Here is a 47,165-nt window from a genome sequence, read left to right as displayed (position 1 = left end):
GGGGGGGGGCGGCGGGGGGGGGGGCGCCTGTCGGGGCGGGGGGGGGCGCCCCGGCGGGGGGGGGGGGGCCGGGCCGGCCCCCCCCCCCCACTGCCGTGCGAGCGGAGGGGCGGGGTGCCGGAACGGGCGCGCCCCGCCCCTCTGTCGTGCGAGCGGAGGGGCGGGTGCCGGAACGGGCGCGCCCCGCCCCTCTGTCGTACAAGCGGGGGGGGGCGGGGTGCCGGACCCGGCGCGCCCCGCCCCACCGCCGTACGAACGGTCAGACCGTGACGCCGCCCTGGATCACCCGCAGGTCCGCCGCGTTGGCCTCGGTGACCTTCCAGAGCTCCTGCTGCCGGCCGTGCACATCGGCGACGGTCGCCGTGTGGTCGTCGAGCAGTCCGGCGGCCCGCTCGGCGAGCCGGGCCCCGAGGTGCCGGTCGTGGACCGAGATGCCCCACTCCGGGCGGTCGATGTCGGCGAGGAAGTACGCCATCTTCGGGTGCGAGATCAGGCTGATGATCGGCGTACCGCAGCCGAACGGGATCATCCCCGCGTGCCCGCGCATCCCGATGACCAGCTTGGTCCGGGCGTAGGTGTCCCGGATCGCGTCGTTGTCGAAGTCGTACATCGGGATCACCGGCAGCGCGATGCCGTGCTCGCGCCGCAGGTCGAAGGCGATCCGCTCGTCGTCCAGCGAGTGGGCGACGCACTGGACCTCGGCCCGGGTGCCCAGCTCCCGCACCGCGGTCGCCATCTCGGCCAGGAAGTGCCCGTAGTCGTGCCCGAAGCGGAGCCCCGAGCGGTCGTACGCGGCGTTGATCAGCACGGTGTCCTCGCGCCGCACCGGGTCCGCCCAGCCGTCCACCAGCTGTCTGGTGACCGTCGTCGGGCAGGGCTGGAAGCGCACCCTGTCGTGGAGCGAGGCGGGCAGCAGTTCCCGGACCTTCTCGATGGAGCCGTGGTTGCGCAGCCCGAAGAACGAGGCCCGTTCGACGAGCCGCCGCAGGCTGGAGAGGAACCTTTCCCGCCCGTGCCCGTACGCCTGGCCGTCGAAGGCGTTGAAGCCGACCGCGTAGACCATGACGGGTACGTCGATCCGGTCGAGCAGTTCGTCCGGGACGTTCCACTGCCAGCCACTGTTGCCGTTGGGCGCGGTGTCCGGGATGAAGAGGCCGCCGCCGCCGATGACCAGGCCCCGGCGTTCGTTGACCCGTTCCAGCGCGGCCTCGTCGAAGAGCCGGTGGGCGTGGATCGAGTGCCACCGCTGCGGGCCGGTGTCCCGGCCGAAGGCCAGCCGTACGCTCTCCGGCAGCAGCTTGTCCCCGGCGTTGCCCTGGCGCTCCATGTAGAAGGCGACATGGGCGAGCTGGCCGGCGGCGGGCCCCTCCACGGGCGGGGTCGGGCCGGTGGTGCGCTTGTGCATCAGCCGGTTGGCCCGGTGCGTGGGGTCGACCGCGAGGCCCTTGAGGGCGTACTCGGTCGCCGCGTCGTCGTCGCCGTGGATCCAGGCGATCTGGGCGAGGCGGGCGAAGGCGGTCGCGGCCCGGTTGGGCGACGCGGTGGCGAGCAGCAGCCGGGCGCGGGCCTCCTCGTAGCGGGAGACGCTCATCAGGGCGTGGCCGAACACCTCGTGCGGCCAGGACTCGTCGACGGGGATCCGGACCCGGCCCAGCAGATCGGCCGCCTCCTGGTACTCGCCCGCCGCGATGTGGGAGGCGGCGACCTTGCGGGCGTCCTCCGGGGAGCCGGTGCGCTCCACGTGCGGGGTGCCGTAGTGGACCAGCAGGTCGTGGTGCTTGGCACCGGGCAGCGCCAGGTACGCGGCGTGGAAATCGGCGTCGGACAGCTCGAATTCGTGCCAGCGGTCCTCGGCCTCGCGGTATCCGGCCTCGCCGCCCTGCCAGGGCTTGTGCCGCCCGGTGAAGTGCAGGATCGCGGTGGAGTCGGGGACCGGGAGGTCGCCGCTCAGCCGCCGCTTGACGAAGTTGTAGCGGGCGTCGAGCTGGACGAAGTCACCGTCGAGCACGGCGTTGAGGATGCCCTGGTCGTGTTTGTCGAGCTCGTACGTACCGGCCCGTCCGACCTCGTCGAGCCGCGCGCAGAACGCGTCGCTCAGATACTCGCGCTGGATGACCAGCAGTCCGCTGTTGAGCTTGTGCTGCCCGTAGAAGAACTGCGGTACGGCGGCCAGTCCGTCGCGCAGTTCGAGCAGTTCACCGAGATCGCCGAGGACGACCATGTCGGTGTCCAGGGTGATCACGGTGTCGTAGTCGCGGACCCGGAAGATGTCGAGGATGAAGTAGGCCTTGCGCACCAGGTAGTTGTCCTGGTCGCCCTTGGCGTACGAGTCGTAGTGCCCGGCGTCGACGCGGCGGAAGTCGACGCGCGGGTGCAGGGCCCGGATCTGTGCGACGGAGGCGGGGCGCAGTCCGTCGTGCAGGACGAGGAAGTCCTCGCAGACGTTCGGGTTGGACAGGGCCAGGCTGCGCAGCAGGGCGAGGAAGCCGGGCAGGTAGTTCTCGTCGACGAAGCTCGCGAAGGCGACCCGGCGCTTGCCGGTGAGCGGGTTCGCGGGCGCGGGCGACTCGGGGAGGACCGTCGCGGACGGGGTCGTGGCGGGCTTCGTCATCGCAGTCGGATCCTCATGTCGGTGACGCTCTGGGCGCGTTCCATGACCCACGCCTTTTCGCTGGTGTACTCGTGCACGGAGGTGATGGGCATCCGCATCGCGCCGGGCAGGCGGTAGGCGCCGCTCTCGTAGAAGTCGAAGCCGATCAGGTCGAGCCGGCTGCTGACGTCGAGGTGGTCGAGGAGCCAGAGCATGTTGAACCCGGTGGTGGGGATGGCCGGCCAGACGTCGGCGCCGACGCGGCCGATGTCGCGCAGCGGCCAGCGCAGCGACTCGTCGCCCAGGTACTGCTGGGCGCCGGGGACGAGGCGGTTGCGCAGGGAGTGCTTCCAGTCGCCGGAGACCCCGCCGAAGACCAGCCGGGTGTGCACCTTCTGGTCCCAGTTGAAGCCGTGCTTGTGGATGGTGGCGTGGATGTCGGTGCGCCGTCCGGTGGCCGCCGGGTCGATCCGGTACGAGTTGAACCGTACGACCAGGTCGTAGCCGTCGATCTCGGCGCCCATCGAACTGCTTCCGACGCGCTGGGAGTTGGCAATCAGGCAGATCGACCTGCCCGCGATCCGGTTGCGGAACTCGCCGACCGTGGTCCACTCGACGCCGCCGAAGGTGGGGTCCGCGACCGGGCCGCGCATCCGGCTCCGGCGCTGTTCGGCGTAGAGGCCGACGGTCCCGGTGAGCCCGGCCACGGCGGCGGGGTCCGTTCCGGCCGCCTCCATGGCCAGTTGGAGGTACTGGGAGGTGGCTTCCTGGAGTTCGGTGACCGGGGCCCCGGTGCGTTCCTGGGCCAGCAGGGCGCCGACCAGCAGGGGCTCGGCACGGGCCCAGTCGCCGCGAGCCCTGAGGGCCAGGCCCTCGGCCCAGGACTCGGTGACGGGGCGGGCCGCGTGCTCGACGGCGGCCGGGCAGTCGTGCTCCAGCCGCCGCAGCAGCTCGTCCTGGCGCTGTGCGCCGGCGCGCAGCCCTACGACCTTGGCCGCGACGCCGAAGCCGTCGTCGTCGGTGAACGACAGGTAGCGTTCGTACGCCTCGATGGCCGCGGCCTCCGCGCCCATCGCCTCCAGCGTCCTGGCGCGGAGCCGCCAGCCGGCCCGGGAGCCCTTGCGCTGGGTCAGCACGGTGTCCCCGATGAGCACCGCGAGCTTCAGCTCGTCCTCGTACCCGCAGTCCAGCGCCTTGTTGCCGACCGCGAGCAGCGGGTCGAGCAGTTCGTCGGCGAGGGCCGCGGCGGAGTTCGCGCCCGCCTTGCCGGACCGCCGCATCAGCGGGAGCGAGGGCGCGGTGGCCGTGGACGGCGCGGGCTGCGCCGCGGCGTGCACGGCCAGCAGGTGGCGCAGCGCCTCCGCGAGTGCCGCACGCCGCCGGTCGAGTCCCGCCACCAGTTTGGTGCTGTGCGCGGCACAGGCCCGCAGGCACACGTCCACGTCGGTCGGGGTGACGGAGGCGAGCGGCGACGCGGCGCTCTCGGGCGGGGCCGAGTCGCGTTGCCGTGGCCAACGGGTGCGGGCTTCTCTCATGGCGCTCCAAGCGTCTGTGCCCGTGGGGGGAAGGGGGCGTGTCCGGGCGTGCGGTCACCGGGACGCGCCGGGGCCCCGCCCCGTCGAAGAGCGGATGCTCGGCGCGTGTGTTCGGTTCCGCGACACGTTAAGAAACCTGAACGGCCGCCGGATGAACTCGCCCTTTCGGTACAGGAAACTGCGCACCGACCCCGCTGGTACAGGCCTTCTCGGCGCACCCCGTACCGTGCCCCGATGCCCGCGACGATCAGCCGCGGCCCGTCCTCGAAGCGTTCGTCGTGGTCGGCGGAGATCTCGGCACCGGCCTCGGCGGCGAGCAGAAGCGGGGCGGCCCGGCAGCTGGGCCCCGGCTGCCGCGAGGGCCCGCTGTCGGTGGGCCGGGACGGCGCCCTGCACTCCGGCGACCGCGCCCCGGCGGACGGGGGAGGCGTACGGCAAGGGTCTGTTCCTGGTCCGCCCCGGCGGCTACCCCGGCCGGGCGGGCGAGGACGCCTCGGGCCTGGCGCGGTACCTGGCCCCGCTGGGCGTCCCCGAGGTCACACGCTGCTGAGCGAGAGCTTCGCCGCGAACCCCAGGAAGAGCAGACCCGCCGCCGAAGTGGCCCCCGCCGACAGCCGCTTGCGGCGGCGGAACGCGGCGGACAGCCGGGTGCCGCCGAATATCAGCATCGACAGATAGAGGAAGCTGGCGATCTGCAGCAGGGTGCCCAGCACCAGGAAGGACAGCGCCGGGTAGGCGTAGTGGGGGTCGACGAACTGCACGAAGAACGAGATCAGGAACAGGATCGCCTTCGGGTTGAACAGGCTGACCACCAGCGCCCGCCGGTACGGCCGTTCCATCGCCGCAGCCACCGCGGGCCCGGCGTTCTCCTCGGTCAGCTCGGCCATCCGCCGGTGCCGCTCCCGCCACATGGCCACCGCGGCCCGCAGCATGCCGATCGCCAGCCAGGTCAGATAGCCGGCACCGGCGAACTTGACGACGGCGAAGAGCACCGGCGTCGTCTGCAGCAGCGACGAGGCCCCGAGCGCGGACAGCGTCATCAGCACGGTGTCCCCGGTCCACACCCCGGCCGCCGCCACATACCCGGTCCGCACCCCGCGCCGGGCCGCGACGGAGAGCACGTACAGCGAATTCGGCCCCGGCAGCAGAACGATCAGCACCAGGCCGGCGAGATAGGTCGGAAGGTCGGTGACACCCAGCATGAAACGGAGTGTCGCACGCGGGTACGACACTCCGCTCCGGGGGGCCACGAACGGGCGGGAGGACCCCGGTCCGCGCTCGCCGGCCGCCCCCTCAGAACGCGTCCGAGGGCACGTACCGCCCCCACACCTCGCGCAGCGCGTCGCAGACCTCGCCCACCGTCGCCCGGGCCCTGAGCGCGTCCTTCATCGGGTACAGGACGTTCTCCGTGCCATCGGCCGCCTTCCGCAGCCGGGTCAGGGCGGCGTCCACCGCGTCCTGGTCGCGGTCGGCGCGGAGCTTCGCCAGGCGGGCCGCCTGTTCGGCCTCGATCGCGGGGTCGACGCGGAGCGGCTCGTACGGCTCCTCCTCGTCGAGCTGGAAGCGGTTGACGCCGACCACGACGCGCTCCGCGCTGTCGGTCTCCAGGGCGATGCGGTACGCGGAGCGCTCGATCTCGTTCTTCTGGAAGCCGCGCTCGATCGCGCTGACTGCGCCGCCCATGTCCTCGACCTTGGTCATCAGTTCCAGGGCGGCGGCCTCGACGGCATCGGTCATCGACTCGACGACGTACGAGCCGGCGAACGGGTCCACGGTGGCCGTGACGTCCGTCTCGTACGCCAGGACCTGCTGGGTGCGCAGGGCCAGGCGGGCGGACTTGTCGGTGGGGAGGGCGATCGCCTCGTCGAAGGAGTTGGTGTGCAGCGACTGCGTACCGCCGAGGACCGCGGCCAGGCCCTGGACGGCGACGCGTACCAGGTTGACCTCGGGCTGCTGGGCGGTGAGCTGGACGCCCGCGGTCTGGGTGTGGAAGCGCAGCATCAGCGACTTGGGGTTCTCGGCGCCGAACTCCTCCTTCATCACCCGCGCCCAGATCCGGCGGGCGGCGCGGAACTTGGCGACCTCTTCGAGGATCGTGGTGCGGGCGACGAAGAAGAAGGAGAGCCGGGGCGCGAAGTCGTCGACGTCCATGCCGGCCGCGACGGCGGTACGTACGTACTCGATGCCGTCGGCGAGGGTGAAGGCGATCTCCTGCGCGGGCGAGGCCCCGGCCTCGGCCATGTGGTAGCCGGAGATCGAGATGGTGTTCCACTTCGGGATCTCGGCCCGGCAGTACTTGAAGATGTCGGCGATCAGCCGCAGCGAGGGGCCGGGCGGGAAGATGTACGTGCCGCGCGCGATGTACTCCTTGAGCACATCGTTCTGGATGGTGCCGGTGAGCCGGTCCGCCGGGACGCCCTGCTCCTCGCCGACCAGTTGGTACAGCAGCAGGAGCAGCGCGGCCGGGGCGTTGATCGTCATGGACGTGGAGACCTTGTCCAGCGGGATCCCGTCGAACAGCACCCGCATGTCGTCGATCGAGTCGATCGCGACCCCGACCTTGCCGACCTCGCCGGACGCGATCGGCGCGTCCGAGTCGTGGCCCATCTGGGTGGGCAGGTCGAAGGCGACGGACAGGCCCATCGTCCCGTTGGCGATCAGCTGCTTGTAGCGGGCGTTGGATTCCGTGGCCGTACCGAAACCCGCGTACTGGCGCATCGTCCACGGGCGGCCGGTATACATCGAGGGGTAGACACCGCGCGTGAAGGGGTAGGCACCCGGCTCTCCCAGCTTTTCGCCGGGGTTCCAGCCGTCGAGTGCGTCCGGCCCGTAGACCGGTTCGATGGGCAGTCCCGACTCCGACTCGCGCGTCATCTGCTGTGCCTCCCGCTGAAGCTGCTCAGTAAAGCTACTTGCTGGTAACCACGGTTCCCGCGACGGACTGTAGCGGTGGGCGCGAGACCGTTGGAGAGGGACGGGCTGGGACCTTGCTCACAGCCCCGCCCGGGGTCGCGTCGCCGCTCTCCCCCATCATGCGCGGGCTTTGGCAACCGGGCAGAGCGGGAATCCGTCCAATGGGACACCGGACACACCGGACACACAGGGGGCCGAGATGATAAGCAGCACCACCGGAAGCACCTCACGGAACGCGAAACGGGCTCGGGCGGGGGCCGCGGTGCTCGCCGTTCTCACCGTCGCCGCCGCGACGGCCGGCTGCAAGGCGCAGGCCACCGGCAGCGCACCGGCGGCCCCTTCGGCGCCGCCGCGGGCCACCGCCGCCGACGACGGCAAGCCCAGCACGCCGCCGTCCTCGCCCACCGCCACGCCGTCACCGACGCCGCCGACGGCCACGGCATCACCCACGCCGAAGCCCGACCCGCAGGGCACGACGCTGATGGCGAGCGGTTCCCAGGGCAAGCAGGTGCGCGAACTCCAGGCCCGGCTGCGGCAGATCGGCCACTTCGACCGCAGCCCCACCGGCTACTACGGCACCGTCACGGTCGCCGCGGTCCAGTCCTTCCAGGGCAAGCGGGGCCTGACCCGTACGGGCAGGGCCGACACCCTCACCTGGCAGAAGCTGCTCGGCATGACGCACGAGCCGACCGCCGCCGAGCTGAACCCGCCGACCGCCCGGCCGGTCGCCAAGCCGGACAAGCGGTGCATGACCGGCCGGGTGCTCTGCATCAGCAAGAACAGCCGGACGCTGTCCTGGATGATCGACGGCCGGGTCGTGTCGTCGATGGACGTCCGCTTCGGCTCCCAGTACACACCGACGCGCGAGGGCACCTTCTCGGTCTACTGGAAGTCCCGCCACCACGTGTCGTCGATCTATCACACGGCCATGCCGTACGCGATGTTCTTCAGCGGTGGCCAGGCGGTGCACTACTCGTCGGACTTCGCGGCCCGCGGCTACAACGGCGCCTCGCACGGCTGCGTCAACGTCCGGGACGAGGGAAAGATCGCCTCGCTCTTCGCCCAGGTGAAGAACGGCGACAAGGTCGTCGTCCACGGATAGGGCGGAGCGTTCGAGGAAGGAAAAGAGGCGCGGACGGGACCGGGGGAACGTGTCCCGCCCGCGCCATGTGCGCTGAGCCGTAGGTACGGGGGGAACCCCGGCTCTGTGCGCTGCCGATGACCAGTCGGCTCACTCTGTACTGCGCCGCGGCCTCGAAAAACGTCACACCTGGTGGTGACAGGCCGAAAAAAGCCTGTCGCGAGCGGCTTTTCTCAGCCCGGTGAACCGGTGCCGGCGCCGGAGGTACGGGCCGAGGGCGTCAGGGAGGCCGGGACCGGGGGAATGCGCACCCCGTCGGTGAACCGGATCGAGGAGGGCCTGCCGGCGGTGGAGCCGTTGTTGTTCCCGGACGGGCCGTCCGCCCCCTGCTCGTCGTCGCCCTGGTCGTTGCGGCCCTGCTCGGATCTCTCGATCACGCGGTCGCAGAACCGGTCCAGGTTCCGGGCACCGTTGGCCAGGGCTTCGAGCTTGCGTCTGCGCTTCTCGCTCAGATTGCCGTCGCGGTAGTCGCGGCAGGCCTTGAGCGCCTTCGCGTACCAGTCGCCGGAGGAGTTGTTCCCGGGGTTCTCGGTCTGCTTGCCGGCGCCGGTGCTGCCCGGGGAGCCGGTCGCGGCTCCGTCGGGCTTGCGCTTGTCGCCGCCGGGTTCCGTCGTCCTGCCGGATCTGTCGCGGTCCCGGTCCTCGGCCGGGGCGGAGGGGCCGGCCGGGGGCGTGGTGGTACGCCCCTTCGGGGAGGCGGACGGCGGCGGCTGCGCGGTCTCGTCCGTGGTGAGCCCCGAGCCGAGCTCCTCGGGTGTGGCCTCGGCCGAGACGGAGGCCGCCGGCAGCGGAGTGTTCCCGCCGAACGGTCCGGGCAGCATTCCGGTTCCCGCCGCCACGGCCACCCCGCCGAGCGCGCAGCCCGCGAGCGAGGCGACCAGGCCGAAGCGGACGGGCCGGCTCCAGCGCGCGGGGCGGGTACGTCCGGAGACCGCGGACACGATGGCGCGCGGGCCGGAGCCGCCCGCGGCAGCCCCGATACGGACGGGGTCGAGCACCTCGCCACCGGCGGACCGGCCCTCCGCGTTCGCCCGCGCGGATCGGGTGGCCGTACGGAAGGCGGTGAGCGCCGCTGCCTCGCCGGGCAGTTCGGCGGTGGCCGGGCGGCCGGCGCGGGCGGCGGCGTCCAGCGCGGCCACGAGCCTCTCGGCGTCCGTACACGACCGGCCGCCGACGGGATCGACCGGCTCGCCGCGGAGCAATCTCTCCGCGGCGTCCTTGTCAAGCCATTCGTACCGCTCGTCGGCCATCACATGTCCTTCTGCGTCCACGGACGCGAATGCGTCACACCGGCCGGCGCCGCCAGGCCGTTGCGGGCAGGGCGCTGGGCGGGCACCGCGTCGAGTTCCGCGGCCCGGGCAGCCGTGCTCCGGCGCGGGGCGGAAGGGTCCGCCGGATCTCTTTCGGGGGCGCCGTCCGCGCCGCCGTGTTCATCGTCGTCGCCGTCGTCGCCGTCCGTGCGCAACAGCTCGGCCAGCCGCTTCAGACCCCGGTGCGCCGCGGTGCGTACCGCCCCCGGACGCTTGCCCAGCGTCTGCGCGGCACCCTTCGCGTCCAGGCCCACGACCACCCGCAGCACCACGGCCTCGGCCTGGTCCTGCGGCAGCTGGGCGATGAGCGACATCGTGCGGCCGGTGGCCAGGGCCTCCATCGCCTCACCGGCGGTGTCGGACTCGGCCGGCCGCTCGGACAGCTCCGACTCGTCGCCGCCGATCGCGGGGCGCCTGCCGCGCATCCGCAGATGGTCCAGCGCCCGGTTGCGGGCTATGCGCGCCGCCCAGCCGCGGAAGCGGTCGGCGTCGCCGCTGAACCGGTCGAGGTCGCGCGCTATCTGCAACCAGGACTCGGACGCCACGTCCTCGGCGTCCGGCTCCCCCACCAGCGTCCTTATGTAGCCCAGCAGCCGCGGCTGCACAGCGCGGTACACAGTACGGAAGGCGTCCTCGTCCCCGTCCTGTGCCGCGAGTACCGCGGCAGTGAGCTCCGCGTCGTCCCCCAGCACTCCCTCAACCTGCCCTGCTGTCCCGAATCGCAGCTGGTCATCACTGCCGCGCCACCCTGCGCGACTCAGCACGCTACGTCCTCGGCGGGGCCCGCGTCCATGACTTGTACAACCCGCAACATTCCTCGGACACCTGGCGGTGTGACAGAAAACGCAGCGACGGCGCTGAGAGGAGTACGGGGTCGTCCTACGGCCCCGCGGAAGACGACCGGGGCCTCTCCTGTGGGGGGTGGCGGCCCCGGTCGTCCTCGTCATCCCGGTACGCCGCCCCGGCCGGCGCCGGACTGCTCCAGGGCCTCTCGTCCGCGTCCTTTCCGAGGCGCCTCGTCCGGTCTAAGGCGCCTCGTCCGGATCACGCCGTGCCCGCCGCGAGACCGCAGCGCGCAGTACCCGCTGCCCCTCCGCCGAGACCTCCAGCACCTGGCGCAGTCCGGCGCCTGCCGAAGCGGCGTCCGCGGTCCCGGCCAGCATCTCCAGGACGCTGATCTGCCGCCGCAGCTCCCCGGCGGGCAGCGGGCCCGCCCCGTCCGGATCGCCCTCGCGGCAGCGCCGCGCCGACTCCGTGCCGGCGCCCGGTGCCGTGTCCGGGTCGAGGTGGACCTCCAGGGCCAGCAGCGAGCACGCGTCGGCCCACTCCCGCAGCTCCGGGGCCGCCCGGTCCGCCGGCGCCTCGCCCAGCAGCTTCCGGATCCGCGGGGCGGCGCCCTCCTCGTCGGCCGCGGCGTCCAGCGCCGCACGGACATCCGCGAGGCGGCCCGGCCAGGCCGCCGCGTCGGCGCACCCCGCCCAGAGCGGACGGAGCGGATCGGGATCCGCTCCGCCCACGGGCTGCGGCAGACAGCGGTCGAGGCAGGCGACCGCGCTCGCGGCGAGCCCGCGCTCGTCGGCGGCGGCGATCAGTTCCAGCAGGCTCATCGGCGTCTCCTGTCGGCACGTCCCCGTGTGCACGCAGACGGGGACGAGGCGCTTCCTGTTATCGCCTTCAGCGCCGAATGGCTCAAAACCGTCACTACGGAGGGCCGAATAGCATCGCTCAGTGGGCGCGGCCCCAGTCGGCGCGCCCCGACAGTCCCGGGGCGCCCAGCGGATACATGCCGAGGGCCGCCCGCTCTCCCTGCATCCGGGGCAGTCTGCGGACGAAGAGGACGGCGAACACCGCGGCCACGATGTCGAGGGCGTCGCTCGCCACCACCAGGGCCGTCGTGTCGAGGATCTCCTGCGGCTGCTCGGCCTTCCAGGACCGCCTGGTCGCGTACTGGGAGCTGATCAGCGAGACGACCCAGAACCCCCACCACAGGTTCATCACGGTGGCCGGGACCGTGTGCCGGCTGCCGTCGGTGTTCGTCTGGGCGCTCGCGGTCCAGATTCCGCCCGCGATCCGGCGCGGCAGCACCAGGTCGGCGATCGGGACGAACCGGGCTCCGATGGACCAGCCGGGCCTCATCGGCTGCATGCTCGGGTCGAACACCTCGGCGTTGAGCCGTACCCGCCGGAACCAGATGATGAAGACGACCGCGGTGGCCAGGCTCGCGAGGGTCTGCAGCACCCCCGCCGTCCCGGACAGATTGTCCGCGAGGGCCGCCTCCGCCTCGTCGTAGGCGGCGAAGTCGTTCTCCAGCCCGGCCGCGATGACGCGGCGGGTGTTCAGGCCCGCCGCCACGGCGAGCAGATCCGCCGCCGCGACGACCGCCAGCAGTACGACGACGGCCTTCGCGAGCCCCTCGGGCGAACGCAGGTACTGCTGCGGAGCGATGAAGGCCGGGGCCGGTGGCATCGGGGCCGCCGCCCCGGCAGGACCGGCGCAGAGCAGGCAGCGCCCGTCGTCGGTGACCGGCGGTCTGAGACGGCAGGTGGAGCAGAGCATGAAGCGGAACCCCTTGAGGTTCTGAGCGCGAACGCGAGAACGCGCGGCCCTCCCCGGACCGCGCGGCATCCGGAACCTGACCCCCCGCCACCTGGCTGTCCACGAGGAATCCGGCCCGGCGCCACCCAGCGATCCCGGCCCGACACCACCCCCCGCACCACCCGACCGTCCCGGCCCGGCACCACCCCCGCACCACCCGACCGTCCCGGCCCGGCGTCCCCGTGCTCCGCCTCTCCGCCCCGCTCAGCCCCCGGCGTCGATGCGAGCGGCCAGTGCCCGGAACTCGTCCCAGCTCAGCGCCGGCTTGCCCGGGATCCACAGCTTCTGGGCGGTCGCGCGCAGCGGCATCCGGATGCCCTGCGCCACCTGCGCCGGGGTCTGCGCCTGCGGGAGGTCGCCCCAGACCGCGAACCGGCCGCCGAGGATCTGGCCGGAGTAGCTCGCCGGGACCGGCCGGGTACCGCGCAGGACGAGCGGGGTCCACTGCTCGTAGATCCGCTTGCCCGTGGGGTAGACGAACTGGTTGGGCTGGCCGAGCACGTAATAGAGGAACTCGTCGTTGAGATTCACCACGCGCCGCCCCTCGCGCAGGTACTCCTCCGGCTCCCGGGCGCCGTACTCCTTGCCCGTCCAGAACTCCACCTCGATGTCCTTGTCGGCGTGCACGGTCCCGTCGCGGAAGAAGCCGTCGTTCCACGCCTTGGGCCGCTTGCCGTGCGGGCGCACCACCGCCGCGCGGTCGTTCAGCCAGCCGGTCGTCAGGTCCTTGATGCTCGCCTGCGCCCCGTACTTCTGCTGGGCGGCCCGTTGCAGCTGCGGGTACGAGGCGGCCGGGTTCCGCGCCATGAGCGCGAGATACTCGTCGGCGCCCAGGTGCCAGTACGCGCCGCTGAACAGCTCGGTGAACTCGCCGAGGAGTTCGTCGATGAGCTTGGCCGAGCCCGGGTCGGAGATGTCGAGCGACCCTGTCGAGCGCGTGCCCGACACATTGCGCAGCTGGAGGTCGGGGTGGGCCCGCAGCACCGCGCCGAGGTGGCCCGGGGAGTCGATCTCCGGGACGACCTCGATGTGCAGCCGGGACGCGAGACCGACGATCCGCCGCACCTCCGCCTGGGTGAGGTGCTGCGGCGACACCACTTCGGGGTGGGTGCGGGACTCGATACGGAAGGCCTGGTCGTCGGAGAAGTGCAGGCCGAGCTGGTTGAGCTTGAGGTCGGCCATCTCGCGCAGCCGGTCCTCGATCCAGGCGGCGGTGTAGTGCTTGCGCGCGATGTCGAGGTTGAGGCCGCGCTGCGGCCGGTCGGGGCGGTCGCGCACCTCGCCCTCCGGCATCACGCCGTCGGCGCGCACCGACTGCTTCAGGGTGCGGGTTCCGTGGAAGACCCCGGCCTGGTCGGGCCCGCTGATGGTGACCCGTCCGTCGTGGACGCCGAGGGTGTACGACTCGGGGGTGCCCTTGCCCGGGGCGAGGGCCAGCTCCACGTCGCCCGTGCGGGCGGGGACGTCGCCCCGGTAGTGGATCTTCAGTTCCTGGGCCAGCAGCTGCCCCTCGTCGGCGAGCGTCCCGCTGCCGCGGGCGACGACGACCCCGCTGTCCGGGCCGGGACGCCAGCCGGGTCCGCGGGCCGCGATGTGCTCGCGTACCGCGGGGATGGTGCGCGGGGCGGTGGAGAGCGGGTAGCTCCGGGTCGGCGAGGGGGCGGCCGAGGAGGGCGTGGGGGTGCGGGCGTTCGACGACTGTCCGGCGAGCCCGCTGTCGGAGCCTTCCGGCCAGACGACGACGGCGATCGTCGCGGCGGCCGCCGCGGTGAGCACCGCACCGGCCACGAGAGCGCCACGTGAGGGCGACATCGTTCAGAAACCTCCGTCGTTTACGGAAAACAAGGCAGAATCAGGGAGACAGCCGGGCATTCTCCTTGGAATACGGTCCGTCAGGCGATCCGAAACTCTCCCGTCCGGGTGAAGTTCGCGCATCTGTCGGACGTCCGTTGCCCCGCCTCGGTAGCTTTGAGGCACATTCGTCTCTCCCTTCACCCTGCATCTGCCTGGCCTCTTCCGCCGCTTGCCTCGCCAGGGTCACAGATGCCGTTGATCCGAGGAGCCCACGCTGACCAGGTCCAGCGAGTCCCGCGCCGGCCTCCCGGAGCAACTGTGCCAACCGGCCACCCGGACAGCCGTACCCGTCCAGAACTCCGCCGCCGAACAGGCCCAGGCCCGTGTCCCGGGCCTCGACCGCTTCAACGCCGCGCCGTCGGCCGAGGCCGAGGCCGCACTGCTGGAGTGCTGCGGCAGCCGCCGCTGGGCGCAGCGGCTGGCCGCCCACCGCCCCTTTCCCGACCTGGACTCGCTGCTGGCCGCGGCCGACGAGGCGGGCTACGACCTGGCCCCGGCGGACCTCTCCGAGGCGCTCACCGCCGAGGTCTCCCCCGGCCTGCACCACGCCGCGCCGCACTCCGCCCATCTGGCGCTGCAGGCCGCGCACGCCGCGTACGAGTCGCGCTTCGGCCATGTCTTCGTGATCTGCCTGGACGGCTTCGAGCCGGCCGAGCAGCCGGACCATGTGCTCGCCGGGATCCGGGCCAGACTGGCCCACGAACCCGACCAGGAGCGGGTGGTGACCGCGGAGGAGATGCGCCGACTCGCCCGGGGCCGCATCATCGAGCTGGTATCGGGTTCATAACGGAACGGGCTCGATAAAGAGGGGCAACAGCTCTTTCTAGCCCGTCCGTGCCTGTTTGATTGCCACTTTGATCACACCGCGGGCCCCCGCGCGAACGAACCGACAAACCGTCGCTACGATGGCCGGGGCCGGTGGACCGTACCCGGCCGGGTCAGACCGACAGTCAAGCCGGCCGGCCCCAATCCCCGCTCCCGGAGGGTTCTTCCGTGCCGGCTGGAACGCTGTACCGCGGCCGGGAAGGCATGTGGTCCTGGGTGGCTCATCGAGTCACCGGTGTCCTCATTTTCTTCTTCCTGTTCGTACACGTCCTGGACACCGCTCTCGTCCGCGTCTCCCCCGAGGCCTACGACGAAGTCGTGGCCACGTACAAGACGCCGATCGTCGCGCTCCTCGAATACGGCCTGGTGGCCGCGATTCTCTTCCACGCGCTGAACGGTCTCCGTATCGTCGCCGTGGACTTCTGGGCCAAGGGCCCGCGCTACCAGAAGCAGATGCTCTGGTCGGTCGTGGGCATCTGGGTCGTGCTGATGGTCGGGGCGCTGTACCCGGTCCTCGGCCACGCCGTACGCGAAGTATTCGGGAGCTGAGGCCAATGTCCACCGAGTCCTCCGCCGCGATCGGCTCCGTCGAGGGCGTCAGCCTGTACGACGTAGACAACCCCGCCCCGGTCATCGAGCCGCCGCGCAAGCGGACCGGCAAGACCCCCAAGGGTTCGCGCACCAACTTCGAGATGTACGCCTGGCTCTTCATGCGCCTGTCGGGCATCGTCCTGGTCGTCCTGGTCCTGGGCCACCTGCTGATCCAGCTGGTGCTGGACGGCGGCGTCTCCAAGATCGGCTTCGCCTTCGTGGCCGGCCGCTGGGCCTCGCCGTTCTGGCAGCTCTGGGACCTCGGGATGCTGTGGCTGGCCATGCTGCACGGCGCCAATGGTCTCCGTACGGTCATCAACGACTACGCCGAGCGGGAGAACACCCGCTTCTGGCTGAAGATGCTGCTGTACACCGCCACGGTGTTCACCGTCCTGCTGGGCACGCTGGTGATCTTCACCTTCGACCCGAACATCCGCTAGGCGCCGGGCCAGAGGGACCAGAGGAAATCATGCAGATCCACAAGTACGACACCGTCATCGTCGGCGCCGGCGGCGCCGGCATGCGCGCGGCCATCGAGTCCACGAAGCGCAGCCGTACCGCCGTGCTCACCAAGCTCTACCCCACCCGCTCCCACACGGGCGCCGCGCAGGGCGGCATGGCCGCCGCGCTCGCCAACGTGGAGGAGGACAACTGGGAGTGGCACACCTTCGACACGATCAAGGGCGGCGACTACCTGGTCGACCAGGACGCCGCCGAGATCCTGTCGAAGGAGGCCATCGACGCCGTCCTCGACCTGGAGAAGATGGGCCTGCCGTTCAACCGGACGCCCGAGGGCAAGATCGACCAGCGCCGGTTCGGCGGTCACACCCGTAGCCACGGCGAGGCCCCGGTCCGCCGGTCCTGCTACGCCTCGGACCGCACCGGCCACATGATCCTCCAGACGCTGTACCAGAACTGCGTCAAGGAGGGTGTGGAGTTCTTCAACGAGTTCTACGTCCTGGACCTGCTGCTCCAGGACGTGGACGGGGTCAAGAAGTCGGCCGGCGTCGTCGCGTACGAGCTGGCGACCGGCGAGATCCACGTCTTCCAGGCGAAGGCGATCATCTTCGCCTCCGGCGGCACCGGCAAGTTCTTCAAGGTGACGTCCAACGCGCACACCCTGACCGGTGACGGCCAGGCCGCCGCCTGGCGCCGGGGCCTGCCGCTGGAGGACATGGAGTTCTTCCAGTTCCACCCGACGGGCATCTGGCGCATGGGCATCCTGCTGACGGAGGGCGCCCGCGGTGAGGGCGGCATCCTCCGCAACAAGGACGGCGAGCGCTTCATGGAGAAGTACGCGCCGGTCATGAAGGACCTCGCGTCCCGTGACGTCGTGTCCCGCTCCATCTACACGGAGATCCGCGAGGGCCGCGGCTGCGGTCCCGAGGGCGACCACGTCTACCTCGACCTCACGCACCTCCCGCCGGAGCAGCTGGACGCCAAGCTCCCGGACATCACCGAGTTCGCGCGCACGTACCTCGGCATCGAGCCCTACACGGACCCGATCCCGATCCAGCCGACCGCGCACTACGCCATGGGCGGCATCCCGACCAACGTCGAGGGTGAGGTGCTGGCCGACAACACCACCGTCGTCCCGGGCCTGTACGCCGCCGGCGAGGTCGCGTGCGTCTCCGTCCACGGCGCCAACCGGCTGGGCACCAACTCGCTGCTCGACATCAACGTCTTCGGGCGCCGTTCGGGCATCGCCGCCGCCGAGTACTCCGCGAAGCACGACTTCGTCGAGCTTCCCGAGAACCCGGCGCAGATGGTCGAGGACCAGGTCGAGCGGCTGCTCACCTCGACGGGCACCGAGCGGGTCGCGGCGCTCCGTCTGGAGCTGCAGGAGTGCATGGACGCCAATGTGATGGTGTTCCGCACCGAGCAGACCATCAAGACGGCCGTCGACAAGATCGCCGAGCTGCGCGAGCGCTACCTCAACGTGTCTGTCCAGGACAAGGGCAAGCGGTTCAACACGGACCTCCTGGAGGCCATCGAGCTGGGCAACCTGCTCGACCTGGCCGAGGTCATGGCGACCTCCGCGCTGGCCCGCAAGGAGTCCCGCGGCGGTCACTACCGCGAGGACTTCCCGAACCGCGACGACGTCAACTTCATGCGCCACACCATGGCGTACCGCGAGGTCTCGGCCGACGGCACCGAGTCGATCCGACTCGACTACAAGCCGGTCGTCCAGACCCGCTACCAGCCGATGGAGCGTAAGTACTGATGGCTACCCCGATTCTGGACAAGGTCGAGGCGGAGTCCGCCGCCTCCCCGTACATCACGGTCACCCTCCGGATCCGCCGCTTCAACCCCGAGGTCTCCGACGAGGCCCAGTGGCAGGACTTCCGGATCGAGATCGACCCGAAGGAGCGTGTGCTCGACGCCCTTCACAAGATCAAGTGGGACATCGACGGCACGCTGACGTTCCGCCGCTCCTGCGCGCACGGCATCTGCGGCTCCGACGCGATGCGGATCAACGGCAAGAACAGGCTCGCCTGCAAGACGCTGATCAAGGACGTCAACCCGGAGAAGCCGATCACGGTCGAGGCCATAAAGGGCCTCACGGTCCTCAAGGACCTCGTGGTCGACATGGACCCGTTCTTCCAGGCGTACCGCGATGTCATGCCCTTCCTCATCACCAAGGGGAACGAGCCGACCCGCGAGCGTCTGCAGTCCGCCGAGGACCGCGAGCGCTTCGACGACACCACCAAGTGCATCCTGTGCGCCGCGTGCACGTCCTCGTGCCCGGTGTTCTGGAACGACGGCCAGTACTTCGGCCCGGCGGCGATCGTCAACGCGCACCGCTTCATCTTCGACTCGCGCGACGAGGGCGGCGAGCAGCGCCTGGAGATCCTCAACGACCGTGACGGTGTGTGGCGTTGCCGCACCACCTTCAACTGCACGGACGCCTGCCCGCGTGGCATCGAGGTCACCAAGGCGATCCAGGAGGTCAAGCGGGCGCTGATCACGCGCCGCTTCTGACCGCCCCGGCAGTCGCATCCGGCCCCGTTCTCCGCAGCAATCCTGCGGGAGCGGGGCCTCTTGCTGCGCCGTGCGGGTCTTGACGGTACGGTCGTGCGGAACCGGGCTCCGGTTCGCCGCCGTCGGCCCAGCAGGGTCCGGGGGCGCACAGGTCTGATCGAGAGCGGGGAACGTTGAGCGATCCGAATCCGTACGCGGACGACTCATACAAGTGGGGGCCGGCTCCCCAGCAGCCGGGCGTCCCGCCCACCGTCGCGGACGGCGCGGGACACCTCGGTCCGGGCACCCCGGCGTACGGCTACCCGCAGCCGCTGCCCGAGTCCGCGGCCCAGCCCGGCCCCGGCTACGGCTACCCGCAGGGCGTCGCGGCCCAGCCGACCATGCCCGGTCAGGGCTTCCCGCAGCCGCCGGGCGCCCAGCCCGGCACCGGCATGCCGGTCCTGACGCTCGGTGATATCGCCGTCATGCAGGACCAGATCATGACCCCGTCCGGTCCGATGCCGCTCAAGGGCGCGGTGTGGACGGCGACGGATCTGACCCGTACCGAGGAGAAGATCCCGACGGTGGCGATCGTGCTGGCGATCGTCTTCGCGCTGTTCTGCCTGGTCGGTCTGCTGTTCCTCCTGATGAAGGAGAAGCAGACGACCGGCTTCGTCCAGGTCTCGGTGACCAGTGGCGGCCGGCACCACTCGACGATGATCCCGGCGGTCGGCCTGGACACCTTCCCCATGGTGATGGCCCAGCTCAACACGGCCCGCGCGATGAGCATCTGACGGTCCCCCGCCCCGGTCCGCGAGCCGCTTTGCGCGTGCGCCTCGCGCCGAGCGGCCGTCAGTCCCAGTCGGCGCCGCCCCGGTCCTCGGCGACCACCATGATGCGCCGCAGCATGTCGTTGAGCAGCGTGCGCTCGTCGGCGCCGAGTACGCCGAGCAGCCGGTACTCCTCGTGGCCGAGGACGTCCATCGCGCCCAGCCAGGTGGAGCGGCCCTCGTCGGTGAGCTCCACGTCGACCCGCCGGCGGTCGGTGGTGGAAGGGGTGCGGCGGACGAAGCCGCGCCGTTCGAGCGCGTCGAGCCGGCCGGTGACGGAGGCGGGCGCGAGGTCGAGGTCGGCGGCGAGTTCGGAGGGGGCCGCCTTCCCGCCGCGTCCGGCCAGCTTGTGGAGGGTGTCGAACTCCTGGCGGTCCAGATCGAAGTCGACCAGGGACTGTTCGCGTACCCGGCGCAGATGGACGGAGAGCTTCTTCATACGGGTCACCGCGCCCTCGACGTCGGGGTCGAGGCCGGGCAGGACGGGCTTCCAGCGCTCCACGTGTCCGTCGGTCCAGTCGCGTCGTTCCATGGGGAAATCGTACGCCGGTCCGCCAACTTTCCTTCGGAGTCTAATATTTCGTTGACGAATAGTTCGATCCCGAAATAAATTCTCGCGCATGCCGCACCCCTTGCGCACGCGCGCCTTCCGCCTGCTCTTCATCGGCCGCACCCTCTCGCTCATCGGCGACGCCGTCATCCCCACCGCTCTCTCCCTGGCCGTCTATCTGGCCACGGGCTCGACCGGGGCGCTCGCCCTGGTCCTGGGCTGCGCGATGGTCCCCAAGCTGCTCCTGCTGCCACTGGGCGGCGTCGTGGGCGACCGCTTCAACGCCCGTACGGTCGCGCTCACCACGGACCTCGTACGGTGCGCGACCCAGCTCTTCGTCGGCGCGGAGCTGCTCGGCGGCTCCCCCGCGCTCTGGCAGATCGCGCTCGCCGAGGCGATCGGCGGCGCCGCCGGAGCGTTCGCGATGCCCACCGCCTCACCGCTGATCCGCGGCACCGTGGCGGAGTCCGGGCTGCTGCGCGCCAACTCCCTGATGGCGGTGGTCAACAGCACCACCCGGCTCGGCGGCCCCGCCCTCGCCGGGCTGCTGATCCTCACCGCCGGACCGGGCTGGGCCTTCGTGCTGGACGGCGCCAGTTTCGCGGTGAGCGCCGCACTGCTGTCCGCCGTCGAGGTCCGGCACGTACCCATCCCCCGGCGTTCGCTCCTCACCGATCTCAAGGAGGGCTGGGGCGAGGTCCGCGGCCGCGACTGGTACTGGACGAGCCTGATCGGGCACGCCACCTGGAACGGCGCGGCGGCCGTCCTGATGACCGTCGGCCCGGCGCTCTTCGTCCGGGAGCTGGGCGGCAAGGGCGTCTGGGTCGCCCTCCTCCAGACCGGCGCGGTCGGCCTGCTCCTGGGCTCGCTGCTGGCCGGCCGGGCCCGCCCCCGCCGCCCGGTACTGGTGGCCAACCTGGGCCTCGCCACGTACGCCCTGCCGCTCGGCCTGCTGGCCGCCCACGCACCCGTCGCGCTCACCATCGCCGCGTACGGCGTCGCCCAGGCCGGCCTGGGCTTCCTCGGCCCCGTCTGGGACAGCTCGGTCCAGTCCGCCGTACCGGCCCACGCGCTGGCCCGGGTCACCTCGTACGACTGGCTGCTCTCCCTCGGCGCGATGCCGCTCGGCTACGCCCTGGCCCCGCTCGCGGCCTCGGCCTGGGGTGCCGAAGTGCCCCTGACCATCGCCGCGGTGGCCGTCGGCGCGGCCTGTCTGGGGACGGCGGCGGTGCCGGGCGTACGGCGCTTCGGGGCGCCCGGCAAGCAGCCGGAGCCAGCCACCGAACTCCCCGCTTGAACATGTTCAATTACAGGTCTACAGTCCATGACAACAGCTTTTGAACGCGTTCAAGGGAGGGTGGGGCATGGACCTCACTGTTGTCGCGTACGTCATCTACCTGCTGATCAGCGTGGCGCTGACCGTCTGGGTCGCGCGCACGCTCAGCCGCAACGGCAAGGTGTTCCTCGCCGATGTACTGCACGGGAACGAGAAGCTCGCCGATGCCGTGAACCACCTGCTGGTGGTCGGCTTCTACCTGGTCAACCTGGGCTTCGTCACCCTCTATCTGAGGAACTCCGACGCCGTCACCGACGCCCGCGGGCTCTTCGAGGCGCTGTCGGTGAAGCTCGGCGTCGTACTGCTCGTCCTCGGAGTGATGCACCTCGGCAATGTCTATGTGCTCAACAAGATCCGCCGCCGCGGCCTGATGGAGCGTGAGCAGACCCCGCCGGTGGCCCCGCAGGGCTGGGCGGGACCGGCCACCGGCCCGTGGGCGGCGCCCGCCCCGAGGGCCTGAGCGCCATGACGCGCGGACCCGGCGGGCAGCGGCTCCCCGTGGAGCGCCTGACGGTGCTGTACGACGCCCGGTGCCCGCTCTGCCTGCACCTGCGGCAGTGGCTGATGAAGCAGCGTCAGCTGGTCCCGCTCGACCTCGTCCCGGCGGCCTCCGAGGAGGCGCACCGCCGCTTCCCCGGACTCGACCACGCCGGGACGCTGGACGAGATCACGGTGGTCGGCGACCGGGGGCAGATCTACCGCGGGACCTCCGCGTGGATCGTCTGCCTCTGGGCGCTGGCCGAGCACCGGCCCCGGGCCCACTGGCTGACCACCCCGGCGGGCCGCCCGTTCGCCCGGGCCACCGTGCTCGCCGCCGCGAAGTACCGGTCCCTGACCGCTCCGCCGTGCGGCCGGGACGGGGACGGTGCCTGTACGGTCCCCGGATCCGCGGGCTGACCACGCCGGATACCCTCGGGTCTGTGGTGAAGGAAGCGAAGGACGTGAAGGAAGTCAAGGCTCCCAAGAGCGAACAGACCCGCACACTCATCCTCGAAACGGCGCTCCGGCTCTTCCAGGAACGCGGTTACGACAGGACGACGATGCGGGCCATCGCCCAGGAGGCCGGCGTCTCCGTGGGGAACGCCTACTACTACTTCACGAACAAGGAACACCTCGTCCAGGGCTTCTACGACCGGCTCGCGGCCGAGCACGCGGCGGCCGTACAACCGGTCCTGGACGGCGACAAGGACCTCGCGGTGCGCATGCGCGGGGTCCTGCTCACCTGGCTGGACGTGGCGGAGCCGTACCACCGCTTCGCCGCCCAGTTCTTCAAGAACGCCGCCGATCCGGAGAGCCCGCTCAGCCCTTTCTCGGCGGAGTCGGTCGCGGCCCGCGAGGCGGCGATCTCCATCCACCGGCGGTGCCTGGCCGGGTCCGACGCCAAGACCGATCCCGAACTGGCGGAGCTGCTGCCGCAGTTGATGTGGCTGATACAGATGGGCCTGGTGCTGTACTGGGTGTACGACCGCACCGAGCACACCGCACGCAGCCGCCGCCTGGTCGAGCGCTCCGCCCCGATCGGCGCCCGCGCCATCGCGCTCTCCCGGTTCCGGGTGCTGCGGCCGCTGGTGCGGCAGATCCACGAGGTGCTGGAGGAGTTCCTGCCCGGCGCCGCGAAGCCCGGGAGCGGGGGCCGGTCCGGGGAGTCGGACGAGAGACCCTAGGCCCTGCCGGCCTGGAGCCGGTGGCGGGAAGACGGCGGGGGCGGCCGTCCGGCAGATGCCGGTACGACCGCCCCCGCTGTTGTGTGCGGCGGAGCGTCAGATCCGCTTCAGCTCCCAGAGCCGCCAGATGCCGGTGCCGTCCGAGAGGTACTGCGAGCCGGAGACGTCCGTCGTGCTGACGACGTAGTCCTTCTTCTGCCACAGCGGGACCAGCGGCACGTCCTCGCCGACCTGCGCCTGGAGCTCCTTGAAGTCGGCCGCGGTGCGTCCGCGGTCGCTGTACTGGAGCGTGGAGCCGATCAGGCTGTCCACCTTCTTGCTGGAGTAGCCGTTGTGGAGGCTGTTGTCACGGCCGACGAGCGGCTGGCTGAAGGTGTCGGGGTCCGGGTAGTCGGGAAGCCAGCCGATCGTGTACGCGTCGTACTTGCCGGCCGCGTACTCCTTCTGGAACTTCGTCCACTCGACGGCGTGGACCTCGACCTTGAACAGCCCGTCCTCCTCCAGCTGGCGGCGGATCTCGGCGGTCTCCTTGGCCTGCGTCTCGTCGCCGCCGCGGTAGCCGAAGTTGATCTTGACCGGCGTCTGCACGCCGGCGTCCTCCAGCAACTGCTTGGCGCGCTCCGGGTCGGGCGTCGGGTAGGCGTCGAAGAACGGCGTGCTGTGCCCGATGTACCCCTGCGGGATCAGCGAGTAGAGCGGTTCGACCGTGCTCTTGTAGATGTTGCTCACCAGCGGCCCGCGGTCGATGATCGAGGCGATGGCCTGCCGGACCTTCTTGTCGGCCAGCGGTCTGCCGGGCCGGACGTTGAAGACGAGGTTGCGGATCTCGGCGCTGTCCGCCTCGGTGACGCGCAGATCGGGGTCGCCGGGGTTCAGCTCGGCGAGCGTGGCCGGCGGCAATTCCCGGTGGGTGACGTCGAGCTGCTTGGCGTTCCAGGCGGCCTGGAGATCACCGGACTTCTTGTAGTAGTGCACGGTGACCGGGACGCCCTCCTTCTTCACCGCGCCCTTGTACCGGGTGTTGGGGATCAGCTCCGCGATCTCGCCCGACCGGTACGACTTCAGGACGTACGGCCCCGAGCCGTCGACCGTGTTCCCCTTGCGGAGCTTGTCCGCCGGGTAGGACTCGCGGTCCACGATCGAGCCGGCTCCGGTGGCGAGCTTCTGCGGGAAGGTCGCGTCGCGCGAGGAAAGGTTGAAGGTGATCGTGCGGCCGTCGGCCACCACGTTCTTCAGGCTCGGGAACAGCACCCAGGGACCGACGTCCGTCTTGATCCTGATCATGCGCTCGATGGAGTACTTGACGTCCTCGGCGGTGATCTTCCGGCCGTTGGAGAAGGTCAGGTCGTCACGCAGCTTGCACTGGTACGTCTGGAGCTTCTGGCCCATGAACCCGCAGCTCTCGGCCGCGTCGGGCTCGGGGACGACCGCCCCGGCCTTGAACGTCATCAGGGACTGGTAGATGTTGCTGTACATCGCCCAGGAGCCCGCGTCGTACGCGCCTGCCGGGTCGAGCGACGTGACCACGTCCGTCGTGCCGACGGCTACGGGGTCGTTCTTCACCTCGTCCGAGGGAAGCAACTGCCAGGCGACGACGCCTGCGATGACCAAAACCGCGAGAATCGCGAGAATCCGTAGCCGGATCGACCGCATTGCCGTGCTCTCCCTTACCAGCCCCACCTCGGCGTTGCGCTCAGATACGCAGATCACCGCATGCTCACGATCAGCCAATCACACGAATTTCACATCTGGAAGAGCAAAACTGTGACTCATAGCCTTTTGTTCGGCAGTTGAAACCTTGGGTGCACCTGTACGTCCGAAACCGGTCGTCGACGGAGAGTCACGCCTGCCGTGAGGCCAGTTCCACGACGGTGATGTCGGACGGTGCGCCGACCCGTACCGGCGGGCCCCAGGCGCCCGCGCCCCGTGAGACGTACAGCTGGGTGTCGCCGTAGCGGTCGAGTCCGGCGCCGGTGGGATTGGCCAGATCCGCGATGAAGTTGCCCGGCCAGAGCTGGCCGCCATGGGTGTGGCCGGAGAGCTGGAGGTCCACTCCGTGGGCGACCGCGTCATGGATGACGACGGGCTGGTGGGCCAGCAGGACGGCGGCGCGGGTACGGTCCCGGTCGCCGAGCGCACGGGCGAAATCGGGGCCCTGCCCTTCGCTCTCCCCGGCGATGTCATTGACGCCCGCAAGATCGAATCCAGCGATCTCCACCCGGTCGTTCTCCAGCGGATGAAGGCCCAATTCCCTTACCTGGTCGACCCATTGGGCGGCGCCCGAGTAGTACTCGTGATTTCCGGTGACGAAGAAATTGCCGTGCCTGGCCTTCAGCCGGGCGAGCGGCTCCGCGGCCGGCCCGAGGTCGGCGACGGTTCCGTCGACGAGGTCGCCCACCACGGCGACCAGATCCGGCTGGGTCCGGTTGATCGTGTCGACGATCCGCCGGGTGTGGGCGCGGCCGAGGATCGGGCCGAGGTGGATGTCGCTGACGACGGCGATCCGGAAGCCGTGTGCGGAGCGGGGCAGCTTGGCCAGCGGGACGGTGATCCGCTTGACCCGCGGCCCGCGCAGCACCCCGTAGGTGCCGTGGCCGACCGTGCCGAGCCCGGCGACGGCGGCGGCCCCGCCGACGGCCCGCGCGACGAACAGCCGCCGGCTGGGGGCGTCGGGGCGGGGCGGGGCGGGGGCGTCGGCGAGGAGGGTGGCCGGGGCGGCGGAAAGCACCGCACCCGACGTATCAGCGGAGAGGCCCGTACGTTTTGCACCATTTTCCGGATGCGCGTCGAGCGCACCGTCCGCTGACGCCCTGTCCGCGTCGAGCGCACCGTCCACTGACGCCTTGTCCGCGTCGAGCGCACCGTCCACTGACGCCTTGTCCGCGTCGAGCGCACCATCCGCTGACGCCCTGTCCGCGTCGTCCGGCTGCCCCGCCCGGTCCGCCCGGCGCGCCAGTACCCGGCGCAGGACCGGCCGTACCGCCTCGCCCGCCAGCAGAGCCAGCGTCAGGTACAGCACGGCGGCGAGCCACAGATAGCCCGGCCAGGCCAGCACCCGCTGGAGCCAGAAGGGCGCGCCCGCGCGGCCGGAGACCAGCGCGCCGACGCTCAGCAGCGGCAGTACGTACGCGGCCACCGTGCCGGCCCTGCGCATCGCGCTGCCCTCGGCCGTCGTGTCACCGACGAAGCGGCGCCACAGATAGCGGTGCACGCCGGCCAGCAGCGCGAGCACGACGATCACCATCACCACGAGACCGGCCACTGCCACCAGCTCTCCTCAGCCCGCCGTACGGCGTGTTATCCGCGTTCGCGGCGCAGGGCCCTGACGCCACGGAACCCGATCACTCCAACTGCCGTCCCCAGGAGAAAGGACGTGATGGCGAGCAGCAGATGCACCCAGAAGTACGCAGTCGGGTCACCCGCGTCGTCGAAGGCGAGTCCGCTGCCGTCCTTCCACAGGTTCTTGACGAAAGTGATCCAGATGAACCAGCTCCACACCCCGAAGGCGAGCAGGAACCAGGAGACGGGGCGGCTGAGCTTCATGGACTCAGTATCTCCGCCGCGCTCCGGCAGAGCCGCCCGGGGTGGGCTGTCCCAGCGGTACGCCCGGCGGGTCAAGCCATCCGCACCCATTTTCATATCTTCTCCCTGTACGTTTCCGACCGTGCCTGCTCTCAAAAAGACCGCTCTTACGGTCATCTCTGCCGCCTTGTTGTCCACTTTTGCTGTCAGTCCGGCATCGGCGGTCGGCAAGGACGCTTCCGACGAACAGCCGAAGCCGCCCGCGGGCATGTCCAAGGTCGGCGGCGAACTGCTGGGCCGGGCCGGTACGCAGGTCAAGCTGGGACCGGACGCCCCGGTGCTGCCGAAGGACCTCACGGGCAGGTCCTGGATCGTCGCGGACGCGGAGAGCGGGCAGGTCCTCGCCTCGCACAACCCGCACTGGCGGCTTCCCCCCGCCTCCACCCTGAAGATGCTCTTCGCGGACACCGTGATGCCCTCGCTCCAGCCGAAGACCCAGAAGTACACGGTCAAGGACGAGGACCTCGCCAACCTGGGCGAGGGCAGCAGCCTGGTCGGCGTCAAGGAGAAGCTCACCTACACGGTCCACGACCTGTGGCTCGGAGTGTTCCTGCGGTCGGGCAACGACGCGGTGCACGTGCTGTCCTCGATGTACGGCGGCGTCGCCAAGACCGTGGACGCGATGCAGGCGCACGCCGAGGAGTTGCAGGCGCTCGACACGAAGGTGGTGTCGCCCGACGGGTACGACGCACCCGACCAGGTCTCCAGCGCGTACGACCTGACGCTGTTCGCCCGCAGCGGGCTGCAGAAGGCGGACTTCCGGGAGTACTGCTCGACGGCCGAGGCGCAGTTCCCCGGTGCGGAGAAGAACGGCAAGCGCGAGAGCTTCGGCATCCAGAACACCAACAAGCTGCTCACCGGCGCGGCCGGCGTCGAGCCGTACAAGGGCATCGCGGGCGTCAAGAACGGCTACACCACGCACGCCGGCAACACCTTCACCGGCGTCGCCGAACGCGACGGCAAGGTGCTGCTCGTCACCGTCATGAACCCGTCGTCCGACAAGGCCCACGCCGTCTACAACGAGGCCGCCAGCCTCCTCGACTGGGGCTTCGACGCGAGCGGCAAGGTGACCCCGGTCGGCGAGCTGGTGCCCCCGAAGTCGGCCACCACCGGCACCGGGTCCGGCAAGGGATCAACGGCCGCGCCCGGGACGGACGAGGGACAGAACGGCCCGGCGCAGAGCGCGAAGGCCGCCGCGTCCGAGAACGACGGAGGAGGAGGCGTCGGGATCGCGCTGGGCATCGCCGGGGGCGTCCTGGTGCTGCTGGCCGGAGCGGCGTTCCTGGTCAACCGGCGCTGGCCGCTGCCGGACCTGGTGCGTCGCCTCCCTCGCCGCTGACCGGCCCGGACGCCTCCCCGGCGGCTTCGGCGTCCTCGGCCTCCTCGCTGTTCTGCGTCGCCGTCCAGGCGGCGCAGAACAGCAGCAGCTTCGCCGAGAGGTTGATCCACAGCAGCAGCGCGACCGGCACCCCGAAGGCGCCGTACATGCTCTTCGACGCCACGCCCTTCATGTAGCTGCCGAGCAGCAGCTTGAGCAGTTCGAAGCCGATCGCGCCGAGCGCTCCGGCGACCAGCAGCCTGTGCCGCGGCGGCTCGACGCCGGGCAGCAGGGTCAGCAGATAGAGCAGCAGCAGGAATCCGGCGAGCGCCGCCACCAGCAGGGTGGCCACCTGGAGCACCACACCTCCGGCGCCGCGGTCCGAGATGCCGAGCAGATTCGCCGTCCAGCCGACGGCAACGGAGCCGGCCGACGACACGGCCAGCGTCGCGAGCACCGCCCCGCCGAGCCCCAACAGCAGCCCGGCGTCCTTGAGTTTGCGCACGACCGGATTGCCCAGGCTCACATCGTCCAGGTCCCAGACGGCGCGCAGGCAGTCCCGCATCGAGCCGATCCAGCCGATGCCGGTCAAGAGCAGCACCGCACCGGCCACCACTCCCACCGTGCCCGCGTGGGCCACCAGATTCCCGATGCCGAGCTGGTCGGAGATGCCCGGCACCTGCTCGGCGAGCTTGTCCTCGATCTTGTGCAACTGCTCGGTGGAGAGCAGCGCGGCGCCGATCGCCGCACCGACCGCGATCAGCGGGAAGAGCGCCAGGAAGCTGATGAAGGTGATCGCGGCGGAGAGCCTGGCCCAATGGACCCGCTCCAGCGTCTCGTAGGAGCGCCAGGCGTGCGTCGCCATCAGCCGGGAGACGATCGGCCCGATGACGGGGAGTTTTTTCAGCCAGTCCATGACGTACGACTACCCTCCCCCGCCGGGAAAACCGAAACCGGCTCTGTTTCCGTACGGGCCGACACTTCTTCAATCACCCATATCGGTGAGTGTTGTAACAAATACCTCGAAAGGGTTTTCCCGGGCGATACGGTCACCGTCATGTCTGTCGACACCGTGTCCCTGACCGGCTGGGGCCGCACCGCCCCGACGACCGCCGTGCGGTTCCGCCCCCGTTCGTACGAGGAGGCGGCGGCGACGGTACGCGGCTGCGGGCCCCGTGGCTCCATCGCCCGGGGCCTCGGCCGGGCGCACGGCGACGCGGCCCAGAACGCGGGCGGCTCCGTCCTCGACATGACCGCGCTCAACCGGATCCGCACCGTCGACGCCGCCGCCGGGCTCGTGGTCTGCGACGCCGGGGTCAGCCTGCACCGGCTGATGGAAGTCCTGCTGCCGCTCGGCTGGTTCGTCCCGGTCACCCCCACGACCCGGTACGTCACCGTGGGCGGCGCGGTCGGCGCCGACATCCACGGTCACAACCAGCACGTCTCGGGCTCCTTCTCCCGGCACGTCCGGGAGCTGGAACTGCTGACCGCCGAGGGCGAGATCCGTACCGTCCGCCCCGGCACCGCGCTCTTCGACGCGACCGCGGGCGGCCTCGGCCTGACGGGGGTGATCCTCTCGGCCACCCTCCAGTGCCACCGCGTCACCAGCTCATGGATGTCGGTCGACACCGAACGCGCCGTCGACCTGGACGACCTGCTGGAACGGCTCGGCGCCGGGGACCACCGCTACCGCTACTCGGCCGCCTGGATCGACCTCCGCGCCCGCGGCCGGGCGACGGGACGTTCCGTACTCACCCGGGGGGAGCACGTACCCCGCTACGCGCTACCGGCGCACGCCCGGCGCACACCGCTCTCGTTCCGCCCGGGGCCGTTGCCGGCCGCCCCCGCCCTCGTGCCGGAGGCGCTGCTCGGCGGCGCCCCGGCCGCCCTGCTCAACGAGGTGCGGTACCGCGGCGCGCCCAAGTACCGGATCGGTGAACTCCGGCGGCTGGCCACGTTCTTCCACCCCCTGGACGGCCTGCCGCACCGGAACCGGATCCATGGGCGGGCCGGATCCGTGCGGTACCAGTTCGCCGTCGGCCACGGCCGGGAGGAGACGCTGCGCCGGATCGTGCACCGGATCTCCCGGCGGCGCTGGCCGTCGATGAACGCCGTGCTCAAACGGTTCGGCGCCGGGGATCCGGGCTGGCTGTCGTTCCCGATGCCCGGCTGGACGCTCGCCCTCGACCTGCCCGCCGCCCTGCCCGGACTGGCCGGATTCCTGGACTCGCTGGACGAGGAGGTGGCGGCGGCCGGCGGCCGGGTCTGTCTGGCGAAGGACTCCCGGCTCCGGCCGGAGCTGCTGGCCACGATGTACCCGAGGCTGGCCGACTTCCGGTCGCTCCGTGCCGGACTGGACCCGGCCGGGGCCTTCCGCTCGGACCTGTCGCGCCGTCTGTCGCTCTGACCACCACGCCCGCCTCGCCCTGTCTCCCCACGTCGCAAGGAGTGTTCCCGTGAAGGACGCCTTCGGAGCCCCGCAGTCCCTGCTCGTCCTCGGCGGCACGTCGGAGATCGCGCTGGCCACCGCCCGGCGGCTGATCGCCCTGCGGACCCGCACCGTCCGGCTGGCCGGGCGCCCCGGCCCCGCCCTCGACGCGGCCGCCGCCGAACTGCGCGCCCGCGGCGCCGACGTCCGTACGGTCGACTTCGACGCCCTGGACGCCGAGTCGCACGAGACCGCCCTCGGCAAGGTCTTCGCCGAGGGCGACATCGACATGGTGCTGCTCGCCTTCGGTATCGCCGGCGACCAGGGGCGCGACGAGGAGGAACCGCTCGCCGCGGTCCGGGTCGCCCAGACCAACTACACCGGGGCCGTCTCCGCCGGGCTGGTATGCGCCGGCGCACTCCAGGCGCAGGGGCACGGCTCGCTGGTGGTGCTCTCCTCGGTGGCGGGCGAACGCGCCCGCCGCGCCGACTTCATCTACGGGTCCAGCAAGGCGGGCCTGGACGCGTTCACGCAGGGGCTGGGCGACGCGCTGCACGGGACCGGGGTGCATGTGATGGTCGTGCGCCCCGGCGTCGTACGCCCGGAGCCGGCCCGGGAAACGGTGCCGGCCGCGCCGGTCATGTCACCGGCGCCCGCCCGGGGCGGGGCGGCGCTGCTCGCGTCGGCCCGGATCACCGCGGCGCGGTCGGCCTCGGCCCGGTTCGTCTCGGCGCCGCTGGAGGCGCCGTCCCTGACCACGACGCCGGACGCGGTCGCGGAGGCCATCGTGACGGGTCTGCGTCGGCGTTCGGAGACGGTGTGGGTGCCCGGGTCGCTGCGTGCGGTGATGTCGGCGCTGCGGCACGTGCCGCGCCCGCTGTTCCGGCGCCTGCCGATCTGAACCGGCGGCGCCGGGGCGGTACGGGGGTCGCTCAGGAGTGCAGGGAGGGCTCGTCCACGCAGGAGCCGCCCTGCGCGGGCACGGCGGGCGCGCCGCCCCCGGCGCCGAACGGGAACTCGTTGATCTTGCGCCAGACGCTGTCCGAGCCCTGCTCGTACAGCGCGAAGGAACCGCAGGTCCAGGCCGCCTCGTAGTCGGCGAGCTCGGCGTACGCCCGGTCCATCGCCTCCTCGGCGATGTCGTGCGCCACGGTCACATGCGGGTGGTACGGGAACTGGAGCTCGCGGACCAGCGGCCCGGAGGTGTCACGGACCCGCTTCTGCAGCCAGGTGCAGGCCGAGGCGCCCTCGACGACCTGGACGAAGACGACCGGCGAGAGGGGACGGAAGGTCCCCGTGCCGGACAGCCGCATCGGGAAGGGGCGGCCGCCCGTCGCGATCTGGGCGAGGTGCGCCTCGATCGCGGGCAGGTCGGCCGCCTCGGCCTCGGTCGGCGGGAGAAGGGTGACGTGGGTGGGAATGCCGTACGCGGCAGGATCCCCGAAGCTCGCGCGCCGCTCCTGGAGCAGGCTGCCGTAGGGCTCCGGGACCGCGATCGAAACGCCGAGCGTTACGGTCCCCACGTCGTCCTCCTCAATGCTCGATGGCCGATGGCCTGCTTTCGGCCATCCACCGGGTTCAGCTTCCCGTCGCCAGTGTGACGCCTGGGGCAGCGAAACCGCCAGGGTCCTTGGACTCAGTGCTTCGCGGGCAGAAGGCCCATCCGGTCGTACGTCCGGGCCAGGGTCTCGGCCGCGACGGCTCGGGCCTTCTCCGCGCCCTTGGCCAGGATCGAGTCCAGCGTCTCCGGGTCGTCCAGGTATTCCTGGGTACGGGTCCGGAACGGTGTGACGAACTCGACCATGACCTCGGCGAGGTCGGTCTTGAGCGCACCGTAGCCCTTGCCCTCGTACTTCTGCTCCAGATCCGCGATACCGGTGCCCGTGAGTGTCGAGTAGATGCTCAGCAGATTGCTGACGCCGGGCTTCTCGGCCCGGTCGAAACGGATCACCGTGTCGGTGTCGGTGACCGCGCTCTTCACCTTCTTGGCGGTGGTCTTCGGCTCGTCCAGAAGGTTGATCAGGCCCTTCGGAGTGGCCGCCGACTTGCTCATCTTCGCCGACGGGTCCTGGAGGTCGTAGATCTTCGCCGTCTCCTTGAGGATGTACGGGTCCGGCACGGTGAACGTGTCGCCGTAGCTGCCGTTGAACCGCTCGGCCAGATTGCGGGTCAGCTCCAGGTGCTGGCGCTGGTCCTCACCGACCGGGACCTGGTCGGCCTGGTACAGCAGGATGTCGGCCACCATCAGCATCGGGTAGGTGAAGAGACCGACCGTGGTGCGGTCGGCGCCCTGCTTGGCGGACTTGTCCTTGAACTGCGTCATGCGCGAGGCCTCGCCGAAGCCGGTGAGGCAGTTCATGACCCAGCCGAGCTGGGCGTGCTCGGGGACATGGCTCTGGACGAAGAGCGTGCAGCGCTCCGGGTCGAGACCTGCGGCGAGGAGCTGGGCGGCGGCGAGCCTGGTGTTGGCGCGCAGCTCCGCGGGGTCCTGCGGGATGGTGATCGCATGCAGGTCCACGACCATGTAGAAGGCGTCGTGGGAGTCCTGCAGCGCCACCCACTGGCGGACCGCGCCGAGGTAGTTGCCGAGGTGGAACGAGCCTGCGGTGGGCTGGATTCCGGAGAGCACACGGGGGCGTTCAGAGGCCATGGAACTCATTGTCTCAGGTACGGGCAGCCGGCCCCGACCGGCCTGGCGCGCCGGGAAATACAGGTTTCCTCGCCACTGATCCGACCAACGATACAAAGTGGGCACCACCCCCGCCCGCCCCACGACGAACGGAGATCCCGTGTCGACCACGGAAACCGCCATCGCCTCCGCCGAGGCGCACAGCGCGCACAACTACCATCCGCTGCCCGTCGTCGTCGCCACGGCGGACGGGGCCTGGATGACCGATGTCGAGGGCCGCCGCTACCTCGACATGCTCGCCGGCTACTCGGCGCTCAACTTCGGACACGGCAACCGGCGCCTGATCGACGCGGCCAAGGCGCAGCTGGAGCGGGTGACGCTCACCTCACGTGCTTTTCACCACGACCGGTTCGCCGACTTCTGTACGCAGCTCGCCGAGCTGTGCGGCATGGAGTCGGTGCTGCCGATGAACACCGGGGCGGAGGCCGTGGAGACCGCGGTGAAGACGGCCCGCAAGTGGGGGTACCGGGTGAAGGGCGTCCCGGACGGAATGGCGAAGATCATCGTCGCCGCGAACAACTTCCACGGCCGCACGACCACGATCATCAGCTTCTCCACGGACCCGGAGGCGCGGGAGGACTTCGGCCCGTACACGCCGGGGTTCGAGATCGTGCCGTACGGGGATCTCACGGCGCTCCGGGAGGCGATGACCGAGAACACCGTGGCGGTGCTGATGGAGCCGATCCAGGGCGAGGCCGGGGTGCTGGTGCCGCCGCCCGGCTATCTCCCCGGGGTGCGGGCGCTCACCCGCGAGCGGAACGTGCTGTTCGTCGCGGACGAGATCCAGTCGGGTCTGGGCCGCACCGGCCGGACCTTCGCCTGCGAGCACGAGGGCGTGGTGCCGGACATGTACGTGCTCGGCAAGGCGCTGGGCGGTGGTGTGGTGCCGGTGTCGGCGGTGGTCTCGTCGCAGGACGTGCTCGGGGTGTTCCGGCCCGGTGAGCACGGTTCGACGTTCGGCGGCAATCCGCTCGCCTGCGCGGTCGCGCTGGAGGTCATCGCGATGCTGCGCACCGGTGAGTTCCAGCAGCGGGCGGCCGAGCTGGGCGAGCATCTGCATCAGGAGCTCGGGCTGCTGGTGGGCGGCGGCGCGGTGCAGGAGGTGCGCGGCCGCGGGCTGTGGGCGGGGGTCGACATCGCCCCGGGCCACGGCACCGGCCGGGAGATCTCCGAGAAGCTGATGGACCGCGGGGTGCTGGTCAAGGACACCCATGGCTCGACGATCCGGATCGCCCCGCCGCTGGTGATCAGCAAGGAGGACCTGGACTGGGGCCTCGAACAGCTCCGCGCCGTGCTGCGCGGCTGAGCCCCGGGTGGGCCCGCCCTGGCAGACTCCGCACCGTGAGACCCGACCTGACACAGCTGCGTGACCTGATCGAGGAGTCACCGGGGTTCGGCCGCGGGCCCGCGGGCGCCGTGCCGGAGGCCCTGATCCGCGAGGCCGAGGCACGCGTCGGCCCGCTGCCGCCGTCGTACCGGTGGTGGCTGGCCGAGTTCGGCCACGGACGGGCCGGGGGCGCGGACATCGCGACGGTGGCGCCGGCCGGGTTTGCCGACGACCCGGCCGGCGAGATGTACGAGGCCGTCACAGCGGGCTGGCGGCGGGACGGTGAGCGGCTCTGCTTCGCCGTCGAGCCGGACTGCGGCGACGAGTACCGCTTCGCCCTGGACCGGGCGGGCGAGGACGGGGAGTACCCGGTGGTCGGGCGGGACGGCACGGACGGGAGCGAGTACCCGGTCGCGGAGTCCTTCGCCGGGTTCCTGGCCGTCCGGGCGGCGCTGTCGCGCGGCCTGCGCGACGGCCCCAATCCTGCGGTCGCCCGGCTGTGGCGGTCGACGCCCGGCGTGCTGCTCGGCAACGGCGTGCACGTCTACGGCCCGCACGTGATCCAGGAACGCAACGAGACCTTCGAGGTGCCCCGGTACGCGCCCGGCTGGGTGCTGGTCGGGGACGACAGCGGCGGCGACGGGCTCTTCATGCGCCACCACGGCCGTGACCGCACCACCCTGTACCTGCTCGGCCTGGGCGCGGTCCACGAGGACGTCGGGGCGGCGGGCGAGCGGGTCACGGACGATCTGCTCGGCTGGCTGCGCGCGGGCGGGCCGCTGCCCGGCTGAGGGCAGCCCTCAGAGGATGACGTGCGGCAGGAAGCGGGCGTACTCGTCCGTGACCGGGCCGGCCGATTCACGGATGCCGAGCCCGGCCGCCTCGTCCTCGACGACCCACGCGCCCAGCACCACGCGGTTGCCGTCGAAGTCCGGCAGAGGTGCCAGCTCCTGGTAGCAGCACGGCTCGTCCCGCGGCACCGCGGGGCTTCCCGGCTCGTGGAGGGTGATGCCGTCCCCCTCGCGGCCGAGCAGGGGCTTGGCGACGTAGCCGCCCGACGCCGCGAGTTCGCGGGGACCGTCGAGGTAGGAGGGCAGCAGGTTCGGGTGGCCCGGGTAGAGCTCCCAGAGGATCGCCAGCAGCGCCTTGTTGGACAGCAGCATCTTCCAGGCGGGCTCGATCCAGCAGGTGGTGCCCGTACCGCCGCCGTTGTCGAGGGTGTCGAGCACATGCGGGCCGAACCGGTCGGTCGCCAGCCACTCCCACGGATACAGCTTGAAGCAGCTCCGGATGAAGCGGAGCCGGTCGTCGACGAACCGCCCGCTCAGCCGGTCCCAGCCGATCTGCTCGACGGAGAGCGCCTCCGTGCCGATGCCGGCCTGTTCCGCGGTCTCGCGCAGATACGCGACCGTCATCAGGTCCTCGCCCAGCTCGTCCCCGTCGGAGTGGGCGAAGTGCAGCGGCCCCGGCGGCAGCAGGGGCGCCTGGCGCTTCCAGGCCGCGACGAGCCGTTCGTGCAGCGAGTTCCACTGATCGGCGCCCGGGAACCGGTCCTCCATCCAGAACCACTGGGCGCTCGCGGCCTCCACCAGGGAGGTGGGGGTGTCCGCGTTGTACTCCAGCATCTTCGCCGGGCCGGTTCCGTCGTAGCGCAGGTCGAACCTGCCGTACAGGGAAGGCAGTTCGTCCCGCCGCCGCCAGGACTGGGCGATCAGATCGGCCAACCGCCGGTCGATGACGCCGAGTTCGGCGAAGCGGTCCTGCTCCACGATGTGCGCGGCGGCCGCCAGGCACATGGTGTGCAGTTCCTCGACGACGTCCTCCAGTGCCTCGACCTCGGGCAGCGAGAAGACGTAGTAGGCGCTCTCGTCCCAGTACGGGCGCAGCGATCCGTCCGGGTAGCGGGTGAGCGGAAAGACGATGCCCTGTTCCTCCACCGTCCGCTGCCAGTCGGGGCGGGGTTGTGCGGTGCGGCGTTCCATACCGGTTCAGCCGCCGCCGGTGCCCGAGCAGCCGAAACCGCCGCGGTCGACGGCGGACTTGTCGAAACTGCCGCCCTCCACCTTGCCGTTCTTGCTGCTGCCGCCGTAGTAGTACGAGCCCTTGCCGCTCTTGCACTCGTAGCTCGGCAGCTTGTCCCGGGTCAGCGGGTCGACACACCGCTTGTCCGGCTCCGAACCGCAGGACGTGATCATCGCCGCGAGCACCCCCATGCCGCCGAGCACGACCGTGCTCGACCTCAGCCTGCGCGCCATGTTTCCGTCTCCCCCGTCGTACGAATCAAGCCAATGAGGCCACTCGTCAGATTAAAGGCCCGCTGATTGCAGCGGGAAGCGGGTGCACCGGATGTCCACAAGTACAGTCGCCATGTGATCTTCGGGATGATCTGCGCGCTCGGTGCCGCCGTCTGCTTCGGCACCGCCTCGGTCCTCCAGGCGGTCGCCGCGCGGGCCGCCGCCGAGCCGGGTTCGGACTCGGGGGTCGATCCGGCCCTGCTGCTGCGCGCCCTGCGCCAGTGGCGGTACGTCGCCGGGCTCGCTCTGGACGGGTTCGGTTTCGCCCTCCAGATCATCGCCCTGCGGTCCCTGCCGATCTACGCGGTCGGCGCCGCCCTGGCCGCGAGCCTCGCGGTGACGGCGGTGGTCGCCGCGCGGCTTCTCGGGGTGCGGCTGAGCGGCGTCGAGTGGAGCGCGGTCGGTGTCGTCTGCGCCGGCCTCGGCATGCTGGGGCTCGCATCCGGCGGCGAGGGACACGGGAGCGGTTCCGCCGCCCTGGCCTGGTCGATGCTGGGGATCGCGCTGGGCATCCTGCTGATCGGCGCTGCGGCCGGCCGCCTCCCGGAGCGGTCGCGGGCGCTCGTGCTGGGGCTCGGCGCGGGCTGCGGCTTCGGGGTGGTGGAGGTCACGGTCCGGCTGATCGACGACGTGTCGCCGGCGGCGCTGCTCGCCGACCCGGCCGCGTACGCGCTGCTGCTGGGCGGCGGTTCGGCGTTCCTGCTGCTCACCTCGGCCCTGCAACGCGGTTCGGTGACGACGGCGACGGCCGGCATGGTGCTCGGCGAGACGATCGGCCCGGCGCTGGTCGGCGTGGTCTGGCTCGGCGACCGCACGCGCGACGGCCTGGAGTGGCTGGCGGTCACCGGATTCGTGGTCGCGGTGGCGGGCGCCCTGGCCCTGGCCCGCTTCGGCGAGGCCCCGACGGACGCCCCGGGGCCGGCAACGGGCACGGCCGAACGGGACCGCTGCGAGAACTGACCCGTGTGGAGTGCCCGCACCGGGCGCCCGGAGGGTCCGCCCGCGCCGCTGCCCGGGTCGCGTACGCTGGCATTCCATGGCAATTGGCACCGCGCTGTGGTCATTCGCCCTCGTCGTAGGGCTCCTCACTCTCACCCCCGGACTCGATACCGCTCTGGTCCTGCGCACCTCGGCCCTCGGCCGGCGCAGAAGAGCCTGGGGCGTCGTCCTCGGAATCCAGTCCGGCACCCTGCTGTGGGGCGTGCTCACCTCCCTCGGGGTCACCGCACTCTTCACGGCCTCCCATCTCGCCTATGTGACCCTGCGCTGGGTCGGCGCGGCCTATCTGGTCTGGATGGGTGTCCGGATGCTCCGCGACACCTTCCGCGGGCTGCCCACCGAGGGGGCGGACGACCCCGCTCCACCGGCCGGCACTGACTCGTTCGCCGGCGGCTGGCGGCAGGGAGTGCTCACCAACCTCCTCAACCCGAAGATGGGCGCCTTCTACGTCGCCGTCCTGCCCCAGTTCATCCCGGCCGGCACCGGTCACTTCACGATGGGGCTCCTGCTCGCCTGCGTGCACATCCTGATAGGTCTGGCGTGGTCGGCCGTGCTCGTGGGCTTCGCCCGGGTGCTGCACGGCTGGCTCCGCAAGCCGCAGGCCCGCCGGCTGCTCGACCGGATCACCGGGACCGTCATCGCCGCCTTCGGCGTCCGGCTGGCGCTCGGCGACTGAGCCTCAGGGCAGCACCCGGCAGAGCGCGTCCAGCGCGCCCGACCAGGCGCTGTCGGTGGGTGTCCCGTAACCGATGACCAGCGCGTCGCGGCCGGGACCGGCGTCGGGGTGGCGGAAGCGGGATATCCCCTCCAGGGCCAGGCCCTGCCACGCCGCCGCCCGGAGCACCGACGGCTCGGTGCCCTCCGGCAGTTCGAGCACGGCGTGCAGCCCGGCCGCGATGCCGCTGACCCGGACGCCGGGGGCCCGTTCCGCCAGGGCCGCGACGAGCTGGTCACGGCGGTGCCGGTAGCGCAGCCGCATCGAGCGCACATGCCGGTCGTACGCGCCCGACTCGATGAACTCCGCGAGCGTCAGCTGGTCCAGCGCGCTCGACGACCAGTCGCTCATCCCCTTGGCCTCGGACACCTCGCCCACCAGCGACTCCGGCAGCACCATCCACCCCAGGCGCAGCCCGGGAGCCAGCGATTTGCTCGTCGTGCCCAGGTGCACCACGCGTTCCGGGTCGAGGCCCTGGAGCGCGCCGACCGGCTGCCGGTCGTAGCGGAACTCACCGTCGTAGTCGTCCTCCAGGATCAGCCCGCCCGTGCCACGCGCCCAGTCCACGGCCGCGGCCCGCCGGTCGGGGTGGAGCGGCACACCCGTCGGGAACTGGTGCGCGGGCGTCATCAGGACGGCGCCCACGCCGCGCAGGGCGGCCAGTTCGCCGGTCCTCGCACCGAGCTCGTCGACCGGCAGACAGGGCAGCCGCAGCCCGGCGTCCGCGAGGAGCTTGCGGTGCACGTCCAGTCCGTACGACTCGACCGCCACCTCCCGCACCCGCTTCTTGCGCAGCACCGGCCCCATCAGCTTCAGCGCATGCACGAAACCGGCGCAGATCATGATCCGCTCCGGGTCCGCGTACACGCCGCGGGCCCGTGCAAGATAGCCGGCGAGCACGGTGCGCAGCTCGATGCGCCCGCGCGGATCGCCGTACCCGAAGGCGTCGTTGGGCGCGGCGGACAGTGCGCGCCGGGACGCCTTGAGCCAGTCGGCGCGCGGGAACGTCGAGAGGTCGGGCGACCCGCCCAGCAGGTTGTGCGCGGGCCGGGACCGCACCCCGCGGGCCCGTACGGTCCGGCCGGCCGACGGGCGCGGCTCGGCCCGCTGCGCCACCCTGGTGCCCGAGCCCTGCCGGGCGGTGAGCCAGCCCTCGGCGACCAGCTCCGCGTAGGCGTCGGCGACGGTGTTCCGTGCGATGCCCAGGTCGGCGGCGAGGCTGCGGGAGGACGGCAGCCGGGTGCCGGGCGCCAGGCGTCCCGTCCGTACGGCCTCGCGCAGCGCGTCCATGAGCCCGGCCCGCAGCCGTGGCGCCCCGGTCGTCTCAAGATGCAGGTCGGCACCGAAAGTGGCCCATGAATCCGTCATGGAAATGGACCATACCGGTGCGCCATCTGCCGCGTAGTGTCGTACCCATGACGACGAACGAGCACAGCCACCCGACCTCCGAGCTCAACCCCGAGCACTCCCCCCGCCTGCAGAACTGGGCCGGGCTCGCACCCGATGTCTACAAGGCGATGGTCCGGCTGGACGCGGCGTCCCGTAAGGGCCTCGACCCGGTCGTGGGAGAGCTGGTGAAGATCCGCGCCTCGCAGCTGAACCACTGCGCGTTCTGCCTCGACATGCACACCAAGGACGCGATCGCGGCCGGCGAGTCCGTCCAGCGGATCGTCCAGCTCAGCGCCTGGGAGGAGTCGCGGCACTTCTACACGCCCAAGGAGATCGCGGCCATCGAGCTGACCGAGGCCGTGACGGTGCTGACCGACGGCTTCGTGCCGGACGAGGTGTGGGAGAACGCCGCGAAGCACTTCGACGAGACGGAGCTCGCCCACCTCATCGCCGCGATCACGACGATCAACGCCTGGAACCGCTTCGCGGTGACCACCCGCATGGTCCCCGGTCACTACCAGCCGGGCCAGATCCAGCACTGACCCCCGCAGGCCCGCACCACGCACCGCCACTCCCCGACACCCACAGGAGCCCCGCGTGACCGCATCCGTCCTCCGCGCCCTGCATCACGACCGCGCCCCCGGCGACCCGCTGGTCGTCCCCGGCCCGTGGGACGCGGGGAGCGCGCGGGTCTTCGCCGAGGCGGGCTTCTTGACGCTCGCCACACCGAGCGCCGGGGTCGCGGCCTCGCTCGGCTACGAGGACGGGGCGACCCCCGCCGACGAGATGTTCGCGGCCGTGGCCAGGATCGTGCGGGCCGTCCCGGCCTCCGTGCCCGTCTCGGCGGACATCGAGGCGGGTTACGGACTGGCCCCGGCGGAGCTGGTGGAGCGGCTCCTCGAAACCGGGGCCGTCGGCTGCAATCTGGAGGACTCGGCCGACGGCACCCTCGTCGACGCCCAGCGGCAGGCGGACCGGCTCGCGCAGGTGAGGGCGGCGGCGGGCGACGCGCTCTTCGTGAACGCCCGCGTCGACACCTACGTCCGGGGGGTTCCCGAGGGCACGGACGTGGAGACGGAGACCGTCCGGCGCGCCCTGCTGTACGTGGCGGCGGGCGCGGACTGCGTCTACCCGATCATGGCCCCGCCCGAGGCGCTGCCCGCGCTCGCCGCCGCCGTCCCGGCCCCGCTCAACACCTTCGCCCGCCCGGACGGTCCGCCGCCGCGCCGGCTGGGCGAGCTGGGCGCCACCCGGATCACCTTCGGCCCCGGGCTCCAGCGCCGGGCGATGGCGGCGGTACGGGAGATCGCGGACGGGCTGCGGAAGGGCTGAGCGCTCAGGCGCTCCGGCCGCCGAAGGCCGCCAGGGTCCGTTCCAGCATCGGCATCGCCCGCACCACCCGGCGGGAACGGATCAGGGCGTCCCAGGCCGGCTCGAACTTCTTCCAGCCGCCCGAGTACGCCAGGTGCCTGAGCCGTTCGTGGGTGCCCGGCTGGGCGGCCGCGCCGCGCCAGATGTTGGACCACCGGTAGAAGTCGCGGTACGCGCGCCAGTACCCGTCCTCCAGCTGGCTGGGCGTCATGCCCTTCGGGCGGTAGACGACGTGGCGGGTGTCGTAGAGGTCCCAGTCCCGGTGCACGATCCGGTCCTCGGCCTCCAGCTGCTTCCACAGTCCGGTGGACGGATACGGCGTCATGATGTGGAAGGTGGCCGTCTCGATACCCTGCTCGACGGCCCACTCCACCGTACGGTCGAAGACGTCCGGGCCGTCGTGGTCGAGCCCGAAGACGAAGCTGGCGTTGACCATGACCCCGGCGTCATGGAGCCGGCGGACGGCCGCCGCGTAGTCCTTGCCGATGTTCTGGTCCTTGCGGCGCTCGGCGAGGTTCGCGCTGTTGACGGTCTCGAAGCCGACGAACAGGCTGCGCAGCCCCGCCGCCACGGCCCGCTCCAGCAGATCCGGCTGGAGCACGGACTTCACGGTGCCGGCGGCCTGCCAGAGCCGCCCCATGCCGGCCATCCCGTCGAAGAGCGCCTCGGCGAAGCGCCGGTTGCCGAGCAGATGGTCGTCCAGGAAGTACAGATGCCTGCCGGGCAGCCGCTCGATCTCGGCGAGCGCGTCGTCCACGGCCTGGGTGTAGAAGGACTTCCCGCCCTCGAAGAAGGCGTCCTTGTAGCAGAAGTCGCAGTGGTGCGGGCAGCCCCGCGAGACGACGATCGAGTTCGGTACGAGATACAGCTGCCGCTTGATCAGGTCGCGCCGTACCGGCGGCAGCCCGGCCAGGGTGCGCAGCTTCGAGTCGTACCGACGGCCCGGCATCCCGTCGCGGAATTCCTTGAGGAACAGCGGCCAGGTGTCCTCGCCCGGCCCGGTGAAGATCGTGTCGGCGTGGGCCGCGGCCTCGTCCGGGAGCGAGGTCACATGGAGGCCGCCCATGGCGACGTGGACGCCCCGGGCCCGGAAGTGGTCGGCGATCTCGTAGCCGCGCCGGGCGGAGGTGATGTAGGGCTGGACAACCAGGAGATCGGGGCTGTCCAGCGCTTCGATGTCCACCCGCTCCACGTGTTCGTCCAGGAGCGTCACCTCGTCGTCCGGGTCGAGGTACCCGGCGAGGGTCGCCAGGCCGAGCGGTGGGAAGAGCGAGTATTTGATGGGGCGGAACAGCGGGCTGGTCGCCTCGGTCAGTGCCGGAAGGATCATCGTCACGCGCATGACAGCGCAGACTCGGGAACGGGTGCGGTCAGTTCCCGGCCACCACGCCCGGACATGCCGCCGCCCCCGGCAGCGGTGCGGCCGGGGGCGGCGGGGTACGCCTCGAAGGGCGTACGGATCAGATCAGGCCGAGCTCGCGAACCGCGTCGCGCTCCTCGGTGAGCTCCTTCACCGACGCGTCGATGCGCGCACGGGAGAACTCGTTGATGTCCAGGCCCTGGACGATCTCGTACTTGCCGTCCTTCGTGGTGACCGGGAAGGACGAGATGATGCCCTCGGGCACGCCGTAGGAGCCGTCCGACGGGATACCCATGGAGGTCCAGTCGCCCGCGGCGGTGCCGTTGACCCAGGTGTGCACGTGGTCGATGGCGGCGTTGGCGGCCGAGGCGGCGGAGGACGCGCCACGGGCCTCGATGATCGCGGCGCCGCGCTTGGCGACGGTCGGGATGAAGGTGTCGGCCAGCCAGGCCTCGTCGTTGACGAGCTCGGCGGCGTTCTTGCCGGCGACCTCGGCGTGGAAGATGTCGGGGTACTGGGTCGCCGAGTGGTTGCCCCAGATCGTCAGCTTCTTGATGTCGGAGACGGCGGCACCGGTCTTGGCGGCCAGCTGCGAGATCGCGCGGTTGTGGTCGAGGCGGGTCATCGCGGTGAAGCGCTCGGCCGGTACGTCCGGGGCGGCGGCCTGCGCGATGAGCGCGTTGGTGTTGGCCGGGTTGCCGACGACGAGGACCTTGATGTCGTCCGCGGCGTTGTCGTTGATCGCCTTGCCCTGCGGCTTGAAGATGCCGCCGTTGGCGGAGAGCAGGTCGCCACGCTCCATGCCCTTCGTACGCGGGCGGGCGCCGACCAGCAGCGCGACGTTGGCACCGTCGAACGCCTTGTTGGCGTCGTCGGTGATCTCGATGCCGCGCAGCAGCGGGAAGGCGCAGTCGTCGAGCTCCATCGCGGTGCCCTCGGCGGCCTTCAGACCCTGCGGGATCTCCAGGAGACGCAGGTTGACCGGCACGTCCGGGCCGAGCAGGTGGCCGGAGGCGATGCGGAAGAGCAGCGCGTAGCCGATCTGGCCGGCTGCGCCGGTCACGGTGACATTCACGGGAGTGCGGGTCATGGCGATCTCCGTTAGACAGCTGGCGGTGGGGGCTCCTGGCCCCTGGTGCTGGACATCCCTGAATCTTGATGTGAAGAGATATCCAGCGATCAGGCTATCCGACCCGGAACCCCCCGGCGGCCCTGCCCCCTGTGGCACCGCACACAACCCGTCACACAGCGCTCACCCGGCCGAATCCCGGTCACCCGGGAGGCGGCGGCCCGGTGGCGACCCGATGGCGGCCCCCGTACGGACCGCCGTCAGCGCCCCGGCCCGGTCAGCAGCACCACCGCGGCCAGCACCAGCAGCGCGCCGACCACGCCCGCCAGGAGCACGGCCGGCCGTATCCGGCGGCCGGTGAAGCGGACGGCGACCGGGTCACCGGGCGATATCCCCGCGCCGCCCGTACCGCCTGGGTCACCTGTGCCGCCCGCGTCGCGCCCGTCGCCCGCGCCGGGGATCCTGACGCTCAGGACCGTCATGTCCTGACGCGGTTCAAAACGGCTCCAGGCCCGCTCCGCCAGCTCCCACATGGTCGTCAGGTGCGCCTGGCTGGTGTCCGTCGCCTCGGCGAGCGCGACGACCGCCCCCTTCGGCGCGAGCAGCCGCCCGTTCAGATACCGCTCCCACGAGGTCCTGCTGTAGCCCGTGCGGTCGGCCACCGCGGCGATGCTCAGCCCCCTGCGGTCGACGAGCCTGCGCAACTGGCCGGCGAACTCCCTGATCTGCGGATCGAGTTCGTCCGACAGCGCCTTCCAACGAGGCATCGCTCCCCCTTGACCGGGTCCGGTGATTCTTCCGTTCCGGACTACCCAGGAGCGGGCGCGAACGCGGGGCGGCGGGTCATCGGCACGGGGCGCACAGGGGTGTTCGGAACCCTTCGCTCCGCTGCCGCGCGCCCCCGGTTCTGCTCGCGGTCCCACTCCCGGCCCCTCCCCGGCTCCCGCCCCGGTGCCGGGACTCCGTTGCCGGACGATCACACGGTGGCGGAATGGTCACTTCCGTGCCACAGGCGACAGGCATCCCTTGAACCGGCCTCACCCCGTCGACCAGGCTGAAGTCCGGACGGGGCAAGGCCGCTCAAGTCACCGCATTCCGGGGCGTTCACGCTCCGGCGGGCCCCGTCACCGGTGTCCGTCCCTCCTCGGGGGAGGGGACGGACACCCTTTTTCGTGAGGCGCCCTTTTCGTGAGCCGCCCCTTTCGCGGGGCGCCGTCGGCCCTGCGGGCGGGCTCAGCGGATGGTGAAGTGGACCGCCTGTTCCAGGAACGGAATGTCCAGCCACGGCTTGGGCTGCGCCACCAGCGCGAGCATCACGATGAGGAAGCCGAGCAGCCCGTACGTCACCAGGTCGGTGAAGCGGGAACGTACCGCCAGCATGCCCACCGACGGCACCACCAGCCGCAGCACGGCACCCCCGATGAGGGCCGCGCCGATCAGCATCGTGCCGACCCGGAACGCCTCGGCGAACGGGTCGACGGCCACGATCAGCAGCCCGATCCCGGCCGTGCAGAGCACGGCGAGCAGCGGCCACTGACGGGCCGGGGCGGGCGCGTCCCCGGACGCGGCCCTGCCCCCGCCCTCGGGGCGCGCGGTGTCCCGGGTGAGCGACGGGAAACGCCGCGACGGGCGCGGGGCCGGTGCGGTACCGCCGCCGCCCGCCCTTTCACGAGCGCCGTCGTCACGAGCACCGCCATCACGCGCGGCGTCGTCACGCGCGGCGTCGTCACGAGCGCCGTCGTCACGAGCACCGCCATCACGCGCGGCGTCGTCACGCGCGGCGTCGTCACGGGTCGCGTCGTCACGGGTCGCGTCGTCACGCACGTCGCCGTCACGGGTCGCGTCGCCGTCACGATCCGCGGCCCGATCCGGTGCGGACGCGTCCGCCGCGTCCGCCGCCTTCTCACCCGTGCCCGGCTCGTCCGCCCGGGACGACGCCGCGGACGTGCCGTCCGCCTCGGCCGACGGGTCGGCCGGACTCGTACCAGCACCCATGGGGTTCCCTCCGGATCGGGTCGGCCGGCTCAGACGGCCGCGGCCGCGTTGCGCTCGGCCGCCTCGACCACGTTGACGAGGAGCTGGGCGCGGGTCATCGGACCGACACCGCCCGGGTTCGGGGAGAGCCAGGCGGCGACCTCGGCCACGCCCGGGTGGACGTCCCCGACGATCTTGCCGTTCTCGTCCCGGCTGACGCCGACGTCGAGCACGGCGGCGCCCGGCTTCACGTCCTCGGGCTTGATGATGTGCGGCACCCCGGCGGCGGCGACGATGATGTCGGCCTGCTTGAGCTGGGCGGAAAGGTCACGCGTACCGGTGTGGCACTGGGTGACGGTGGCGTTCTCGGACTTACGGGTCAGCAGCAGCGGGATCGAGCGGCCGATGGTGACACCGCGGCCGACGACCACGACGTGCGCCCCGTTGATCTCCACACCGTGGTGGCGGAGCAACTGGACGACACCCTGCGGAGTGCAGGGCAGCGGGCCGGTCTCGTTCAGCACGAGACGGCCGAGGTTCATCGGGTGGAGGCCGTCGGCGTCCTTGGCCGGGTCCATCAGCTCCAGGACGCGGTTGGTGTCGATCCCCTTGGGCAGGGGCAGCTGCACGATGTAACCCGTGCACTCGGGGTTGGCGTTGAGCTCCCGTACGACGTCCTCGATCTCCTCCTGGGTGGCGGTGTCGGGGAGTTCGCGCTGGATGGAGGCGATGCCGACCTGCGCGCAGTCGCGGTGCTTGCCGTTCACGTACCACCGGCTGCCCGGGTCGTCCCCGACGAGCAGGGTTCCCAGGCCAGGGGTGATGCCCTGTGCCTTGAGGGCCGCCACGCGGACGGTGAGATCGGACTTGATCGCGGCTGCGGTGGCCTTGCCATCGAGAGTCTGGGCAGTCATGTCCCCATACTCGCGGATGACCCCGCCCGCGTACCAATTCGGGTACCGGGGGCGTACGCGATGTTGCACTTGCGCAACATCGACCGCCGCGACTGGACAAACTTACATTCCGCTTATAACGATTATGGCCGCAGTGCCGCAGAAGTACCCGGGGGGCGGACCACTGACTCTTCTTTCCTCCGTGCGGCCGCATCGTCCCCGCACGCACGTTGGAGGAACGCCCAGATGAGTTTCGGCGACCCGAACCCGAATCCGAACAACCCGTACGGCCAGCAGCCGAACCAGCCGCCGCAGGGTCAGCCGGGTTACGGCTACCCGCAGGCGCCGCAGGGCGTACCGCCGCAGCAGGGCCAGCCGGGCTACGGCTACCCGCAGCAGCCGGGCCAGCCGCAGGGCCAGCCCGGTTACGGCTACCCGCAGCAGGCCCCGGGCACCCTCCAGGCCAACAACGGCTACATCAACGTCCCGGTCCTGGGCACCGTCCAGGTCGCCTCGATGGGCCGCCGCCTCGGCGCGCGCTGCATCGACGCGGCGGTCATCGGTGTTCTCTACGGCATCCTCAGCGCGATCGGTCTGGCCGGTGCGATGGGCATAGCCAAGAGCGTCGACGACTGCGGCTCCTCCCTGGACCCGGGCTACCAGTCCTGCGTGAACGAGGCGAGCAGCGGCATCATCGCCACCATGCTCGGCATGATCCTGATCTTCGGTCTGATCACGCTGCTCTACGAGTGGCTGATGATCTCGCTGCTCGGCGCGACCCTCGGCAAGATGGCCCTCGGCCTGAAGGTCGTCAAGGAGAACACCGGCCTGAACCCGGGCCTCGGCGGCGGCTTCATCCGCTGGATCATCCCGATCGTCGGCGTCTTCCTCTGCTACATCGGCGCACTGCTCGTCTACCTCTCCCCGTTCTTCGACAACTCCGGGAAGCTCCAGGGCTGGCACGACCGTGCCGCCGGCACCCTGGTGATCAAGAAGTAACGCAGCACCGCGCACAGCACGAAGGGGCCGCACACCAAAACGCGCTGCCGCCCCACGCAGAAA

General features: G+C 71.3%; 45 protein-coding genes. 21 read left to right on the top strand and 24 right to left on the bottom strand.

Going from position 1 to position 47,165, the window contains the following annotated elements:
• Positions 1-259: 259 nt before the first annotated feature.
• From ACFVH0_RS02035 to ACFVH0_RS02020, 4 genes are all read right to left on the bottom strand, one after another.
• Positions 260-2,611, bottom strand: a complete 2,352-nt coding sequence (locus tag ACFVH0_RS02035; protein WP_385817484.1) for a glycosyltransferase — start codon at positions 2,609-2,611, stop codon at positions 260-262.
• A complete protein-coding gene (locus tag ACFVH0_RS02030) occupies positions 2,608-4,125 on the bottom strand; it encodes a hypothetical protein (protein WP_385817483.1) in 1,518 nt (505 codons plus the stop codon). Before ACFVH0_RS02030 ends, ACFVH0_RS02035 begins: the two co-directional genes overlap by 4 nt.
• Positions 4,126-4,661: 536 nt before the next feature.
• A complete protein-coding gene (gene leuE, locus ACFVH0_RS02025) occupies positions 4,662-5,327 on the bottom strand; it encodes a leucine efflux protein LeuE (RefSeq protein ID WP_385817482.1) in 666 nt (221 codons plus the stop codon).
• Positions 5,328-5,418: 91 nt separating this feature from the next.
• Entirely contained in the window at positions 5,419-6,999 is a 1,581-nt protein-coding gene (locus tag ACFVH0_RS02020) for a methylmalonyl-CoA mutase (protein WP_385817481.1), read from the bottom strand.
• A 238-nt stretch (positions 7,000-7,237) separates the two neighbouring features.
• Here ACFVH0_RS02020 and ACFVH0_RS02015 point away from each other — a divergent pair, with 238 nt between their 5' ends.
• Positions 7,238-8,140, top strand: a complete 903-nt coding sequence (locus ACFVH0_RS02015) for a L,D-transpeptidase family protein (protein WP_385817479.1) — start codon at positions 7,238-7,240, stop codon at positions 8,138-8,140.
• Positions 8,141-8,352: 212 nt separating this feature from the next.
• Here ACFVH0_RS02015 and ACFVH0_RS02010 read toward each other — a convergent pair whose 3' ends face one another.
• The 5 genes from ACFVH0_RS02010 to ACFVH0_RS01990 all read right to left on the bottom strand — a co-directional run bounded on the left by ACFVH0_RS02010 (position 8,353) and on the right by ACFVH0_RS01990 (position 13,896).
• Positions 8,353-9,450, bottom strand: coding sequence for a hypothetical protein (locus tag ACFVH0_RS02010; RefSeq protein ID WP_385817478.1), 1,098 nt, complete (start codon positions 9,448-9,450; stop codon positions 8,353-8,355).
• Positions 9,429-10,181, bottom strand: coding sequence for an RNA polymerase sigma factor (locus ACFVH0_RS02005; RefSeq protein ID WP_385817477.1), 753 nt, complete (start codon positions 10,179-10,181; stop codon positions 9,429-9,431). The genes ACFVH0_RS02010 and ACFVH0_RS02005 overlap by 22 nt, the downstream gene beginning before the upstream one ends.
• A gap of 333 nt (positions 10,182-10,514) precedes the next feature.
• Positions 10,515-11,096 carry a hypothetical protein gene (locus ACFVH0_RS02000; protein ID WP_385817476.1) on the bottom strand — a complete coding sequence of 194 codons (582 nt, stop codon included), beginning with the start codon at positions 11,094-11,096 and terminating at the stop codon, positions 10,515-10,517.
• Positions 11,097-11,214: 118 nt separating this feature from the next.
• Entirely contained in the window at positions 11,215-12,045 is an 831-nt protein-coding gene (locus ACFVH0_RS01995; protein ID WP_385817475.1) for a DUF4328 domain-containing protein, read from the bottom strand.
• Positions 12,046-12,288: 243 nt separating this feature from the next.
• Positions 12,289-13,896: a glycoside hydrolase family 20 protein gene (locus ACFVH0_RS01990; RefSeq protein WP_385817474.1), complete on the bottom strand. Its 1,608-nt coding sequence runs from the start codon at positions 13,894-13,896 to the stop codon at positions 12,289-12,291.
• Positions 13,897-14,194: 298 nt separating this feature from the next.
• Here ACFVH0_RS01990 and ACFVH0_RS01985 point away from each other — a divergent pair, with 298 nt between their 5' ends.
• The 6 genes from ACFVH0_RS01985 to ACFVH0_RS01960 all read left to right on the top strand — a co-directional run bounded on the left by ACFVH0_RS01985 (position 14,195) and on the right by ACFVH0_RS01960 (position 19,109).
• Positions 14,195-14,725, top strand: a complete 531-nt coding sequence (locus ACFVH0_RS01985; protein ID WP_385817515.1) for a 2-oxo-4-hydroxy-4-carboxy-5-ureidoimidazoline decarboxylase — start codon at positions 14,195-14,197, stop codon at positions 14,723-14,725.
• A 206-nt stretch (positions 14,726-14,931) separates the two neighbouring features.
• On the top strand, positions 14,932-15,312 hold the full coding sequence (sdhC, locus tag ACFVH0_RS01980) for a succinate dehydrogenase, cytochrome b556 subunit (RefSeq protein WP_266689036.1): 381 nt from the start codon (positions 14,932-14,934) through the stop codon (positions 15,310-15,312).
• Positions 15,313-15,317: 5 nt separating this feature from the next.
• Positions 15,318-15,794, top strand: a complete 477-nt coding sequence (locus tag ACFVH0_RS01975) for a succinate dehydrogenase hydrophobic membrane anchor subunit (RefSeq protein WP_124716825.1) — start codon at positions 15,318-15,320, stop codon at positions 15,792-15,794.
• 29 nt (positions 15,795-15,823) lie between these two features.
• Entirely contained in the window at positions 15,824-17,578 is a 1,755-nt protein-coding gene (sdhA, locus tag ACFVH0_RS01970; protein ID WP_385817473.1) for a succinate dehydrogenase flavoprotein subunit, read from the top strand.
• Positions 17,578-18,336: a succinate dehydrogenase iron-sulfur subunit gene (locus ACFVH0_RS01965; RefSeq protein ID WP_385817472.1), complete on the top strand. Its 759-nt coding sequence runs from the start codon at positions 17,578-17,580 to the stop codon at positions 18,334-18,336. Before sdhA ends, ACFVH0_RS01965 begins: the two co-directional genes overlap by 1 nt.
• 173 nt (positions 18,337-18,509) lie before the next feature.
• Positions 18,510-19,109, top strand: coding sequence for a hypothetical protein (locus ACFVH0_RS01960; RefSeq protein ID WP_385817471.1), 600 nt, complete (start codon positions 18,510-18,512; stop codon positions 19,107-19,109).
• A 58-nt stretch (positions 19,110-19,167) separates the two neighbouring features.
• On the opposite strand, the gene ACFVH0_RS01955 is transcribed toward ACFVH0_RS01960, so the two are convergent.
• A complete protein-coding gene (locus ACFVH0_RS01955; protein ID WP_385817470.1) occupies positions 19,168-19,677 on the bottom strand; it encodes a MarR family winged helix-turn-helix transcriptional regulator in 510 nt (169 codons plus the stop codon).
• Between the two features lie 88 nt (positions 19,678-19,765).
• Here ACFVH0_RS01955 and ACFVH0_RS01950 point away from each other — a divergent pair, with 88 nt between their 5' ends.
• The 4 genes from ACFVH0_RS01950 to ACFVH0_RS01935 all read left to right on the top strand — a co-directional run bounded on the left by ACFVH0_RS01950 (position 19,766) and on the right by ACFVH0_RS01935 (position 22,695).
• On the top strand, positions 19,766-20,992 hold the full coding sequence (locus tag ACFVH0_RS01950) for an MFS transporter (RefSeq protein WP_385817469.1): 1,227 nt from the start codon (positions 19,766-19,768) through the stop codon (positions 20,990-20,992).
• A gap of 67 nt (positions 20,993-21,059) precedes the next feature.
• Positions 21,060-21,491 (top strand): hypothetical protein, encoded by a 432-nt coding sequence (locus ACFVH0_RS01945; protein ID WP_385817468.1) that lies wholly within the window; start codon positions 21,060-21,062, stop codon positions 21,489-21,491.
• 5 nt (positions 21,492-21,496) lie between these two features.
• A complete protein-coding gene (locus tag ACFVH0_RS01940) occupies positions 21,497-21,928 on the top strand; it encodes a thiol-disulfide oxidoreductase DCC family protein (RefSeq protein ID WP_385817467.1) in 432 nt (143 codons plus the stop codon).
• 23 nt (positions 21,929-21,951) lie between these two features.
• Positions 21,952-22,695 (top strand): TetR family transcriptional regulator, encoded by a 744-nt coding sequence (locus tag ACFVH0_RS01935; protein WP_385817466.1) that lies wholly within the window; start codon positions 21,952-21,954, stop codon positions 22,693-22,695.
• Between the two features lie 96 nt (positions 22,696-22,791).
• Here the strand turns inward: ACFVH0_RS01935 and ACFVH0_RS01930 are convergent, their stop codons facing one another.
• The 3 genes from ACFVH0_RS01930 to ACFVH0_RS01920 all read right to left on the bottom strand — a co-directional run bounded on the left by ACFVH0_RS01930 (position 22,792) and on the right by ACFVH0_RS01920 (position 26,238).
• Complete coding sequence (locus ACFVH0_RS01930) at positions 22,792-24,348, bottom strand: ABC transporter substrate-binding protein (RefSeq protein WP_385817465.1); 1,557 nt, start codon at positions 24,346-24,348, stop codon at positions 22,792-22,794.
• A gap of 187 nt (positions 24,349-24,535) precedes the next feature.
• Positions 24,536-25,939 carry a metallophosphoesterase gene (locus ACFVH0_RS01925; RefSeq protein ID WP_385817514.1) on the bottom strand — a complete coding sequence of 468 codons (1,404 nt, stop codon included), beginning with the start codon at positions 25,937-25,939 and terminating at the stop codon, positions 24,536-24,538.
• Positions 25,940-25,992: 53 nt separating this feature from the next.
• Entirely contained in the window at positions 25,993-26,238 is a 246-nt protein-coding gene (locus ACFVH0_RS01920; RefSeq protein WP_384967299.1) for an SCO4848 family membrane protein, read from the bottom strand.
• On the opposite strand from ACFVH0_RS01920, the gene ACFVH0_RS01915 reads away from it, so the two are divergent.
• Positions 26,177-27,616: a D-alanyl-D-alanine carboxypeptidase gene (locus ACFVH0_RS01915; protein WP_385817463.1), complete on the top strand. Its 1,440-nt coding sequence runs from the start codon at positions 26,177-26,179 to the stop codon at positions 27,614-27,616. The two genes, ACFVH0_RS01920 and ACFVH0_RS01915, sit on opposite strands and share 62 nt — an antisense overlap.
• Here the strand turns inward: ACFVH0_RS01915 and ACFVH0_RS01910 are convergent.
• Positions 27,564-28,511: a YihY/virulence factor BrkB family protein gene (locus ACFVH0_RS01910; RefSeq protein WP_385817462.1), complete on the bottom strand. Its 948-nt coding sequence runs from the start codon at positions 28,509-28,511 to the stop codon at positions 27,564-27,566. The genes ACFVH0_RS01915 and ACFVH0_RS01910 overlap by 53 nt on opposite strands.
• A 141-nt stretch (positions 28,512-28,652) precedes the next feature.
• Here ACFVH0_RS01910 and ACFVH0_RS01905 point away from each other — a divergent pair, with 141 nt between their 5' ends.
• Together ACFVH0_RS01905 and ACFVH0_RS01900 are read left to right on the top strand one after the other, a co-directional pair.
• A complete protein-coding gene (locus ACFVH0_RS01905) occupies positions 28,653-30,002 on the top strand; it encodes an FAD-binding protein (RefSeq protein WP_385817461.1) in 1,350 nt (449 codons plus the stop codon).
• A gap of 49 nt (positions 30,003-30,051) precedes the next feature.
• The gene (locus tag ACFVH0_RS01900; RefSeq protein WP_385817460.1) at positions 30,052-30,924 is read left to right on the top strand and encodes an SDR family NAD(P)-dependent oxidoreductase; all 873 of its coding nucleotides are present in this window, start codon (positions 30,052-30,054) and stop codon (positions 30,922-30,924) included.
• Positions 30,925-30,955: 31 nt separating this feature from the next.
• On the opposite strand, the gene ACFVH0_RS01895 is transcribed toward ACFVH0_RS01900, so the two are convergent.
• Together ACFVH0_RS01895 and trpS are read right to left on the bottom strand one after the other, a co-directional pair.
• Positions 30,956-31,546, bottom strand: a complete 591-nt coding sequence (locus tag ACFVH0_RS01895) for a 2'-5' RNA ligase family protein (RefSeq protein ID WP_385817459.1) — start codon at positions 31,544-31,546, stop codon at positions 30,956-30,958.
• 113 nt (positions 31,547-31,659) lie between these two features.
• The gene (trpS, locus tag ACFVH0_RS01890; protein ID WP_385817458.1) at positions 31,660-32,673 is read right to left on the bottom strand and encodes a tryptophan--tRNA ligase; all 1,014 of its coding nucleotides are present in this window, start codon (positions 32,671-32,673) and stop codon (positions 31,660-31,662) included.
• A gap of 139 nt (positions 32,674-32,812) precedes the next feature.
• Here trpS and rocD point away from each other — a divergent pair, with 139 nt between their 5' ends.
• On the top strand, positions 32,813-34,018 hold the full coding sequence (rocD, locus tag ACFVH0_RS01885; RefSeq protein ID WP_385817457.1) for an ornithine--oxo-acid transaminase: 1,206 nt from the start codon (positions 32,813-32,815) through the stop codon (positions 34,016-34,018).
• 35 nt (positions 34,019-34,053) lie between these two features.
• On the top strand, positions 34,054-34,830 hold the full coding sequence (locus tag ACFVH0_RS01880) for an SMI1/KNR4 family protein (protein WP_385817456.1): 777 nt from the start codon (positions 34,054-34,056) through the stop codon (positions 34,828-34,830).
• Positions 34,831-34,839: 9 nt separating this feature from the next.
• On the opposite strand, the gene ACFVH0_RS01875 is transcribed toward ACFVH0_RS01880, so the two are convergent.
• Entirely contained in the window at positions 34,840-36,021 is a 1,182-nt protein-coding gene (locus tag ACFVH0_RS01875) for a glutathionylspermidine synthase family protein (RefSeq protein WP_385817455.1), read from the bottom strand.
• A 6-nt stretch (positions 36,022-36,027) separates the two neighbouring features.
• Entirely contained in the window at positions 36,028-36,294 is a 267-nt protein-coding gene (locus tag ACFVH0_RS01870) for a hypothetical protein (RefSeq protein ID WP_124716842.1), read from the bottom strand.
• A gap of 126 nt (positions 36,295-36,420) precedes the next feature.
• Between ACFVH0_RS01870 and ACFVH0_RS01865 the strand changes: the two genes are divergently transcribed.
• Positions 36,421-37,293: a hypothetical protein gene (locus tag ACFVH0_RS01865; RefSeq protein WP_385817513.1), complete on the top strand. Its 873-nt coding sequence runs from the start codon at positions 36,421-36,423 to the stop codon at positions 37,291-37,293.
• A gap of 76 nt (positions 37,294-37,369) precedes the next feature.
• Positions 37,370-38,008 carry a LysE family translocator gene (locus tag ACFVH0_RS01860; RefSeq protein ID WP_385817454.1) on the top strand — a complete coding sequence of 213 codons (639 nt, stop codon included), beginning with the start codon at positions 37,370-37,372 and terminating at the stop codon, positions 38,006-38,008.
• Between the two features lie 3 nt (positions 38,009-38,011).
• Here the strand turns inward: ACFVH0_RS01860 and ACFVH0_RS01855 are convergent, their stop codons facing one another.
• Positions 38,012-39,415, bottom strand: a complete 1,404-nt coding sequence (locus ACFVH0_RS01855; RefSeq protein ID WP_385817453.1) for a PLP-dependent aminotransferase family protein — start codon at positions 39,413-39,415, stop codon at positions 38,012-38,014.
• Between the two features lie 47 nt (positions 39,416-39,462).
• On the opposite strand from ACFVH0_RS01855, the gene ACFVH0_RS01850 reads away from it, so the two are divergent.
• Together ACFVH0_RS01850 and ACFVH0_RS01845 are read left to right on the top strand one after the other, a co-directional pair.
• Positions 39,463-39,978 carry a carboxymuconolactone decarboxylase family protein gene (locus tag ACFVH0_RS01850; RefSeq protein WP_385817452.1) on the top strand — a complete coding sequence of 172 codons (516 nt, stop codon included), beginning with the start codon at positions 39,463-39,465 and terminating at the stop codon, positions 39,976-39,978.
• Positions 39,979-40,033: 55 nt separating this feature from the next.
• The gene (locus ACFVH0_RS01845; RefSeq protein WP_385817451.1) at positions 40,034-40,768 is read left to right on the top strand and encodes an isocitrate lyase/phosphoenolpyruvate mutase family protein; all 735 of its coding nucleotides are present in this window, start codon (positions 40,034-40,036) and stop codon (positions 40,766-40,768) included.
• A 4-nt stretch (positions 40,769-40,772) separates the two neighbouring features.
• On the opposite strand, the gene ACFVH0_RS01840 is transcribed toward ACFVH0_RS01845, so the two are convergent.
• From ACFVH0_RS01840 to ACFVH0_RS01820, 5 genes are all read right to left on the bottom strand, one after another.
• Positions 40,773-42,149: a B12-binding domain-containing radical SAM protein gene (locus tag ACFVH0_RS01840; RefSeq protein ID WP_385817450.1), complete on the bottom strand. Its 1,377-nt coding sequence runs from the start codon at positions 42,147-42,149 to the stop codon at positions 40,773-40,775.
• A gap of 118 nt (positions 42,150-42,267) precedes the next feature.
• Entirely contained in the window at positions 42,268-43,257 is a 990-nt protein-coding gene (locus ACFVH0_RS01835) for a malate dehydrogenase (RefSeq protein WP_124716848.1), read from the bottom strand.
• A 239-nt stretch (positions 43,258-43,496) separates the two neighbouring features.
• On the bottom strand, positions 43,497-44,003 hold the full coding sequence (locus tag ACFVH0_RS01830) for a helix-turn-helix domain-containing protein (RefSeq protein ID WP_385817449.1): 507 nt from the start codon (positions 44,001-44,003) through the stop codon (positions 43,497-43,499).
• Between the two features lie 466 nt (positions 44,004-44,469).
• Positions 44,470-45,231, bottom strand: a complete 762-nt coding sequence (locus ACFVH0_RS01825) for a DUF3017 domain-containing protein (protein WP_385817448.1) — start codon at positions 45,229-45,231, stop codon at positions 44,470-44,472.
• A gap of 29 nt (positions 45,232-45,260) precedes the next feature.
• Positions 45,261-46,124 carry a bifunctional methylenetetrahydrofolate dehydrogenase/methenyltetrahydrofolate cyclohydrolase gene (locus ACFVH0_RS01820; protein ID WP_385817447.1) on the bottom strand — a complete coding sequence of 288 codons (864 nt, stop codon included), beginning with the start codon at positions 46,122-46,124 and terminating at the stop codon, positions 45,261-45,263.
• 225 nt (positions 46,125-46,349) lie between these two features.
• Between ACFVH0_RS01820 and ACFVH0_RS01815 the strand changes: the two genes are divergently transcribed.
• Complete coding sequence (locus ACFVH0_RS01815) at positions 46,350-47,102, top strand: RDD family protein (RefSeq protein ID WP_385817445.1); 753 nt, start codon at positions 46,350-46,352, stop codon at positions 47,100-47,102.
• Positions 47,103-47,165 lie beyond the last annotated feature (63 nt).

The organism is Streptomyces sp. NPDC127117 (genome assembly GCF_042677325.1).
Lineage (GTDB): Bacteria > Actinomycetota > Actinomycetes > Streptomycetales > Streptomycetaceae > Streptomyces.
This window is presented reverse-complemented; position numbering and strand designations above follow the sequence as displayed.

Coding starts and splice junctions, on each gene's coding strand:
- ACFVH0_RS02035 (WP_385817484.1), bottom strand. CDS start 2,611: ATGACGAAGCCCGCCACGACCCCGTCCGCGACGGTCCTCCCCGAGTCG.
- ACFVH0_RS02030 (WP_385817483.1), bottom strand. CDS start 4,125: ATGAGAGAAGCCCGCACCCGTTGGCCACGGCAACGCGACTCGGCCCCG.
- leuE (WP_385817482.1), bottom strand. CDS start 5,327: ATGCTGGGTGTCACCGACCTTCCGACCTATCTCGCCGGCCTGGTGCTG.
- ACFVH0_RS02020 (WP_385817481.1), bottom strand. CDS start 6,999: ATGACGCGCGAGTCGGAGTCGGGACTGCCCATCGAACCGGTCTACGGG.
- ACFVH0_RS02015 (WP_385817479.1), top strand. CDS start 7,238: ATGATAAGCAGCACCACCGGAAGCACCTCACGGAACGCGAAACGGGCT.
- ACFVH0_RS02000 (WP_385817476.1), bottom strand. CDS start 11,096: ATGAGCCTGCTGGAACTGATCGCCGCCGCCGACGAGCGCGGGCTCGCC.
- ACFVH0_RS01995 (WP_385817475.1), bottom strand. CDS start 12,045: ATGCTCTGCTCCACCTGCCGTCTCAGACCGCCGGTCACCGACGACGGG.
- ACFVH0_RS01990 (WP_385817474.1), bottom strand. CDS start 13,896: ATGTCGCCCTCACGTGGCGCTCTCGTGGCCGGTGCGGTGCTCACCGCG.
- ACFVH0_RS01975 (WP_124716825.1), top strand. CDS start 15,318: ATGTCCACCGAGTCCTCCGCCGCGATCGGCTCCGTCGAGGGCGTCAGC.
- sdhA (WP_385817473.1), top strand. CDS start 15,824: ATGCAGATCCACAAGTACGACACCGTCATCGTCGGCGCCGGCGGCGCC.
- ACFVH0_RS01965 (WP_385817472.1), top strand. CDS start 17,578: ATGGCTACCCCGATTCTGGACAAGGTCGAGGCGGAGTCCGCCGCCTCC.
- ACFVH0_RS01955 (WP_385817470.1), bottom strand. CDS start 19,677: ATGGAACGACGCGACTGGACCGACGGACACGTGGAGCGCTGGAAGCCC.
- ACFVH0_RS01950 (WP_385817469.1), top strand. CDS start 19,766: ATGCCGCACCCCTTGCGCACGCGCGCCTTCCGCCTGCTCTTCATCGGC.
- ACFVH0_RS01945 (WP_385817468.1), top strand. CDS start 21,060: ATGGACCTCACTGTTGTCGCGTACGTCATCTACCTGCTGATCAGCGTG.
- ACFVH0_RS01940 (WP_385817467.1), top strand. CDS start 21,497: ATGACGCGCGGACCCGGCGGGCAGCGGCTCCCCGTGGAGCGCCTGACG.
- ACFVH0_RS01930 (WP_385817465.1), bottom strand. CDS start 24,348: ATGCGGTCGATCCGGCTACGGATTCTCGCGATTCTCGCGGTTTTGGTC.
- ACFVH0_RS01925 (WP_385817514.1), bottom strand. CDS start 25,939: ATGGTGATCGTCGTGCTCGCGCTGCTGGCCGGCGTGCACCGCTATCTG.
- ACFVH0_RS01915 (WP_385817463.1), top strand. CDS start 26,177: ATGAACCAGCTCCACACCCCGAAGGCGAGCAGGAACCAGGAGACGGGG.
- ACFVH0_RS01920 (WP_384967299.1), bottom strand. CDS start 26,238: ATGAAGCTCAGCCGCCCCGTCTCCTGGTTCCTGCTCGCCTTCGGGGTG.
- ACFVH0_RS01910 (WP_385817462.1), bottom strand. CDS start 28,511: ATGGACTGGCTGAAAAAACTCCCCGTCATCGGGCCGATCGTCTCCCGG.
- ACFVH0_RS01905 (WP_385817461.1), top strand. CDS start 28,653: ATGTCTGTCGACACCGTGTCCCTGACCGGCTGGGGCCGCACCGCCCCG.
- trpS (WP_385817458.1), bottom strand. CDS start 32,673: ATGGCCTCTGAACGCCCCCGTGTGCTCTCCGGAATCCAGCCCACCGCA.
- ACFVH0_RS01875 (WP_385817455.1), bottom strand. CDS start 36,021: ATGGAACGCCGCACCGCACAACCCCGCCCCGACTGGCAGCGGACGGTG.
- ACFVH0_RS01870 (WP_124716842.1), bottom strand. CDS start 36,294: ATGGCGCGCAGGCTGAGGTCGAGCACGGTCGTGCTCGGCGGCATGGGG.
- ACFVH0_RS01865 (WP_385817513.1), top strand. CDS start 36,421: ATGATCTGCGCGCTCGGTGCCGCCGTCTGCTTCGGCACCGCCTCGGTC.
- ACFVH0_RS01860 (WP_385817454.1), top strand. CDS start 37,370: ATGGCAATTGGCACCGCGCTGTGGTCATTCGCCCTCGTCGTAGGGCTC.
- ACFVH0_RS01855 (WP_385817453.1), bottom strand. CDS start 39,415: ATGACGGATTCATGGGCCACTTTCGGTGCCGACCTGCATCTTGAGACG.
- ACFVH0_RS01850 (WP_385817452.1), top strand. CDS start 39,463: ATGACGACGAACGAGCACAGCCACCCGACCTCCGAGCTCAACCCCGAG.
- ACFVH0_RS01840 (WP_385817450.1), bottom strand. CDS start 42,149: ATGCGCGTGACGATGATCCTTCCGGCACTGACCGAGGCGACCAGCCCG.
- ACFVH0_RS01835 (WP_124716848.1), bottom strand. CDS start 43,257: ATGACCCGCACTCCCGTGAATGTCACCGTGACCGGCGCAGCCGGCCAG.
- ACFVH0_RS01830 (WP_385817449.1), bottom strand. CDS start 44,003: ATGCCTCGTTGGAAGGCGCTGTCGGACGAACTCGATCCGCAGATCAGG.
- ACFVH0_RS01825 (WP_385817448.1), bottom strand. CDS start 45,231: ATGGGTGCTGGTACGAGTCCGGCCGACCCGTCGGCCGAGGCGGACGGC.
- ACFVH0_RS01820 (WP_385817447.1), bottom strand. CDS start 46,124: ATGACTGCCCAGACTCTCGATGGCAAGGCCACCGCAGCCGCGATCAAG.
- ACFVH0_RS01815 (WP_385817445.1), top strand. CDS start 46,350: ATGAGTTTCGGCGACCCGAACCCGAATCCGAACAACCCGTACGGCCAG.